At 73.6% G+C, this 56,188-nt stretch carries 54 protein-coding genes (1 of these 54 cut by a window edge); 28 read left to right on the top strand and 26 right to left on the bottom strand.

The window, feature by feature from the left end; genetic code table 11:
• On the top strand, positions 1–475 hold the final stretch of the coding sequence (miaB, locus tag Q0963_RS13675) for a tRNA (N6-isopentenyl adenosine(37)-C2)-methylthiotransferase MiaB (protein ID WP_299446917.1). Its footprint begins 1,043 nt before the window's first position; only the last 475 of its 1,518 coding nucleotides appear in the window; the start codon falls outside the window, past its left edge; its stop codon occupies positions 473–475.
• 49 nt (positions 476–524) lie between these two features.
• Here miaB and Q0963_RS13670 read toward each other — a convergent pair whose 3' ends face one another.
• On the bottom strand, positions 525–728 hold the full coding sequence (locus Q0963_RS13670) for a hypothetical protein (protein ID WP_299446914.1): 204 nt from the start codon (positions 726–728) through the stop codon (positions 525–527).
• Positions 729–899: 171 nt separating this feature from the next.
• Entirely contained in the window at positions 900–1,091 is a 192-nt protein-coding gene (locus tag Q0963_RS13665) for an antitoxin (RefSeq protein ID WP_299446911.1), read from the bottom strand.
• Positions 1,092–1,239: 148 nt separating this feature from the next.
• On the opposite strand from Q0963_RS13665, the gene def reads away from it, so the two are divergent.
• From def to ggt, 4 genes are all read left to right on the top strand, one after another.
• Positions 1,240–1,845, top strand: a complete 606-nt coding sequence (def, locus tag Q0963_RS13660; RefSeq protein WP_299446908.1) for a peptide deformylase — start codon at positions 1,240–1,242, stop codon at positions 1,843–1,845.
• Between the two features lie 11 nt (positions 1,846–1,856).
• Complete coding sequence (miaA, locus tag Q0963_RS13655; RefSeq protein ID WP_299446905.1) at positions 1,857–2,849, top strand: tRNA (adenosine(37)-N6)-dimethylallyltransferase MiaA; 993 nt, start codon at positions 1,857–1,859, stop codon at positions 2,847–2,849.
• Positions 2,842–3,720 carry a diaminopimelate epimerase gene (gene dapF, locus Q0963_RS13650; RefSeq protein ID WP_299446902.1) on the top strand — a complete coding sequence of 293 codons (879 nt, stop codon included), beginning with the start codon at positions 2,842–2,844 and terminating at the stop codon, positions 3,718–3,720. The genes miaA and dapF overlap by 8 nt, the downstream gene beginning before the upstream one ends.
• A gap of 73 nt (positions 3,721–3,793) precedes the next feature.
• Positions 3,794–5,668: a gamma-glutamyltransferase gene (ggt, locus tag Q0963_RS13645; RefSeq protein ID WP_299446899.1), complete on the top strand. Its 1,875-nt coding sequence runs from the start codon at positions 3,794–3,796 to the stop codon at positions 5,666–5,668.
• Positions 5,669–5,688: 20 nt separating this feature from the next.
• On the opposite strand, the gene Q0963_RS13640 is transcribed toward ggt, so the two are convergent.
• On the bottom strand, positions 5,689–6,300 hold the full coding sequence (locus tag Q0963_RS13640; RefSeq protein ID WP_299446896.1) for a class I SAM-dependent methyltransferase: 612 nt from the start codon (positions 6,298–6,300) through the stop codon (positions 5,689–5,691).
• A 75-nt stretch (positions 6,301–6,375) separates the two neighbouring features.
• Here Q0963_RS13640 and hflX point away from each other — a divergent pair, with 75 nt between their 5' ends.
• Together hflX and Q0963_RS13630 are read left to right on the top strand one after the other, a co-directional pair.
• Positions 6,376–7,842 (top strand): GTPase HflX, encoded by a 1,467-nt coding sequence (gene hflX / locus Q0963_RS13635; protein ID WP_299446893.1) that lies wholly within the window; start codon positions 6,376–6,378, stop codon positions 7,840–7,842.
• A gap of 46 nt (positions 7,843–7,888) precedes the next feature.
• Positions 7,889–8,953: a GNAT family N-acetyltransferase gene (locus Q0963_RS13630; RefSeq protein WP_299446890.1), complete on the top strand. Its 1,065-nt coding sequence runs from the start codon at positions 7,889–7,891 to the stop codon at positions 8,951–8,953.
• A gap of 1 nt (position 8,954) precedes the next feature.
• Here the strand turns inward: Q0963_RS13630 and Q0963_RS13625 are convergent, their stop codons facing one another.
• Complete coding sequence (locus Q0963_RS13625) at positions 8,955–10,658, bottom strand: formate--tetrahydrofolate ligase (RefSeq protein WP_299446888.1); 1,704 nt, start codon at positions 10,656–10,658, stop codon at positions 8,955–8,957.
• A gap of 150 nt (positions 10,659–10,808) precedes the next feature.
• Between Q0963_RS13625 and Q0963_RS13620 the strand changes: the two genes are divergently transcribed.
• Positions 10,809–13,067 carry an ATP-dependent DNA helicase gene (locus Q0963_RS13620; RefSeq protein ID WP_299446886.1) on the top strand — a complete coding sequence of 753 codons (2,259 nt, stop codon included), beginning with the start codon at positions 10,809–10,811 and terminating at the stop codon, positions 13,065–13,067.
• A 4-nt stretch (positions 13,068–13,071) separates the two neighbouring features.
• Here the strand turns inward: Q0963_RS13620 and Q0963_RS13615 are convergent, their stop codons facing one another.
• Entirely contained in the window at positions 13,072–13,635 is a 564-nt protein-coding gene (locus Q0963_RS13615) for an adenylate kinase (RefSeq protein ID WP_299446883.1), read from the bottom strand.
• A 77-nt stretch (positions 13,636–13,712) separates the two neighbouring features.
• On the opposite strand from Q0963_RS13615, the gene holA reads away from it, so the two are divergent.
• Together holA and rpsT are read left to right on the top strand one after the other, a co-directional pair.
• Positions 13,713–14,708 (top strand): DNA polymerase III subunit delta, encoded by a 996-nt coding sequence (gene holA, locus Q0963_RS13610; RefSeq protein ID WP_299446880.1) that lies wholly within the window; start codon positions 13,713–13,715, stop codon positions 14,706–14,708.
• A gap of 181 nt (positions 14,709–14,889) precedes the next feature.
• A complete protein-coding gene (gene rpsT / locus Q0963_RS13605; RefSeq protein ID WP_299446877.1) occupies positions 14,890–15,150 on the top strand; it encodes a 30S ribosomal protein S20 in 261 nt (86 codons plus the stop codon).
• Positions 15,151–15,222: 72 nt separating this feature from the next.
• Here the strand turns inward: rpsT and Q0963_RS13600 are convergent, their stop codons facing one another.
• Both Q0963_RS13600 and Q0963_RS13595 read right to left on the bottom strand, forming a co-directional pair.
• The gene (locus Q0963_RS13600) at positions 15,223–15,786 is read right to left on the bottom strand and encodes a type II toxin-antitoxin system PemK/MazF family toxin (RefSeq protein ID WP_299446874.1); all 564 of its coding nucleotides are present in this window, start codon (positions 15,784–15,786) and stop codon (positions 15,223–15,225) included.
• Positions 15,787–15,795: 9 nt separating this feature from the next.
• Positions 15,796–15,990, bottom strand: coding sequence for a hypothetical protein (locus tag Q0963_RS13595; RefSeq protein WP_299446871.1), 195 nt, complete (start codon positions 15,988–15,990; stop codon positions 15,796–15,798).
• A 411-nt stretch (positions 15,991–16,401) separates the two neighbouring features.
• Here Q0963_RS13595 and Q0963_RS13590 point away from each other — a divergent pair, with 411 nt between their 5' ends.
• A complete protein-coding gene (locus Q0963_RS13590; RefSeq protein ID WP_299446868.1) occupies positions 16,402–17,148 on the top strand; it encodes a DUF4386 domain-containing protein in 747 nt (248 codons plus the stop codon).
• Between the two features lie 160 nt (positions 17,149–17,308).
• The gene (locus Q0963_RS13585) at positions 17,309–18,496 is read left to right on the top strand and encodes an endonuclease/exonuclease/phosphatase family protein (RefSeq protein WP_299447190.1); all 1,188 of its coding nucleotides are present in this window, start codon (positions 17,309–17,311) and stop codon (positions 18,494–18,496) included.
• A gap of 54 nt (positions 18,497–18,550) precedes the next feature.
• Here Q0963_RS13585 and Q0963_RS13580 read toward each other — a convergent pair whose 3' ends face one another.
• Positions 18,551–20,020, bottom strand: coding sequence for an HNH endonuclease signature motif containing protein (locus Q0963_RS13580; protein ID WP_299446865.1), 1,470 nt, complete (start codon positions 20,018–20,020; stop codon positions 18,551–18,553).
• Between the two features lie 252 nt (positions 20,021–20,272).
• Between Q0963_RS13580 and lepA the strand changes: the two genes are divergently transcribed.
• Positions 20,273–22,129: a translation elongation factor 4 gene (gene lepA / locus Q0963_RS13575; protein WP_299446861.1), complete on the top strand. Its 1,857-nt coding sequence runs from the start codon at positions 20,273–20,275 to the stop codon at positions 22,127–22,129.
• Positions 22,130–22,219: 90 nt separating this feature from the next.
• On the opposite strand, the gene Q0963_RS13570 is transcribed toward lepA, so the two are convergent.
• Genes Q0963_RS13570 through Q0963_RS13560 form a run of 3 tightly spaced genes read right to left on the bottom strand, consistent with a single transcriptional unit; the run spans position 22,220 to position 25,917 of the window.
• Positions 22,220–23,293 (bottom strand): ABC transporter ATP-binding protein, encoded by a 1,074-nt coding sequence (locus Q0963_RS13570; RefSeq protein ID WP_299446858.1) that lies wholly within the window; start codon positions 23,291–23,293, stop codon positions 22,220–22,222.
• A complete protein-coding gene (locus tag Q0963_RS13565; protein ID WP_299446855.1) occupies positions 23,290–24,885 on the bottom strand; it encodes an iron ABC transporter permease in 1,596 nt (531 codons plus the stop codon). Before Q0963_RS13565 ends, Q0963_RS13570 begins: the two co-directional genes overlap by 4 nt.
• A complete protein-coding gene (locus tag Q0963_RS13560; RefSeq protein WP_299446852.1) occupies positions 24,886–25,917 on the bottom strand; it encodes an iron ABC transporter substrate-binding protein in 1,032 nt (343 codons plus the stop codon).
• Between the two features lie 146 nt (positions 25,918–26,063).
• On the opposite strand from Q0963_RS13560, the gene Q0963_RS13555 reads away from it, so the two are divergent.
• Positions 26,064–28,682 (top strand): non-ribosomal peptide synthetase, encoded by a 2,619-nt coding sequence (locus tag Q0963_RS13555; RefSeq protein ID WP_299446849.1) that lies wholly within the window; start codon positions 26,064–26,066, stop codon positions 28,680–28,682.
• Positions 28,683–28,739: 57 nt separating this feature from the next.
• Here the strand turns inward: Q0963_RS13555 and Q0963_RS13550 are convergent, their stop codons facing one another.
• From Q0963_RS13550 to Q0963_RS13520, 7 genes are read right to left on the bottom strand one after another with little or no spacing between them, the layout of a single operon-like run.
• Positions 28,740–29,315, bottom strand: coding sequence for an NUDIX hydrolase (locus Q0963_RS13550; protein WP_299446847.1), 576 nt, complete (start codon positions 29,313–29,315; stop codon positions 28,740–28,742).
• A gap of 31 nt (positions 29,316–29,346) precedes the next feature.
• Positions 29,347–29,592 (bottom strand): sulfurtransferase TusA family protein, encoded by a 246-nt coding sequence (locus Q0963_RS13545; RefSeq protein ID WP_299446845.1) that lies wholly within the window; start codon positions 29,590–29,592, stop codon positions 29,347–29,349.
• 16 nt (positions 29,593–29,608) lie between these two features.
• On the bottom strand, positions 29,609–30,181 hold the full coding sequence (locus Q0963_RS13540; RefSeq protein WP_299446843.1) for a DsrE/DsrF/DrsH-like family protein: 573 nt from the start codon (positions 30,179–30,181) through the stop codon (positions 29,609–29,611).
• On the bottom strand, positions 30,171–31,076 hold the full coding sequence (locus tag Q0963_RS13535; RefSeq protein ID WP_299446840.1) for a molecular chaperone TorD family protein: 906 nt from the start codon (positions 31,074–31,076) through the stop codon (positions 30,171–30,173). The genes Q0963_RS13540 and Q0963_RS13535 overlap by 11 nt, the downstream gene beginning before the upstream one ends.
• Positions 31,073–34,009, bottom strand: coding sequence for a molybdopterin-dependent oxidoreductase (locus Q0963_RS13530; RefSeq protein ID WP_299446837.1), 2,937 nt, complete (start codon positions 34,007–34,009; stop codon positions 31,073–31,075). The genes Q0963_RS13535 and Q0963_RS13530 overlap by 4 nt, the downstream gene beginning before the upstream one ends.
• A gap of 12 nt (positions 34,010–34,021) precedes the next feature.
• Entirely contained in the window at positions 34,022–35,587 is a 1,566-nt protein-coding gene (locus tag Q0963_RS13525) for a 4Fe-4S dicluster domain-containing protein (RefSeq protein ID WP_299446834.1), read from the bottom strand.
• Between the two features lie 10 nt (positions 35,588–35,597).
• Positions 35,598–35,936, bottom strand: coding sequence for a helix-turn-helix transcriptional regulator (locus tag Q0963_RS13520; protein WP_299446831.1), 339 nt, complete (start codon positions 35,934–35,936; stop codon positions 35,598–35,600).
• Between the two features lie 146 nt (positions 35,937–36,082).
• On the opposite strand from Q0963_RS13520, the gene Q0963_RS13515 reads away from it, so the two are divergent.
• Both Q0963_RS13515 and Q0963_RS13510 read left to right on the top strand, forming a co-directional pair.
• Positions 36,083–37,468, top strand: a complete 1,386-nt coding sequence (locus Q0963_RS13515; RefSeq protein ID WP_299446828.1) for a rhodanese-like domain-containing protein — start codon at positions 36,083–36,085, stop codon at positions 37,466–37,468.
• 35 nt (positions 37,469–37,503) lie between these two features.
• Positions 37,504–37,968 carry a hotdog fold domain-containing protein gene (locus Q0963_RS13510; RefSeq protein WP_299446825.1) on the top strand — a complete coding sequence of 155 codons (465 nt, stop codon included), beginning with the start codon at positions 37,504–37,506 and terminating at the stop codon, positions 37,966–37,968.
• Positions 37,969–37,980: 12 nt separating this feature from the next.
• Here the strand turns inward: Q0963_RS13510 and Q0963_RS13505 are convergent, their stop codons facing one another.
• A complete protein-coding gene (locus Q0963_RS13505; RefSeq protein WP_299446823.1) occupies positions 37,981–38,763 on the bottom strand; it encodes a tyrosine-protein phosphatase in 783 nt (260 codons plus the stop codon).
• A gap of 47 nt (positions 38,764–38,810) precedes the next feature.
• Between Q0963_RS13505 and hemW the strand changes: the two genes are divergently transcribed.
• Positions 38,811–40,040 carry a radical SAM family heme chaperone HemW gene (gene hemW / locus Q0963_RS13500; protein WP_299446821.1) on the top strand — a complete coding sequence of 410 codons (1,230 nt, stop codon included), beginning with the start codon at positions 38,811–38,813 and terminating at the stop codon, positions 40,038–40,040.
• A gap of 34 nt (positions 40,041–40,074) precedes the next feature.
• Here the strand turns inward: hemW and Q0963_RS13495 are convergent, their stop codons facing one another.
• Both Q0963_RS13495 and Q0963_RS13490 read right to left on the bottom strand, forming a co-directional pair.
• Positions 40,075–40,656 carry a DUF4870 domain-containing protein gene (locus tag Q0963_RS13495; protein ID WP_299446819.1) on the bottom strand — a complete coding sequence of 194 codons (582 nt, stop codon included), beginning with the start codon at positions 40,654–40,656 and terminating at the stop codon, positions 40,075–40,077.
• Positions 40,657–40,765: 109 nt separating this feature from the next.
• Positions 40,766–41,641: a DUF3097 domain-containing protein gene (locus Q0963_RS13490; RefSeq protein ID WP_299446817.1), complete on the bottom strand. Its 876-nt coding sequence runs from the start codon at positions 41,639–41,641 to the stop codon at positions 40,766–40,768.
• A 186-nt stretch (positions 41,642–41,827) separates the two neighbouring features.
• Between Q0963_RS13490 and hrcA the strand changes: the two genes are divergently transcribed.
• Genes hrcA through Q0963_RS13475 form a run of 3 tightly spaced genes read left to right on the top strand, consistent with a single transcriptional unit; the run spans position 41,828 to position 44,799 of the window.
• Entirely contained in the window at positions 41,828–42,859 is a 1,032-nt protein-coding gene (gene hrcA, locus Q0963_RS13485; RefSeq protein WP_299446814.1) for a heat-inducible transcriptional repressor HrcA, read from the top strand.
• Positions 42,860–42,911: 52 nt separating this feature from the next.
• Positions 42,912–44,042: a molecular chaperone DnaJ gene (gene dnaJ / locus Q0963_RS13480; protein ID WP_299446813.1), complete on the top strand. Its 1,131-nt coding sequence runs from the start codon at positions 42,912–42,914 to the stop codon at positions 44,040–44,042.
• A gap of 13 nt (positions 44,043–44,055) precedes the next feature.
• A complete protein-coding gene (locus Q0963_RS13475) occupies positions 44,056–44,799 on the top strand; it encodes a 16S rRNA (uracil(1498)-N(3))-methyltransferase (RefSeq protein WP_299446811.1) in 744 nt (247 codons plus the stop codon).
• A 13-nt stretch (positions 44,800–44,812) separates the two neighbouring features.
• Here Q0963_RS13475 and Q0963_RS13470 read toward each other — a convergent pair whose 3' ends face one another.
• Entirely contained in the window at positions 44,813–45,853 is a 1,041-nt protein-coding gene (locus Q0963_RS13470) for a Gmad2 immunoglobulin-like domain-containing protein (RefSeq protein ID WP_299446808.1), read from the bottom strand.
• Positions 45,853–46,365, bottom strand: a complete 513-nt coding sequence (locus Q0963_RS13465; RefSeq protein WP_299446806.1) for an RNA polymerase sigma factor — start codon at positions 46,363–46,365, stop codon at positions 45,853–45,855. Before Q0963_RS13465 ends, Q0963_RS13470 begins: the two co-directional genes overlap by 1 nt.
• 88 nt (positions 46,366–46,453) lie before the next feature.
• Here Q0963_RS13465 and Q0963_RS13460 point away from each other — a divergent pair, with 88 nt between their 5' ends.
• From Q0963_RS13460 to era, 5 genes are read left to right on the top strand one after another with little or no spacing between them, the layout of a single operon-like run.
• Positions 46,454–46,804, top strand: coding sequence for an HIT domain-containing protein (locus Q0963_RS13460; RefSeq protein WP_299446804.1), 351 nt, complete (start codon positions 46,454–46,456; stop codon positions 46,802–46,804).
• 55 nt (positions 46,805–46,859) lie between these two features.
• Positions 46,860–47,963 (top strand): PhoH family protein, encoded by a 1,104-nt coding sequence (locus tag Q0963_RS13455; protein WP_299446802.1) that lies wholly within the window; start codon positions 46,860–46,862, stop codon positions 47,961–47,963.
• Entirely contained in the window at positions 47,960–48,427 is a 468-nt protein-coding gene (gene ybeY / locus Q0963_RS13450) for an rRNA maturation RNase YbeY (RefSeq protein WP_299446800.1), read from the top strand. The genes Q0963_RS13455 and ybeY overlap by 4 nt, the downstream gene beginning before the upstream one ends.
• Before the next feature lie 11 nt (positions 48,428–48,438).
• Entirely contained in the window at positions 48,439–49,728 is a 1,290-nt protein-coding gene (locus tag Q0963_RS13445) for a hemolysin family protein (RefSeq protein WP_299446798.1), read from the top strand.
• On the top strand, positions 49,725–50,678 hold the full coding sequence (era, locus tag Q0963_RS13440; protein ID WP_299446796.1) for a GTPase Era: 954 nt from the start codon (positions 49,725–49,727) through the stop codon (positions 50,676–50,678). The genes Q0963_RS13445 and era overlap by 4 nt, the downstream gene beginning before the upstream one ends.
• Positions 50,679–50,712: 34 nt before the next feature.
• On the opposite strand, the gene Q0963_RS13435 is transcribed toward era, so the two are convergent.
• Positions 50,713–51,411, bottom strand: a complete 699-nt coding sequence (locus Q0963_RS13435) for a LuxR C-terminal-related transcriptional regulator (protein ID WP_299446793.1) — start codon at positions 51,409–51,411, stop codon at positions 50,713–50,715.
• Positions 51,408–52,103: a helix-turn-helix domain-containing protein gene (locus tag Q0963_RS13430; protein WP_299446790.1), complete on the bottom strand. Its 696-nt coding sequence runs from the start codon at positions 52,101–52,103 to the stop codon at positions 51,408–51,410. The genes Q0963_RS13435 and Q0963_RS13430 overlap by 4 nt, the downstream gene beginning before the upstream one ends.
• Before the next feature lie 330 nt (positions 52,104–52,433).
• Here Q0963_RS13430 and Q0963_RS13425 point away from each other — a divergent pair, with 330 nt between their 5' ends.
• Entirely contained in the window at positions 52,434–53,468 is a 1,035-nt protein-coding gene (locus Q0963_RS13425) for an aspartate-semialdehyde dehydrogenase (protein ID WP_299446787.1), read from the top strand.
• An 18-nt stretch (positions 53,469–53,486) separates the two neighbouring features.
• Here the strand turns inward: Q0963_RS13425 and Q0963_RS13420 are convergent, their stop codons facing one another.
• Complete coding sequence (locus Q0963_RS13420) at positions 53,487–54,710, bottom strand: PLP-dependent aspartate aminotransferase family protein (protein ID WP_299446783.1); 1,224 nt, start codon at positions 54,708–54,710, stop codon at positions 53,487–53,489.
• A gap of 114 nt (positions 54,711–54,824) precedes the next feature.
• Between Q0963_RS13420 and Q0963_RS13415 the strand changes: the two genes are divergently transcribed.
• Together Q0963_RS13415 and Q0963_RS13410 are read left to right on the top strand one after the other, a co-directional pair.
• Positions 54,825–55,313 (top strand): Lrp/AsnC family transcriptional regulator, encoded by a 489-nt coding sequence (locus Q0963_RS13415; protein WP_299446780.1) that lies wholly within the window; start codon positions 54,825–54,827, stop codon positions 55,311–55,313.
• 54 nt (positions 55,314–55,367) lie between these two features.
• Positions 55,368–56,188 (top strand): DUF222 domain-containing protein (locus Q0963_RS13410; protein WP_299446778.1); only part of this gene is annotated, 821 nt, incomplete at its 3' end.

Genomic DNA, 56,188 nt, shown 5'->3' with positions numbered 1-56,188 from the left:
CACCCCGGCCGCCACCATGGACCACCAGGTGCCCAAGGAGGTCGTCCAGGAGCGCTTCGACCGGCTCATCGCCCTCCAGGAGCAGATGTCCTGGGCCGGCAACCGCGAGCTCGAGGGCCGCGAGGTCGAGGTGCTCGTCGCGCCGGGGGAGGGCCGCAAGGACGCCGAGACCCTCCGCATCTCGGGCCGGGCCCGCGACAACCGCCTCGTGCACGTCGCCGTCCCCGACGGGGCGGCCCGGCCGCGGCCCGGCGACATGGTGACCGCCGGTGTCACGTACGGGGCGCCGCACCACCTCGTCGCCGACAGCGGGGTGCAGGGTGGCTCGTACTCGGTGCGCCGCACCGCGGGCGGTGACGCGTGGGAGGCGCTGCAGGGAGCCGCGGTGCCCGGCAAGCCGGCGGTCTCGCTCGGGATGCCGGCCATGGGGCGCCCCGAACCGGCGACCACGACAGCGCCCGCCTGCTCGGCCTGAGCCGAGAGACGGGCGTGGGGTGTGGCGGGCCCACCGGCCCGCCCGAGGGTCAGGCGAAGAGCGCCAGGGCTGCCATGACGATGGCGACGAGCACGGCGATCCCGACACCGATGAGGATGGGGCGCCGAACGCTGCGGCGGCGGGCCTCGACCTCGGCCCGCTCGCGGGTGGTCTCCGCGACCGCCTGGTACAGCGGGGTGGGGTCGAACGGCTGGATGTCGAGCTTGGGGAGCCCAGAAGTCCAATGCGACATTGCTCGTCCTTCCGCTGATGTGATTCACGCACCCTAGGACGGGAACGGCACTGCCGCAGCCGAACCGCCGTCGGGTGCCACACCTCGGGCCGAACGCTCCGAGATCCTGGCCGAACGGACGAGACCCCCGCCCGGAGGTCCGGACGGGGGTCTCGCGGCGTCGGATGTGCGTCAGGGCTCACCGACCGACTCGTCGGCCTTGGCCTGGGCCTGGTCGACCTTGTCGGCGTACTTGCCGCCCGTGGCGGAGTCGACGGCGTCGCCGCCGCGCTCGATGGCCTGGTCGCTGAGCGACTCGACCTTGTCCGGGTGCTGATCGGTGAGCTCGGTGAGCTTGTCCTTGGCCTTGTCAAGGAAACCCATCGGTCACCTCCTTCCGGTCGGAGACCTGTCGTGCTCCCCGCGAGGGGGGCACCCCCAGTCCACACCCGATGGGCTGCGAGCACCACCCCTTTCGGCCCGGCCATTCCCCGCCGTCGGCGCCCGGTGAGGCTCTGGAACAATCTCGCGCATGACCATCCGCCCCGTCGTGATCACCGGAGAGCCCGTCCTCCACCGCCGAGCCGAGCCGGTCGACGTCATCGACGACGACATCCGCCTGCTCGTCGCCGACATGTTCGAGACGATGGACGCCGCCCGCGGCGTGGGCCTGGCCGCCCCGCAGATCGGCGTCGGGCTGCGGATCTTCACCTGGCAGCTCGGCAACGAGGACGGCATCCCGCCGCGCGGCGTCGTCATCAACCCCTACCTCGTGGCCGCCAAGCCCGTGGTCGGCGAGCCCGACCCGCACGACGAGGTCGAGGGCTGCCTGTCGGTGCCGGGCGAGTCCTTCCCGCTGCGCCGGGGGACCACGGCCGTCCTCACCGGGCAGGACATCGACGGCCGCGAGCTGCGATACGAGGCCACCGGCTGGTTCGCCCGGATGCTCCAGCACGAGTACGACCACCTCAACGGGTTCCTCTACGTCGACCGGCTCGAGGGCAAGTGGGCCCGCAAGGCGAAGAAGGCCGTGCGGGCGAACGGGTGGGGGACCCCCGGCCAGTCGTGGATGCCCGGCGAGGACCGCGACCCGTTCGGGCACGACGACGACACCCCCGACGACGAGCGCATCGACTGACGCACCCGGTGATGGATCCCCGCGACGAGGGTGCCGGCGTCCCGGCGGCCCCGGCCGCCGGGCTCGTCGTGGCGGTCGTCGGCGCGACGGCGACGGGCAAGTCGGATCTCGGGGTCGCGCTCGCGCTCCGGTTCGGGGGCGAGGTCGTCGGTGCCGACGCCTCGCAGCTGTACCGGGGCATGGACATCGGCACGGCCAAGCTCGCGCCCGAGGAGCGCGGGGGCGTGCCGCACCACCAGCTGGACGTGCTCGACGTCACCGAGGAGGCGAGCGTCGCGGCGTACCAGCGGCACGCCCGGGCCGACATCGACGCCGTCCTGGCGCGCGGTGCCGTCCCCGTCGTCGTCGGCGGGTCCGGCCTGTACGTGCGGGCCGCCCTGGACCACCTCGAGATCCCGCCCACCGACCCCGACGTGCGCGACGCGCTCGAGGCCCGGGCCCGCGCCGAGGGGACGGCGGCGTTGTACGCCGAGCTCGGCCGCCTCGACCCCACCGCTGCGCACGCGATCGAGCCGGGCAACACCCGGCGGGTCGTGCGCGCGCTCGAGGTCATCGCCCTCACCGGGCGGCCGTTCAGCGCGACGATGCCGCGCCGCGAGTTCGTCCGCCCCACCGTCGTCGTCGGGCTGCGGCTGGACCGCGAGACCCTCGACGCCCGGATCGCCCACCGGACCCGGGCGATGTTCGACGCCGGGCTCGTCGAAGAGGCCCGCGGCCTGCTCCCACGTGGGCTGCGCGAGGGCCGCACGGCGAGCCGTGCCGTCGGCTACGCCCAGGCGCTGGCCGTCATCGACGGCACGATGAGCGTCCAGGACGCCGTGGACGACACCGCCCTGCGCACCCGCAGGCTCGTCCGCCGGCAGGAGTCGTGGTTCGGCGCCGACCCGAGGATCACGTGGTTCGACGCGCTCGACCCGGACCTCGTCGACCGGGTCGCCGGCCACGTCGAGACGGCGGGTGCCCGGCTGCGACGCGGTGGATGGGACGATGGGCCGCATGGCTGACCGGATGGCGTTCACGAAGGGCCACGGGACCGAGAACGACTTCGTCCTCGTGCCCGACCTCGACGGGGCCCTGGGCCTCTCGGCCGCACGGGCCGCCTGGCTCGCCGACCGCCGCGCCGGGGTCGGCGGCGACGGCGTCATCCGGGTCGTCCCCACCGAGCTCGCCGACGAGGCGCACGTGCGGGAGCAGGCAGGGGCCGCGCGCTGGTTCATGGACTACCGCAACGCCGACGGGTCGGCCTCCGAGATGTGCGGCAACGGCACCCGGGTCTTCGCCGAGTACCTGCGCCGCGAGGGGCTCGAGGCCGGCGACGAGTTCGTCATCGCGACCCGGGCCGGGGCCAAGCAGGTCCGGGCGGACGCCGACGGCTGGGCCGTCGACCTCGGGCCGTGGCGGCTGGCCGACGCCCCGACGGCCGAGCGGGACGGCTTCGACGCCCTCGTCCACATCGGCGACGGCGACCCGTACTCGGCGGTGTCGGTGGACCTCGGCAACCCGCACACCGTCGTCGCCCTGCCCGAGGAGATCGACCTCGCGACGGTCGACCTCGGCCGTGCTCCCACCGTCAACCCCGAGCCGGTCAACGGCACCAACGTCGAGGTCGTCCGGCCCATGGGCCCGGGGCACATCGCGATGCGGGTCCACGAGCGTGGCGTCGGCGAGACCCGGTCGTGCGGCACCGGCGCGTGCGCGGCGGCCATCGCCACCAGCTTCTGGGCGGGGTCCCTCGACACCGGGGCCACCTGGCTCGTCGATGTCCCCGGTGGGCGGCTGACGGTGCGGTTGCTGCCCGACCACGGGGTCGAGCTGGCTGGGCCGGCCGTGCTCGTCGCCGACGGCTCCGTCCCGGCCGACGCCCTGCCCGCCTGACGCTCCGCCGGGCCGGCGCCACCCGCGCCCCGCTCCGGTGGCGGGGTCCGCCACCCCGTCCTACGGTGCTGCGATGGGGACCTCACGTAACGGCTCGTCCACCCGCACCGCTCGTCGCCTCGCGGCCGGAGTCGCCCTCGGCGCCGCCGCCGCGCTGGCACTCGGCACGCCGGCCGCGAGCGCCGGCCCGGACGGCGACCGGCCGGGCCGGGGCGGGCCGCCGCCCACGGGGCACGACCTGCCGAAGGTCCCCGTCATGACCGGCTCCGGCGGCGCGGTGGCCTCCGTCGACGCGGTCGCGAGCCAGATCGGCATCGACGTGCTCGCGGACGGGGGTACCGCGACCGACGCCGCGGTGGCGACCGCGGCGGCGCTCGGCGTCACCGAGCCGTACTCGACGGGCATCGGTGGTGGCGGCTTCTTCGTCCACTACGACGCGGCGACCGGGGCGGTCGAGACCATCGACGGGCGCGAGGCGGCCCCGATGACGTACGACGAGACGGTGTTCCTCGACGACGCCGGGGCGCCGATGCCGTTCTGGAAGGTCGTGAACTCCGGGCTGTCGGTCGGGGTGCCGGGGACGCCCGCCACCTGGGAGCGGGCCGTGGAGCGGTGGGGCACCCAGCGTTTGGGCGACCTGCTGAAGCCCGCCGAGCGGCTGGCCCGGACGGGGTTCGTCGTAGACCAGACCTTCCACGACCAGACGGTCGCCAACTCCGAGCGGTTCTCGATGTTCCCCGAGACGGCCCGGGTCTTCCTGCCCGGGGGAGAGGCCCCGGCGGTCGGGTCGGTCTTCCGCAACCCCGACATGTCGCGGGCCTACCGCGAGCTGCGGACCCACGGCGTCGACAGCCTGTACGACGGCCGCATGGGGCGGGCCGTCGTCGCCGAGGTGCAGGAGCCGACGACCGCCCCCGGGGTCGAGGTGCCGAAGGGTGAGATGACCCGGGCCGACCTCGCGGCCTACGCGACGCGGGACAAGGCACCGGTCCGCTCGGAGTTCGCCGGCCGCGACGTCTACGGCATGCCGGTGCCCAGCAGCGGCGGCATCACGGTGGCCGAGATTCTCAACCTCATGGAGGCCTACGAGGAGCGCACCGGCACCCCGACCTCCGGCGTCGACGACGTGCAGTACCTGCACCGGTTCTCGGAGGCCTCCGCCACCGCCTTCGCGGACCGCAACCGCTACATCGGCGACGTGCCCGGCGTGCCGACCGAGGAGCTCGTCTCGCAGGCGTTCGCCGACGAGCGCTCGTGCCTGTTCGAGGCCGGCGCGGCGATGGCGCGGCCGGTGCCGTTCGGCAACCCGGACGGCGACTACGCCGAGTGCGACGGCGGGGAGCCCGCGGGCGTCCTGCCGCACGAGGGCATGTCGACGACGCACCTGTCGGTCATCGACCGGTGGGGCAACGCGGTGTCCTACACCTCGACGATCGAGCAGACCGGCGGGTCGGGCATCACCGTCCCCGGCTGGGGGTTCCTCCTCAACAACGAGCTGACCGACTTCGAGTTCAGGCCGATCACGCCCGGGGTGCCCCACCCGAACCTCCCCGGGCCCGGCAAGCGGCCCCGGTCGTCGATGTCCCCGACGATCGTCGTCGGCGCCGATGGCCTCGAGCTCGTCGCGGGCAGCCCCGGCGGCTCGACGATCATCACGACGGTCGCCCAGATCGTCCTCGGCCACTACGAGCGCGGGCTGAGCGTCGGTGACGCCGTCGCCGCGCCCCGCCTCTCGAGCCGCAACGGCTCCAGCGAGTCGGCCGAGCCGCAGATCGCCGGCACCGACGTGGGTGCCGGGCTCACCGCGCTCGGGCACCGGCTCTCGCCGACGGCGGAGATCGGAGCGGCGACGGCCATCGGCGTCCTCGGTCCGAACCGGTACACCGCGGCGGCCGAGCCCACCCGTCGCGGCGGTGGGTCGGCGATGGTCGTGCACGCAGAGGACTGATCCGAGGCGTGTCCCGCGGGTCAGCCGGCGGCGGAGATCGCGGTCAGCACGCGGAAGCCCTTGGTCGAGGTGAGGCGGTGGCAGCCCAGGCCGAGGTCGGACTCGATCCAGCGCTGGAGTGAGTCCGAGCCGAGGTTCTTCTGGACGACGAGGTAGGCGGCGCCGCCGGGCGTGAGCCGCGGCAGCCAGGTCCGCAGCAGCTCGTGCAGCGCCGCCTTGCCGACCCGGATCGGCGGGTTGGACCAGATGAGGTCGAAGCGCACGTCCGCAGGGACCGCGTCGGCGGTCACGGCACGTACCCCGCCCAGCCCCAGCGACGCGGCGTTGCGGCGGCACAGGTCCAGGGCGCGCTCGTTGACGTCGACGGCCCACACCGTCGCGGCGGGGGAGCGCAGCCCCAGCGTCAGGGCGATCGGGCCCCAGCCGCAGCCGAGGTCGAGGAACGTCCCCGTGTCCGGAGGGGCCGGCGCCTCGTCGAGCAGCACCGCCGTGCCCTTGTCGAGGCCGCCGGGGGAGAAGATGCCGCGCGCCACCTCGACGTCGACGTCCCGCCCGGCCAGGCGCACCCGCAGCGGGCGGCGCTCGCCGTCGCTCGCGGGCTCGGCGGTGAAGTAGTGGTCGTGGTCGCTCATCGCGGGCCCACGGTAGCGGCGCGCGGAAGAATCAGGTCGCCCCGGGGCGTTGGACGATGAGACCCTAGGGAGAACATGACTGCGCGACACATCCTCTCCGGGCGGGCCGAAGCGCTCGCCGACACCAGCACCGACGATGCCGGCTTCGTGCTGGACGACAGCCGTCTCGACTACGACGGGGACCAGTACGACCGCGAGGAGCGCGCCGCGCTCCGCCGCGTCTCCGGGCTGTCCACCGAGCTCGAGGACGTCACCGAGGTCGAGTACCGGCAGCTGCGCCTCGAGCGCGTCGTCCTCGCCGCGGTGTGGTCCGAGGGCACCGCCGACGACGCCGAGAACTCCATGCGCGAGCTCGCCGCCCTCGCCGAGACCGCCGGCTCCGAGGTGCTCGCCGGGGTCGTCCAGCGCCGGCAGAACCCCGACCCGGCCACCTACCTCGGCAAGGGCAAGGCCGCCGAGCTGCGCGACATCGTCATCGCCGAGGGCGCCGACACCGTCATCTGCGACACCGAGCTCGCGCCCAGCCAGCGGCGCGCCCTCGAGGACGTCGTCAAGGTCAAGGTCATCGACCGGACGGCGCTCATCCTCGACATCTTCGCCCAGCACGCGAAGTCCCGGGAGGGCAAGGCCCAGGTCGAGCTCGCCCAGCTCCAGTACCTCCTGCCGCGCCTGCGCGGCTGGGGTGACTCGATGTCGCGGCAGGCCGGTGGCCAGGCCGCCGGCGGCCAGGGCATGGGCTCGCGCGGCCCCGGTGAGACGAAGATCGAGCTCGACCGGCGCCGCATCAACTCCCGCATCGCCAAGCTCCGCCGCGACATCAAGGAGATGAAGACGACGCGCGACACCAAGCGGGGCGGGCGTCGCGCCAACCGGGTGCCGAGTGTGGCCATCGCCGGCTACACCAACGCCGGCAAGTCGAGCCTGCTCAACCGGCTCACCGGCGCGGGCGTCCTCGTCGAGAACCAGCTGTTCGCCACCCTCGACCCCACCGTGCGGCGCGCCGAGACCCCCGACGGCCGGCTCTACACCCTCGCCGACACCGTCGGGTTCGTCCGACAGCTGCCGCACCAGCTCGTCGAGGCGTTCCGCTCCACCCTCGAGGAGGTCGCCGACGCCGACCTGCTGCTCCACGTCGTCGACGGCTCGCACGCCGACCCCGAGGGGCAGATCTCCGCGGTCCGCGCCGTCCTCGCCGACGTCGACGCCACCGACGTCAAGGAGGTCATCGTCGTCAACAAGGCCGACATCGCCGACCCCGAGGTGCTCGACCGGCTCCGCCGCCACGAGAAGCACGTCATCGTCGTCAGCGCCCGCTCCGGTGCCGGGATGGACGAGCTGCAGGCGCTCATCGCCGACGAGCTGCCCCAGCCCGACGTCGACGTCGACGTGCTCGTGCCCTACGACCGCGGCGACCTCGTGAGCCGCATGCACGAGACCGGCGAGGTCCTCACCAGCGAGCACGTCGCCGACGGGACCCGGGTCACCGCCCGGGTCGATGCCGAGCTGGCCGACGACCTCTCCGCCTACCTCGTCCAGCCGTGATGCACCGCCGCCCCTGATCCGCCGGGGCCGCGGGTAGCCTCGACGCGTGGAGGTGGGGCCCCGCGAGATCTCGACCAACCGGCTGACATTGCGTCCGCCGGTGGCTTCGGACCGGGGCCTGTGGGTGCGCCTCAGCCTCGACCCCGCCCTGTGGGCGCACGCCACCCGGCCCATGCCCGCCAGTGAGGCCCACGCGTCGGCCGAGTTCGACGCCTGCCTCGACCGCTGGCGGACAACGGGTTTCGATCTCGGCGTCGTCGAGGAGTCGCTCCGCGGCAGGACCGTCGGCTTCGGCGGCGTCCGGCAGGCCGACGCCGGCGAGCGGCTCCGGCTCACGTTCTGCTTCGACAGCGCGGTGCACGGGCGCGGCCTGGCGCGCGAAGCGGCCCGTGCCTGGTCGGCGTACGCCTTCGAGTGGCTGCCGGACCTGCCCCTCGTTGCCGTCGTGGGCGAGCACAACGTCGCCGCGGCGCGCACCGCCCGGTCCGTGGGCATGGAGGCCGAGGACACTCCGGACGCGTCGACCGGCGACGGTGACGCGTCGCGTCCCACGGTTTTCGCCGCCCCCCGCGTCGAGGTGCTCGACCGCTTCGACGGGCAGACCCGCGAGTCCGTGCTCGACCTGTGGTGCGCGGTGAACGACGACGGGGGAGCCGTCGGCTTCCTGCCGGGGGCGTCCCGCTCCGCGGTCGCCCAGGCCCTGTCGGCGCACGAGGAGCAGATGGCCGACGGCAGCGCCGCCGCCGTGCTGCTGCGGGCCACCGGCGGCTCGGTGGTCGGGATCGGCTTCTGGGTCGCCGAGGCCAACCCGATGCTCGCGCACACCCGCACCGGGTACCGGATCATGACCGATCCGGCCCGGCGGGGCCGCAACCTCGGCCGGCTGCTGCTGGCGGCGATGCACCGGACCGCTCGCGCCCACGGCGTCGAGCTCGTCTCGGTCGGGGTCCGCAGCGGCCTCGGGATCACCCGGTTCTACGAGCGGGCCGGGTACGACGAGGTCGGCCGGGTCCCGGGCGCCATCCGGGTGGCGCCGGGGGACGACCGCGACGACATCGTCCTCAGCCGGCGCCTCGACGGGCGGCCGATGGTGGCCGACGGGCGGGCCTGAGTCAGCTGAGGCCGACGATGCGGCCGTCGTCGTCGACGTCGATGTGGTTCGAGGCAGGAGTCCGCGGCAGCCCCGGCATCGTCATGATGTCGCCGGTCACCAGCACGACGAAGCCCGCGCCGGCGGCCAGCCGCACCTCACGCACCGTGACGGTGTGCCCCTCGGGGGCGCCCCGCAGGGTGGGGTCGGTCGAGAACGAGCTCTGCGTCTTCGCCATGCAGACCGGCAGGTGCCCGTAGCCCTCGGCCTCGATCGCCGCGAGCCGCCGCGCCGCCTTCGGCTCGAAGGTCACGCCTGCCGCGCCGTAGACGCGGGTCGCGACGGCCTCCGCCTTCTGCGCCAGCGACATCTCGTCCGGGTAGACCAGCTGCATCCCGCCGGTCGACGCCTCGATCGCGCCCAGCACCCCGCGGGCGAGGTCCTGTGCCCCGGCTCCACCGTCGGAGTAGTGGGTCGCCTCGTACGCCGCGAACCCCTCGTCGGCGACGAGCCGCAGCACCTCGGCGACCTCGGCGTCGGTGTCGCTGGGGAACCGGTTGAGCGCGACCACCGCCGGCAGCCCGTAGACGTCGCGGACGTTGCGCAGGTGCCGCCGCAGGTTGGTCATGCCCGAGGTGACCGCGTCCACGGCCTCCGCGCCGAGGTCGGCCACGGCGACCCCGCCGTGGTACTTCAGGGCGCGGACGGTGGCGACGACGACGACGGCGGAGGGGCGCAGGCCGGAGGCGCGGCACTTGATGTCGATGAACTTCTCCGCGCCCAGGTCAGCGCCGAAGCCGGCCTCGGTGACGACGTAGTCGGCGAGCTTGAGGGCGGTCTGGGTCGCCATCACCGAGTTGCACCCGTGCGCGATGTTCGCGAACGGTCCGCCGTGGATCATCGCCGGCGTGTGCTCGAGGGTCTGCACGAGGTTGGGGGCCAGGGCCTCGCGGAGGATGGCCGTCATCGCGCCGTGGACCTGGAGGTCGCGGGCCCGCACCGGCTGCTTGTCGCGGGTGTAGCCGACGACGATGCCGCCGAGCCGGTCGCGCAGGTCGGCGATGGAGGTGGCGAGGCAGAGGATCGCCATCACCTCGGAGGCGACGACGATGTCGAAGCCGTCCTCGCGGGGGACGCCGTTGGCGACCCCGCCGAGCCCGACGACGATGTCCCGCAGGGCGCGGTCGTTGAGGTCGACGACCCGCTTCCAGGTGATCGTGCGCGGGTCGATGCCGAGCGCGTTGCCGTGGTGGAGGTGGTTGTCGAGGACCGCCGAGAGCAGGTTGTTCGCCGCGGCGATCGCCGCGAAGTCGCCGGTGAAGTTGAGGTTGATGTCGGTCATCGGCACCACCTGGGCGTACCCGCCGCCGGCCGCGCCGCCCTTCATGCCGAAGACCGGGCCCATCGACGGCTCCCGCAGGGCCACGATGGCGTTCTCCCCGAGCGAGCTGAGGGCGTCGGCCAGCCCGACCGACGTCGTCGTCTTGCCCTCGCCGGCCGGGGTGGGGGAGATGGCGGTGACGAGGACGAGCCGGCCGTCGGGGCGGCCCGCGAGGCTCCGGACGTACTCCAGGGTGAGCTTGGCCTTGGTGTGGCCGTACGGGATGAGCGCGTCCGGCTCGATCCCCAGCCGGGTGCGGGCGAGCTCGACGATGGGCGTGATCTCGGCGGCCTCGGCGATCTCGAGGTCCGGCGGGACGGTCCGGGACTGTGCGCTGGTGGTCACACCGGTCATCGTGGCACCCCCGCCCGCGCAGCGACAAGGGATCGGGTGCGTGCCGCGCAACCGAGCGCACGATACGCAACGCCTGTGCCGGGTTCCCGGCCCTGGGGACGGGAGCGGCGGGGTCCCACCGGCACCGCCTAGGCTGCCCTGGTGCCCTCCCTCGACGACCTGCTCCACGCCGCCGTCGTCGGGGTGGGCGGCACCGAGCGCCCGGGCCAGGTCGAGATGGCGCATGCCGTGGCCGACGCCGTCGAGAGCGGCGAGCACCTGCTCGTCCAAGCCGGCACCGGGACCGGCAAGTCCCTCGCGTACCTCGTCCCGGCCGTGCAGCACGCGATGGACACCGGCCGCACCGCCGTCGTCGCCACGGCCACCCTGGCGCTCCAGGCCCAGATCGTCGACCGCGACATGCCCCGTCTGGCCGAGGCGCTCGCGCCGGTGCTGGGCCGGAGCCCCACCTACGCCCTGGTCAAGGGTCGCCGCAACTACGTGTGCCGGCACAAGCTGGAGGGCGGCTTCCCCGACGACGACGCCGACACGCTGATGTCGGTCGGCGACGTCGACCGGGCGGCGTCCCGCCTCGGGCAGGAGGTGGTCCGGCTGCGCGAATGGGCCGGGGTCACCGAGTCCGGGGACCGCGACGAGCTCGTGCCTGGAGTCACCGAGCGCGCCTGGCGGCAGGTGTCGGTCAGCGCCGAGGAGTGCCTCGGCTCGCGCTGCCCGATGGTCGCCGAGTGCTTCGTCGAGCGGTCCCGCGAGGCCGCCCGTGACGTCGACGTCGTCGTCACCAACCACTCCTTCATGGCGATCGACGCCTTCGAGGGCCGCCAGATGCTGCCCGAGCACGACGTCCTCGTCATCGACGAGGGCCACGAGCTGGTCGACCGGGTCACCTCGACGATCACCGACGAGGTGTCGGCGGGGTCGGTGCGTGCCGCGTCGAAGCGGGCCGGGCGGAAGGCGGACGCCGCCGAGGCCCTGGACGACGCCGCGACGCTCCTCGAGTCCGTCCTCGAACCGATGCCCGAGGGTCGCCTCACCGGGGTGCCCGACGCGCTCGCCACCGCACTGGGCCGCATCCGCGACGTCGCCCGTGCTGCCCAGACCGAGCTGAAGCCGCAGCAGGGCGAGGAGCCGGACGCGGGACGCCAGGTGGCGCGCGCCGCGGTGGACGACCTGTTCGACGTCGCTGCCCGGATGCTCGAGGAGCGCGACCTCGACGTCACGTGGCTGTCCAAGGACCCGCGCCGCGGCCCGGTGCTGCGGGTCGCGCCGATGAGCGTCGCCATGCTCGTGCGCGACAAGGTCTTCGAGGAGCGGACGGTCGTCATCACCTCCGCCACCCTCGAGCTCGGCGGCTCCTTCGACGCCGTCGCCGGGACGATCGGGCTGCGGGGCGAGGGCGCGCCGGCCTGGCGCGGGCTCGACGTCGGCAGCCCGTTCGACTACCCGAAGCAGGGCATCGCCTACGTGGCGACGCACCTGCCGCCTCCCGGGCGGGACGGCACCGCACCCCAGACCCTCGACGAGATCGAGGCGCTGGTGCGCGCCGCGGGCGGGCGGACGCTCGGGCTGTTCTCGTCGATGCGGGCCGCCCGCGAGGCGACGGAGGTCATGCGCGAGCGGCTCGAGGACACCGACATCGTCGTGCTGTGCCAGGGCGAGGACCAGATCTCCACCCTGGTCCGGGAGTTCGCCAAGGACCCCGCCACCTGCCTCTTCGGGACGCTGTCGCTGTGGCAGGGCGTCGACGTCCCCGGCTCGTCGTGCCAGCTCGTCCTCATCGACCGCATCCCGTTCCCGCGGCCCGACGACCCGCTCGCGTCGGCCCGGTCCCAGGCCATCGCCCGGATGGGCGGCAACGGCTTCATGGCGGTGTCGGCCACCCACGCGGCACTGCGGCTGGCGCAGGGAGCGGGCCGGCTCATCCGGCGCTCGGACGACCGCGGGGTCGTCGCCTTCCTCGACTCGCGGATGATGTCGGCCCGCTACGCCGGGTTCCTCCAGCGGTCCCTGCCGCCGTTCTGGCCCACCGCCGACCGCGCGATGGTGCTGGCGGCGCTGGCCCGGCTCGACGAGACCGCGCCCCCGCCGTTGCCCGTCGCCGAGCCGACGCTGCGCGGGCTCACCGGCGCCCTCGCCGGGACGTCGATGGTCGAGGCGACGCCGGCCCCCGCCGACAAGCCGGTCGCCCACCCGCCCCCGCCGCCCGAGAACGCGCGCACTGCGGTCACCCAGGGCCATGCCTGGACGGTGCAGGAGGACGAGGAGCTGCGCGACGGGGTCGAGCTCGGGCTCGGCCTCGACGAGCTGGCCGAGTCGATGGAGCTGCCGGCCGAGATCGTCCGGGCCCGGCTCGACGGGCTGGGGCTCGAGGCCGGCACCGGCCCGACCCTGACCTTCGACTGACCGCTCAGGCCGCGGCGCGGGCCTCGAGGCGGCGCAGCCAGACGTCCGTCTGACGGGGGTCGGTGAAGCGGAGCACCGGCGGGCCGTCGGGGGCGGCCGCCCAGCCCGCGATCTCGCGGCGCTTGCGCTCGAAGGAGCGCAGGTGCCAGGCGACGATCGAGTCCCGCGAGACGGTCTGCCGCCACGACTCGGTGTTGCCGCCGCAGATCTCCTCATGGGTCCGCAGGCGGTGCACGGTGCGGCCCAACAGGCGACCGAGGCTGACCCGCCGCGGGTAGTCGAGCGCGATGAGCAGGTCGGTGTGCGGGAGGACGACGTCGCGGGTGGCGGTCCACAGGGCGTCCATGACCCACGCCGGACCCGAGACGTGCGGGCTGACCGCCGCGACCTGGGCGGTGCGGTCGAGCTGGACCCAGCCGGGGCGCCACATGAGGTCGTCGACGGCCACGTACGACAGGCCTCCGGCCGTCGCGAGCCGGACCGCCAGCGAGGACTTGCCCGACCCCGTGACCCCGAAGACGACGACCCGGCGGTGCCGGGTCAGGTCGTCGGGCGGGTCGATGAGCACCGGTCGATGGTAGGCGAGCGGGGCGGGCCGGCAGGCAGCCCCCGCGGCCGTCGGGGGGAGGTGGCAGAGTGACCGCCATGACCGAGGACGTCGTCGCCGTTGCGCACCGGGTGCCGCCGTACGTCCTCATCTCCGGGCCCGAGGGGGTGCTCGCCGAGCGCGGGCTCGCCGAGACCCTCGACCAGCTGCGCCTCACCGAGCCCGACCTCGAGGTCATCCGGCTCTACGCGGCCGCCTACGAGCCCGGCGAGCTCGTCCTGCACGCGAGCCCGTCGCTGTTCGGCGGGGCCAAGTGCATCGTCGTCCACGACCTCGACGAGGCCCCCGACACCCTGCAGGCCGACCTGCTCGCCGCCATCGGCGACGCCCCCGAGCCCGACCTGACCCTCGTCGTGCTCCACAAGAGCGGCCAGCGCGGCAAGAAGGTCCTCGACGCGCTGCGCGGCGCCCGGTGCCGGGTGGTCGACGCCCCGGCCATCAAGACCGACCGGGACAAGGCCGACTTCGCCGCCCACGAGTTCCGCCGCGCCCGCCGCAAGGCCACCCCCGAGGCCGTCCACGCCCTCGTCGAGGCGGTCGGCAAGGACGTGCGCGAGCTCGCCGCCGCCTGCCAGCAGCTCGTCGACGACACGACGGGGGTCATCGACGAGAAGGTCGTCCTCACCTACCACGGGGGCAAGGTCGAGGCCACGGGCTTCCGGGTCGCCGACGCCGCGATGGCCGGCGACACCGCGGAGGCGCTGCGGCTGCTGCGGCACGCCCTGGCCGTCGGTGTCGACCCGGTGCCCATCGTCGCGGTGCTCGCCCAGCAGGTGCGGCAGCTCATCAAGGTCGGATCGGCCGGGCGGGGGCGCCCGGCCGACATCGCCCGCGACGTCGGGATGGCGCCGTGGCAGGTCGACCGGGCCCGCCGGTCGCTGTCGGGGTGGACCGCCGACGGGCTCGGCGCGTCGCTCCAGGCGCTCGCCGCCGCCGACGCCGAGGTCAAGGGGGGTGGGCGCGACCCGGTGTACGCCGTCGAGCGGGCCCTGCTCACGATCACCGGGCAGCACGCCCGCAACCGGGACGACTGAGCCTGCTGCGTTTTGGTGCGGAGGCCGCCCCGCTGGTACCTTTGGCGACTGCGTGCGCGTGTGGTCGCGCGCGCACGAGCATCATCCAGCGCGAGTCAACCACGGGCCCCCCACGCCCGGTCCCGACCCGCGACTGCCGCCCTCTACGGCAACCCGATCCCGACCGAAGGCATACGAACCAGTGGCGAACATCAAGTCCCAGCTCAAGCGCATCAAGACGAACCGCACCGCGACCGAGCGCAACAAGGCCGTCCGGTCCGAGTTCAAGACGGCGATGCGTCGTTTCCGCGAGGCCGTCGCCTCCGGCAACGCCGACGACGCGAAGACCGCGCTCCAGGCTGCGAGCACCAAGCTCGACAAGGCCGTGAGCAAGGGCGTCATCCACAAGAACCAGGCCGCGAACAAGAAGTCCGCGATGGCCAAGAAGGCCGCTCAGCTCTGAGCCGAGCCGCCTCGCACGAGGGCCCGTCACCACTGCGGTGACGGGCCCTCGTGCGTGTGGGGGGCGGCGGCGTCAGCCGGTCGCCGCGCGGACGGCGGCGGCCACCTCGTCGAACCGGTCCTTCGCCAGGACGGCCCCCTCGCGGCGGACCGTGTCCGGGTCGACCCGGATGATCCGGTTGACCCGTGCTTCGCTCGGGCGTCCTCGGGAGTCCCACGCACCGGAGCCGATGTCGACCCACAGTCGGCCGGCCCGCCGCTCCTGGTCCTCGTCGCGGTCGTGGTCCTGGCTCGACAGCTGGAGCGCGAGAAGCCACGGCCCGTCGCGGCCGACGAGCAGCACCGGCCGGTCCTTGCCCTGGCTGTGGTCCTCCTCGTAGGGGACCCAGGTCCACACGATCTCGCCGGGGTCGGGCTGGCCGTCCGGGTGGGGTGCGTAGGTCGGGGTGAGCGGGCCCACGAAGTCGCCCGGGTAGCCGGCCCCCTGGCCGGTGTCGCCCCGGGGGACGGTGCTGGTGGCGCGGCCGCGACGATGTGCCCTGCCGTGCTTCGGTCGGGGAGTGGCGCGGGTCGCGGCCCGGACGACTTCCCGGACGGCGGTCTGGACGAGGGGTCGGAGGACTCGTTGCCACTGCATGGGCCGACCCTACTGAGCGGCGGCGGCCTGCTCGAGGACGGTGAGGTCACGGACGCAGTACCGGTGGTGCTCGACCTCCTCCTTCAGGACCACCTTGAGGCAGCGGCGGACCAGGTACTCCTGGTCCGGATACGGCTCCGCCGGCTTGCGGCCGCAGCGGCGATCGAGCTCGGCCTCGGTGAGCCTGTCGACAACGCGGCGCATGGAGGCCATCCGACGCTGCCGCGGCACCAGCACCTCATCGAGAGTCGGCGTGGCGTCGAGGGTCAGAGTCACGGATCTCCAGACCGGCGAGGTCGCACGAGTGGATGCGGGCGCCACGGAACTGGTCCGACGAGGCGTACTCAGCAGTCATCGAGGCAGTGTCACGGAACAGTCCTCTCGTCGCGACCGTGGGAGGCCGGAACCGACGGGGTTCGCACCACCGGCGGCGGACAGGGCGCGGGCGTGACTGGTACGTCGAGGTGCTGGATGCCTCGGTCGGATCTCGGGGTGCCCGAGGGTAGGACCAGGGTCTTGCCCGATGTCGGCGGATCGTCGTGCCGAGCACCATGGGCAGATGCGGTGCCTCACCGAGGATGCACCCCGGGCCGCGACACGGAAGAGGGCACTCCGATGACCATCATCACCGCCAGCGGCTCACGCGCCGAGGCGATCACTCCCGAGCCGGTCCGCACAGCACGCACCACCGGTCTGCTCTACCTCGGGCTGGTCGTCACGGGGCTGCTCGGTTTCGGGCTGGTCCGCGGCCAGCTCTTCGTCGCTGACGACCCGGCCGCGACCTTGGCCAACCTGACCGAGCACGAGACCGTGGCCCGCCTCGGCATCGTGTTGGAGACGGGCATCGTGCTCACTCAGGCGCTCGTCGCCGTGTGGTTCTACCGCCTCTTCAGGAGCGTGCACACCTTCGCCGCGGGCTCGATCGCCGCATTCGGCCTCGTCAACTCGGTGGCGATCCTCGGCAGTGCGGCCATGCTCGCCACCGCGCTCGACGTCAGTCAGGATGCCTCGCTGGCGGTGAGTGGTGGGGCGGCCGCCACCGTGCAGCTGCTGTACGTCGTGAGCGGCCACCTGTGGCTCATCGGCGGCATCTTCTTCGGGCTCTGGCTGATCCCCATGGGCTGGCTCGCGCGGCGGTCCGCCTGGATGCCCGGCCTGCTGGGCTGGCTGCTGATGATCGGCGGCGTGGGGTACGTCGCGAACGCGCTCTTCACCTACCTGCTCCCCGATGCCGGCCTCGCCCTCGACCTGTTGACCGTGCCCACCACCATCGGCGAGCTGTGGATGGTGGCCTACCTGTGCCTGCGGGGCGTCCGCCGGCCGTTGACATCGGGAGGCAGACGGTCTCGTGCGGGTGCCTGACCGCGCAGCGCCGCAGTGAGGAGCGCCCAAGGGTGGTGGCCGGCGATGCGCTGAGCGTAGGCTCGGCGTCGCGATTCGGGGCTCGGACCCGACCGCAGTCGAGGAGGAACCAGTGCCCAGATCCGTCATCGCAGCCATCGGCTTCCTGGTCCTCCTCGGGCTGGCGGTCGTCGTCCCGGCGAGTGCCCAGGCCCGGGCCGAGCCGGTTCGCTTCGCGACCTTCAACGCCTCACTCAACCGCAACGTCGAAGGACAGCTGGTCGGCGATCTGTCGACGACGACCAATGCCCAGGCGCGAGCAGTGGCGGAGATCATCCAGCGCACGCGCCCCGATGTGCTGCTGATCAACGAGTTCGACTTCGTCGAGGGCGGTCACGCGGCCGAGCTGTTCCAGGACAACTACCTGTCCGTCGGCCAGATGGGCGCCGAGGCCATCGACTACCCCTACTACTACGTCGCGCCATCGAACACCGGCATCCCGTCTGGCGTCGATCTGAACAACAACGGCGTGGTCGGCGGACCGGACGACGCCTTCGGGTTCGGCTTCTTCCCGGGCCAGTTCGGCATGGTCGTCTTCAGCCGGTACCCGATCGATGTCGACGGCGTGCGGACCTTCCAGAGGTTCCTGTGGCGAGACATGCCGGGCGCGCTCCTCCCGGACGACCCCTCCACTCCCGAGCCGGCCGACTGGTACTCCCAGGAGGAGTTGGATGTCTTCCGCCTCTCGTCCAAGAGCCACTGGGACGTCCCCATCAAGGTCGGCGCCCGGGAGGTCCACTTCCTGGTCAGCCATCCCACGCCGCCGGTCTTCGACGGTCCAGAGGATCGCAACGGAAAGCGCAACCATGACGAGATCCGGTTGTGGGCCGACTACATCACTCCCGGGCCGACGTCCGACTACATCTATGACGACTCCGGCAGATTCGGCGGCCTGAAGCCTGGCTCCATGTTCGTCATCGCCGGCGACCAGAACAGCGACCCGCTCGACGGTGACAGCATCCCGGGTGCGATCCAGCAGTTGACCGAACACCCGCTGGTCAACACCAAGGTCGCTCCCGACAGCGAGGGCGCAGCGGAGGCCAGCGCGCTGCAAGGCGGCGCGAACCTGACGCACCGCAGCGACCCTCGCTTCGACACTGCCGACTTCAGCGACACAGCGCCAGGCAACCTTCGAGTGGACTACGTCCTGCCCCGTGTGAACCTGCGCATCCAGGACGCCGGCGTGTTCTGGCCAAATCAGGACGACCCTCTGTTCAGGCTGACCGGCGTCTTCCCCTTCCCCAGTTCGGACCATCGGCTGGTCTGGGTCGATGTCAACATCCCAGGAACTGCCGCTGGCCGCAGCTGAGGTGGCCCGCGATCCGATCATCGACTTCTGCCTCGACGCCAGCTTGGCCTCGCGTCAGGCGGCGGGGAGGGTCCAGTCGTCGTCGGTGAGCTCGGCCCACCAGAGCTCGAGGTCGTCGTGGTGGTCGGGGGCGCCGATGTGGGCGTGGTGGAGTGGGGTCGGTGGTCGGGGTGGCGGGTCGCCGGGGGCCCGTTTCCGCTGGTGGGCGAGGTGGCGGTCGTAGGAGCCGTCGGTGAGGTCCCAGTGGACGTGTCGGCCGTGGGGGTCGGGGGTGGGGGTGGTGTGGGCGGCCAGGCGTCGTCGGTGGACGGTGGTGTGGTGGTGTTGGCAGAGCAGGGCGGCGTTGGTGATGTCGGATGGTCCGCCGTCGGCCCAGTGGGTGAGGTGGTGGGCGCGGGTCCAGGCGGCGGGGGCGGTGCAGCCGGGGTAGGTGCAGCCGCGGTCGCGCAGCCAGAGGCGGCGGCGTTGGGCGCGGGTGAAGAGGCGGGCGACGCGGCCTTGGTCGAGGTGCTCGCCGTGGGTGCCCAGGACGTGCGGGACGAGCGCGGCGTCGCAGGCGATGCGGCGCAGGGCCTCGGGGGGCAGGAGGGTGGCGGTGGCGGCGGAGCCGAGGACCTCGGCGGCGCCGGTGCGGTGCTCGAGGTCGGTGAGGGTGATGGTGACGTGGACCGCGGCCGGTGACCCGGCCGCCCCGTCGGCCCCGGCCTGGTCGGCGTCGCGGGTGCTGGAGCGGCGGCAGACCTCGGTGAGGGCTTCGACGCGGCGTTGCCCGGCGGGGCGCAGGTCGCGTTCGCCGGTCTCGGGGTTGGGGGCGGGCGCGGACAGCGGCCCGATGGCGGCTTCGAGGGCGGTGGCCTGCTCGGGGGTCATCCACAGCTGGTACTCGGTGAGGTCGGCGGACTCCACGTGCGGCATCGAGAGCCGGGCGGCTCCCTCGAGGCGGTGGTGCAGGTCGTCGAGGACGCCGTGCCGGCCGTGGTCGGCCAGCAGCCGGGGACGGAGCCGCCGCATCACGGTCGGGCCCCACTCGGTGGCCAGGTCGACCAGGGCGGCGGTGACGGTGGGCACGGCCTCGGGGCGCAGCAGCGGCGCCAGCCGGTCGACCTCGCGCAGCACCGCCGTCGCCGTGCCCGCCGCCACCGTCCCGGTAGTGACCGCGGCCCACACCAGGCCGACCGGCGAGCCCGGGTCGGGCTCGACCCGGGCCAGGCCGGTGTCGGCGGCGGTGACCTCGCGGACCAGGGCCGCGACGGGCCCGGCACCGCCCTGCCGCAGCGACGGCGCGTGCTCGCGGACCCACCCGTGGACCCCGGCCCCGGTGCACTCACCCCGCCGGGCGGCCTCCACCGTGACGGCCACCCGGGCGGCGCAGGCCTGCGCGGCGACGTCGTCGACGACCCCCATCAGCTCACCCAGCTCGGCCCCCGACGCCTGCCCCAGCACCTCACCCAGACCCGCCAGCGCCTCCCGCGCAGCCTCGACCCTGGAGCGTCGCTCCACGATCGTGAGGGTCCCCCTGGCCATGCCCCATCGTATCGAACACGCGTACGAGAAGCAAGCATCCGTCCACAGAATGTTCGAACCAATTCACCATCGGCAGAGCCGATCCCATCGGCTCGCGAGCAGTCGAAGCGTCGTGTCGGAGTGGCAGAGGCGTGCATGAGCGGCCACAGCGAGACGAGGTCGACCTCCCTCGTCGGTTCGGGGACGCGGCCCGGACGTGGGACACTGGGGGGAGTGCCCTGACCATCCCGAACCCCGAGGAAATCCCCACCCGTGTCCCCCCGCGCCAGCACCGTGCTGCAGCCGCACGCGACGCCGCCGGAGGCGATCCGCAACTTCTGCATCATCGCCCACATCGACCACGGCAAGTCGACCCTTGCCGACCGGATGCTCCAGATCACCGGCGTCGTCGACGACCGGGCGATGCGGGCCCAGTACCTCGACCGGATGGACATCGAGCGCGAGCGCGGCATCACGATCAAGAGCCAGGCCGTGCGCATGCCGTGGGAGGTCGACGGCGCGAGCCACGTCCTCAACATGATCGACACCCCGGGCCACGTCGACTTCACCTACGAGGTCTCGCGCAGCCTGGCCGCCTGCGAGGGCGCGGTCCTCCTCGTGGACGCCGCCCAGGGCATCGAGGCGCAGACGCTGGCGAACCTATATCTCGCGATGGAGAACGACCTCACCATCATCCCGGTGCTCAACAAGATCGACCTGCCGGCCGCCCAGCCCGACAAGTACGCCGAGGAGCTCGCCGGTCTCATCGGCTGCGAGCCCGAGGACTGCTTCCGGGTGTCCGGCAAGACCGGCGTCGGCGTCGAGCCCCTGCTGGACTCGATCGTCGCCCAGGTCCCCTCGCCGACCGGGAACGCCGACGCCCCGGCCCGCGCGATGATCTTCGACTCGGTCTACGACACCTACCGGGGCGTCGTCACCTACGTCCGCGTCATCGACGGCAACCTCAACCCGCGCGAGCGGATCGTCATGATGTCGACGAAGGCGCACCACGAGCTGCTCGAGATCGGCGTCATCAGCCCGGAGCCGGTGCCCGGCAAGGGCCTCGGCGTCGGCGAGGTGGGCTACCTCATCACCGGCGTCAAGGACGTGCGCCAGTCCAAGGTCGGCGACACCGTGACCAACGCGGCCAAGCCCGCCGCCGACGCGCTCGGCGGCTACCGCGACCCCAAGCCGATGGTGTTCTCCGGGCTCTTCCCGCTCGACGGCTCCGACTACCCCGACCTGCGCGACGCGCTCGACAAGCTCAAGCTCAACGACGCCGCGCTCGTCTACGAGCCCGAGACGTCCGTGGCCCTCGGGTTCGGCTTCCGCTGCGGCTTCCTCGGCCTGCTCCACCTCGAGATCGTCCGCGAGCGCCTCGAACGCGAGTTCGACCTCGAGCTCATCTCGACCCAGCCCAACGTCGTCTACGACGTGACGATGGACGACGGCACCGAGATCCTCGTGACCAACCCGAGCGAGTTCCCCGGCGGCAAGGTCGCCGAGGTGCGCGAGCCCAAGGTGCGCACGACGATCCTCGCGCCGAGCGAGTTCATCGGCGCGATCATGGAGCTCTGCCAGGGCAAGCGCGGCACCCTGCTCGGGATGGACTACCTGTCCGAGGAGCGCGTCGAGATGCGCTACACGCTGCCGCTCGCCGAGGTCGTCTTCGACTTCTTCGACCAGCTGAAGTCGCGCACCCGCGGCTACGCCTCGCTCGACTACGAACCCGACGGCGACCAGGTGGCCGACCTCGTCAAGGTCGACATCCTGCTCCAGGGCGAGACCGTCGACGCCTTCTCCGCGATCGTCCACAAGGACAAGGCGTACGGCTACGGCGTCATGATGGCCGGCAAGCTCAAGGAGCTCATCCCGCGCCAGCAGTTCGAGGTGCCGATCCAGGCGGCCATCGGGGCCCGGGTCATCGCCCGCGAGAACATCCGCGCCATCCGCAAGGACGTACTCGCCAAGTGCTACGGCGGCGACATCTCCCGCAAGCGCAAGCTGCTCGAGAAGCAGAAGGCGGGCAAGAAGCGGATGAAGAACATCGGGTCGGTCGAGGTGCCGCCGGAGGCCTTCATCGCCGCGCTCACCTCCGACGGCGCGGGCGCGCAGGCCACGAAGAAGTGACAGCGGCGCCCGCGGCCACGGTCGCCGCGGGGGGCGTCCTCGCCTCGACGGGGATCGCGGTGCTCGTCGTCGCCCGGTTCGCGCGTCCGGTCAGCGGGGGGCGAGCTCGGCGGTGGCCGGCGCCGGGGCGGAGCCCAGCACGTGCGGGGCTCCCTCGACGCTGACCGAGACGCGCTGCCCGACCACGGGCGGCGTGCCGCCGGTGGTGCGGGCCCGCACCACGGTGCCGATCCCGTCGGCCAGGCGCAGCTCGGCCAGCGCGTCGTGGCCGAAGAACTCGACCCGGGTCACCTCGGCGAGGACGCCGCCGCCCTCGGGGGCGCCGAGGTGCAGCTGCTCGGGGCGCAGCATGACCTCGCAGTCGCCCGATCCCGGTGCACCCGGGGCCGGGAGGATGCCGAGCGCGCAGGTGACGGTGCTACCGGCCAGCCGGCCGGCCAGGAAGCACGCCTCGCCGAGGGAGGTGGCCGAGCGCCGGTCGGCCGGGGTGCGGTAGACCTCCAGTGGGGTCCCGACCTGGACGAACCGGCCGGCGTGCATGATCGCGACCTGGTCGGCGAAGGACAGCGCCTCCGCCTGGTCATGGGTGACGAGCACGACGGTGGCCTGCTCGTGGCGCAGCGCGGCCGCCACCGCCTCGCGGGTCGCGACCCGCAGCTCGGGGTCCAGGGCCGAGAACGGCTCGTCGAGGAGGACGATCCGGGGGCGCCGGGCCAGCGCCCGCGCGAGCGCCACCCGCTGCTGCTGCCCGCCCGAGAGCTGGTCCGGGCGCCTGGTGGCGAGGTCGGCGGGCAGCCCCACCAGCTCGAGGAGCTCGCAGGCGCGGGCGCGGTCCCGGCGCTCGCGGCGGGGGAGCCCGTAGGCGATGTTGGCGCTGATGTCCAGGTGCGGGAAGAGGTTGCCCTCCTGGGCGACGTAGCCGAAGCCCCGCTTCTCGGGAGGGACCCAGGTGCCGTGGCCCGCGACGACGTCGTCACCGAGGCGCACCTCGCCGGCGTCGGGCCGCATGAAGCCGGCGACGACCCGCAGCAGGGTCGTCTTGCCGCAGCCGGACGGCCCGAGCACCGCGGTGGTCGTGCCGGCCGCGACGGTGAGGTCGATGTCGTGCAGGACCGGGGTCCGCGGGTGCGATGCGCTGACGCCGGTCAGCCGCAGGCTCCTCATGACAGCTCCTCTCGGTTGCCGCGCAGCAGCAGGTAGGTCAGGGGGGCGGACAGGACGACGAGCGCCGCGGCGTAGGGGGCGGCGGCCGCGTAGTCGAGGGAGGCGCTCGCGTCCCAGAACGCCGTGGCGAGCGTCCGGGTTCCGGTGGGGGCGAGCAGCAGCGTCGCGGTGAGCTCGGTCGAGACGGCGATGAAGACAAGGGCGGAGCCGGCGAGCGTGCCGCGCAGCATCAGCGGGGCCTGGACCCGGGCGAAGGTCCGCAGCGGCCCGTCGCCGAGGGCGCGGGCGGCGTCACCGAGCTCCGGGGGCACGGTGGCGATCGCCGCGCGGGTGGCGATCATCGCGCGGGGGATGAAGAGGATCACGTAGGCGAGGACCAGGGCGAACGCGGTCTGGTAGAGCGGCCGGGCGTAGGTGATGGTCAGCGTGATGAGGGCGAGCGCGACGACGACGCCGGGCAGCGAGGCCGCGAGGTAGGTGACCCGCTCGAGCAGCACCGCCACCCAGGACCGGCTCCGGGTCACCAGCCAGGCGGCCGGGAGGGTGGCGGCGGTGGTCACGAGGGCGGCGACGAGGGCGAGGGCGAGGGTCCACCACAGGGCGGGGCCGATGTTCGTCGGCTCCTGGGCCTGCTCGCTCCGCGAGAGCCAGGTGCCGATGCTCCAGGCCGGCACGCCGATCGCCAGCGCGGTGAGGGCCGAGACCGCGAGGAGGGCGAGCGGGGTGCCGCGCCCCAGCGGGGTGCGGGCCGCGCGGCGGGCGGCACCGGGGCCGAGGCGCACGTGCCGGGTCCGCCCGCGGGTGAGCAGCTCGAGGGTGAGGAAGGTCGCGGCCAGAGCCATGAGGACGGTCGCGAGGACGCTGCCCGACCGGCTGTCGAACGCGACCTCGAACTGGTCGAGGATCGCGGTCGTGAAGGTGGGGAAGCGGAGCATCTCGAGGGCTCCGTACTCGGCGAGGAGGTGGAGCGAGACGAGCAGGACGCCGCCGAGCAGGGCCGGGCGGACCTGGGCGAGCCCGACCCGCAGCGCGGTCTGCCAGGGGCCGTGCCCGAGCGCCCGCGCGGCCTCCTCGAGCCCCGGGTCGACCGTCCGCAGCAGGGCCGCGACCGGCAGGAACACGAACGGGAAGTACGACAGGGTGGTGACGATGACGGCGCCCGCCAGTCCCTCGAAGCCCGGGATGAGCGCGGACCACGCGAAGCTGTTGACGAACGCCGGCACGGCGAGCGGGGCGACGAACGCGACCCGCCAGAACGCGGCGCCGGGGAGCGCGGTGCGCTCGACGAGCCAGGCCGCGCCGACGCCGATGAGGGTCGAGAGCAGGCCGACGATGGCGACGAGCGAGAGGGTGTTGCGCAGCAGCTCGCCGACGCGCGGCCGCCAGACGAGCGCGAAGGCGTCGGCCGCCCCGGACTCCAGCGCCTTGGCGACGACGACGACGAGCGGCAGGACGCAGAGCGCGGCGACGAGCAGGGCGGTCGCCACGAGCCACGGGGAGACGCCGCCGAGGCCGCCGGCCGGGCGTGGGTGCGCCGACGCCGGCGCCGGCCCGTCAGGGGCCGGTGCCGGTCGGGTCGGCGTCGTCGTCACCTAGAGCAGCCCCGCCTCGGTCATGAGGTCGATGACCTGCGGCCCGTTGAGGGTGAACGGGTCGATCTTCGGGGCCTCGAGCGAGTCCAGCGGCGGCAGCGCCGGGTCGGACTCGACGCCGCGGCCGACCGCGTACTCCTTGACGTCGGTGGTGCGCAGCACCTCCTGGCCCGCCGGGCTCGTCAGGTAGGCGAGGAACTTCTGGGCGTCCTCGGGGCGCTTGCTGCTCTCGAGGACGCCGGCGCCGGAGAGGCTGACGAAGGCGCCCGGGTCCTCGTTCTTGAAGTAGTGCAGCGCCGTGTTGCCGCTGCTCACCTTGTCGAGGGCCTGGTCGCGGTACCAGTAGTAGTGGTAGATGACGCCCATGGCGGACTGGCCGGCGTTGACGGCCTTCATCGTCGCGATGTTGTTCTGGTACACCTTCGCGTTGGACTTCAGCGCCGCGAGCCACTCCGCGGTCGCCTCCTCACCCTGCTCGGCGAGGATGGCCGAGACGATGGCCTGGAAGTCGGCGCCGCCGGCCGCGGCGCCCCACTGACCGGCGTACTTCTCGTCGGCGAGGTCCATGAGCGAGGCGGGGAGGTCGGCCTCCGCGACCATGCTCGGGTTGTAGACCAGGACCGTCGACCGTGCGGCGATGCCCACCCAGTGCTTCGACGACGGCACGTACTGCGGGCCCACCTGCTCGATGGTCGCGGCGTCGACGGGGGCGAGCAGGCCGGCCTGCTCGACGGTCGTCATCGCGGGGGAGTTCTCGGTGAGGAACACGTCGGCCGGCGAGCTGGCGCCCTCCTCGACGATCTGGGCGCCCATCGAGGAGTCGTTGCCGTAGCGGACCTGGACCTCGATGCCGGTCTCGTCCTGGAACGCCTGGCCCCAGGCCTCGGTGAGGTTCTTGTGCTGCGCGCTGTAGATCGTGAGCTTGCCGGAGTCGAGGTCGCCGGTGGCCTCGAGGCTGCTCTCGCCGCAGGCGGCCAGTCCCAGGGCCGCGGCGGTAGCCGCTGCGGCAAGGAGCGTGGTGCGGTGTCTCACGAAGGGTCTCCAGCGTCTGCTCGGCGTCTCGGTCATCCGTAGGCAAGGCTTGCCTAACTCCGGAAAGGCTAGCCGACCCCCTCGGTGATCACCCAACCCGGGGGGAGGACTTGCATTAGGCATGCCTAACCTTATTTACTGCCGCCGTGACGTTGACCGCCGACACCGCCTCCGGGACCCGGGCTCTGCCCTGGGTCGCCGGCCTGGGCGAGCACGGCGACCGGGTCGCGTTGCACACCGCGCAGGGCCCCGTCACGTACGCCGAGCTCGCGGACCGGGTCGACGCCCTGGCCGCCCGCCTGGCCGGTGCGCGCCGGCTCGTGCACGTCGAGGGCAGGGCATCGCACGCGACCGTCGTCGCGCTCCTCGCGGCGCAGGCCGTCGGGCACGTCGTGCTGCTCGGGGCTCCCGGCGTGGCGGCGCGCGCCCTGCGGGGCGCGTACTCACCCGACGTGGTCATCGATGCCGACGGCGGGGTGCAGGTGCTGCGCGAGGAGCCGGCCCACGTCCTGCATCCCGACCTCGCCCTGCTGCTCAGCACCAGCGGGTCCACCGGGGCGGCCAAGCTCGTGCGGCTGTCGGCGGACAACCTCGTGGCCAACGCCGAGCAGATCACCGACGCCCTCGGCGTGCGCCCGGACGACTGCGCCGCGCTCACCCTGCCGCTCACCTACTGCTACGGGCTGTCGGTCCTCACGACGCACCTCGCGGCGGGCGCGGCCGTCCTGCTGACCGACACCACGGTCGTCGACGACGGCTTCTGGCGGGCCGCCGAGGCCGCGGGGGTCACGACCCTCCCCGGGGTCCCGCACACGTTCGAGCTGCTGGAACGCAGCGGGTTCACCGACCGCGCCCTACCGCGGCTGCGCTACCTGACCCAGGCCGGCGGGCGGATGGATCCCGCCCGGGTGCGCCGATTCGCCGAGCTCGGGCGCCGGCGCGGTTTCGACCTCGTCGTCATGTACGGCCAGTCCGAGGCGACGGCCCGGATGACGACCCTGCCGCCCGACCTCGCGGCCGAGCACCCCGACACCGTCGGCGTGCCGGTCCCCGGGGCCAGCATCGAGATCGACCGCGGCGAGATCGTCTTCCGCGGGCCCAACGTCATGCTCGGCTACGCGCACGAGCCGGCGGACCTCGCGCTGGGTCGCACCGTCCACGAGCTCCGCACCGGCGACCTCGGTGAGCTGACGCCCGAGGGGCTGCTCCGCGTCGTCGGCCGCACGGCCCGGTTCGTCAAGGTCCTCGGCCACCGCATCGACCTCGAGGGTCTCGAACGGCGCCTCCAGGAGGACGGGTACGACGTGCGCTGCGCGGGCCGGGACGGGCTCGTCGCGGTGGCCGTGCGTGCGCTCACCGGCGCCCCGCGCCTCGAGACCCTGCGGCGTGGGGTCGCGCGGCGCTGCGGCCTGCCCCGCGACGCCGTGCGGGTGGTGCCGGTCACCGAGTTCCCCGCCCTCGAGAACGGCAAGCCGGACACCGCGGCGGTCCTCAGCCTCGCCGCACCCGGGCCGGGGAAGCGCGCGCCGCACCCTGGCGAGCGTGGCGTCGCCGCGATCTACGCCGAGCTCCTCGGGGTCGAGGTCCGCGACGACTCGACCTTCACCGGTCTCGGTGGCGACTCGCTGTCCTACGTCGAGGTGTCGATCCGCCTCGAGGCCCTCCTCGGCCGGCTGCCGGGGGACTGGCACCTCACCCCGGTCGCCGACCTCGAGCGGCTCCGGCCGGCGCCCGACGGGGCCGACGCCGGCGAGCCCCGCACCGGCGGCCGGCCGCGGCGGCAGCGATGGCCATGGCGGTGGCAGACGATGGAGACGAGCATCTGGCTGCGGGCGGTCGCGATCGTCCTCATCGTCGGCACCCACGCCGACCTGTTCACGCTGCAGGGGACCGCCAACGCGCTCCTCGTCATCGCGGGCTACCAGCTCGCCCGGTTCCAGCTGTCGGGTCCGGACCGCCGGGAGCGGTCCCGGCGGGTCCTCCTCGCCGCCGGGCGGGTCGCCGCGCCGAGCTTGGTCGTCATCGCCGGAGCCCACGTCGTCTGGGGACTGTACGAGCCGCGCAACCTCGTCTTCGCCAACTGGGTGTTCGGGGCCGAGGAGCTCGGGCCGCCGTGGCGGTTCTGGTTCATCGAGGCGATCCTCGTCGCGCTGCTCCTCGTCGCGGCGCTGACCCGCAGCGGCGTCGTCGAGCGCTGGGACCGGCGCTTCCCGCTCGGCCTGCCCGTCGCGCTCACCGCTGCGGCGTTCCTCGCGTTCCGGGTGCCGTGGGTCGACCTCCCGGTCCCGCGGATGCACGGGTCGGCGCTGGTCGTCCTGTACCTGTTCCTCCTCGGGTGGGCCCTGGCCCGGACGTCCACGACCCTCCAGCGCGTGCTCATGACGGGCGTCGTCGTCGGCGTCATCGGCACGTTCTCGTGGAACCAGGCGCGCGACGGGCTCACCGTCGCGGTCGTCCTGCTCATGCTCTGGTTCCCGGTCTCGCGGGTGCCGTCCGTGCTCGTGCCGGTCGTGCGGGTGCTCGCGGCGGCGTCGCTGTACGTGTACGTCATCCACTGGCAGGCGCTCGAGGTGCTGTGGGGGCATCCGGTGGCGGCCACCGCCGGCTCGCTCGCGCTCGGCGTCGCGTACTGGTGGTTCTGGACCCGCCCGGTGACGGCGTCGTGGCGGGCGCTGACCCGGCGCCGCACGCCGCCCCGCTCCCCGCGCCTTTCTCGGGTGACCCGAGAAACCCGCACCTCACCCGGGAAGTGTTCCCCGGCGTAGTGATGCCTTATCGGGTCACCCGATAACACCGCGGGGTGAGGAGGTGGCCCGCGGGCATCAGTCCGGGACGGTCGACTCCTCGACCTCGGCCGCGGCCACCGGGCCTTCCGCCCACCGGTCGGGGGCGTCGGCCAGGGCCAGCAGGGTCCGCAGGTCGGCGGGCCACACGGAGTCCCCGGTGGCCTCCAGCGCGTCCAGATCCCACCAGCGGATGTCCGCCACCGTCAGCCGCTCCTCCTCGGTGTGGCCCGACACGTCGACGTCGAAGGCCGGCACCCGCACCCGGAAGAACACCTCGGTCTGGCGGACCACCTTGTCCGAGAACCCGTGGACCACGATGCGCGTGACGAGGGGGCCGTCCAGCTGCCGCGGGGTGACCCGCAGCCCGGTCTCCTCGAACAGCTCGCGGACGGCGGCCCGGGCGTCGGTCTCGCCGGGGTCCACCCCGCCGCCCGGGGTGCTCCACCAGTGCACGACCGGGTCGAGGCCGAGGTCGGAGTCCTCGATGAGGAGGACCCGGTCGTCGAGGTCGACGAGCAGCACCCGCACCGCGCGCCGGGTGAACCGCGGCCGGTCCTCCGGCGCGGGACGGACGAAGCCGGGCCGGCCCGGCAGCGGGGACGAGGTAGGCACCCGAGCACGCTAGCCGGGTGACGCCCCGCCGTCAGTCGGGCGTCCCCGTGCGGATGAAGAAGACGAGGTCGGACCCCACCGTCAGCTGCTCGATCAGCTCGTGGCCGTTGGACTCGGCCCACGCCGGGATGTCGCTGAGGGCCCCCTTGTCGGTCGCCATCACCTTGAGGACCTGGCCGGGGTCCATCCGGCGGGCCGCCTTGGTGGCGGCCATGACGGGCATCGGGCACATGAGCTCGCGGGCGTCGACGAGGACGTCCTCGGTGATGTCGCTCATTCCGGGTCTCCTTCGGTCAGACGAACAGGGTGAGGTTGGACTTGCGGGCCTCGGCCATGAAGGCGGCCGCCCCGCCGAACTCCACGCCGTCGAGGAAGTCGGCCTGGTCGTAGCCGAAGACGTCCACCGTCATCTGGCACGCGATGAGACGGACGTCCATCTCCAGGGCGCTGTCGATGAGCTCGCCGATGCCCGCGACCTTGTGGTCCGAGAAGCGCTTCTTCATCATCTTCGAGGCGAGCGTCACCATGCCGGGCATCGCCGTGACGAGGTCGGGCATCGGCACCGGCATCGGCATCGCGGGGTTGCCGACGGGGTCGACCTTCAGCTTCTTCTCGAAGTCCTTGTGCACGACGTTGAGGCCGTAGAACGTGAAGAAGACCGAGACGTCCATGCCCACCGCCGCTGCCGCGTTGGCGAGGATGAGCGGGGGGTAGGCCCAGTCGAGGGTGCCCTTGGACGCGACGATCGCCCCGGTCTTCATGCCGGGGTCCTTCTTCAGCGCCGCGCCGACCTCCTCCTTGACGATGCGGCGGACGTCGTCCTCGGTCAGCGGGGTGTTGTCGGTGGTCATGATCTCAGCGGACATCGGAGAGCACCTCTTCGGTGGAGTCCCGCCGCGCGCGGCAGGTGATGGCGGTGGTGGTCGCCCGCTCGGCCCAGAACCGGGCCACCGGCCCGAGCGTCTCGGCGTCGCGGGTGTGATGTGCCCCCCAGGCGTCGGCACGGTGGGCGACCCAGGCGAGGGTCGCGACGGGGTCCTGTTCGAGCATCGAGGCGAGGACGTAGGAGCGTTCGCCGATCCGCAGGCCGAGGCCCAGGTCGCGAGCCGCGCGGGCGAGCTCGACCCGGGTGAGCACGAGCCCACTGCGGACCGGGGTGAGCAGCGCCGCGGCGAGGTCGCGGACGGTGTCGACGTCGTCGGGGAGCCCGGGCGCGCCGGTGAGGGCGACGGGCAGGGCGTCGGGGGCGTCGAGCGTCGCCGACTCGGCCACGAGCGCCTCCACGAGCAGGGCGGCCCAGTCGGTGTAGAAGGCCGACCCCGACGCGGCGACCCCGCGCGCGAACGTCGGGACCCAGGTGAGCAGGTGCTCCCAGAGCAGGACGGCCCGGGCGCGGCCGAGCAGCGCGGCACGGGCGGGGTCGAGCTCGGCCGCCTCGGCCTCGCCGAGGGTCGCGAGGAGCCCGAGCAGCGCGGCCAGATGGTCGGCCTCGGCCGGCGGGACGTACCCGAGGGCACGCCAGAAGCCGGCGACCCGGTCGGCGGCGTCCCCACCGAGCATCCCCTCCTTGCCGAGGTAGACCGCGGCGTAGGGCACCGTGCCGAGCGTGAAGACCTGGGTGTGCTCGGCCGCCGGCGGTGGGGTGCCGAGGTCGAGGGCCCCCGCGAGCGTGGCGTGCGACGGGTGCGGCGTCTCGCAGAGCACCCCGAGCGCCCGGAACACCTCGCTGGTGGTCCGGGTCCGGAGCGGCTCGAGGGTCACTCGCGGGCCTCGTCCGGGATGCGGAACACCTCGGGCCCGGGCTTCAGCGGACGCATGAGCCAGTACGGCCGGCGGGTGCCGTCCGGCGAGACCTGGCGGGCGTCACGGGTCCGTTCGAGCCACTGGCGGTACAGCGCCCGGGACTTGTCGGTGTCGACGCTGATGTCGCCGTAGGAGTCGCCGGGCTCGGCCCGGGTCACCCGCACGGCCTGGTGCCAGCAGTGCATCCCCGAGATCGGGTCGGGGTGGACGGCGAAGGTCATGTTCTGGTGGACGCCGACGTCGCTCCACCAGATCCGGGCCGTGTCGGGGTCGCTGGACTCGTACGGACCGACGCCGCGGAGCCGTTTCATGGTCCACGTCGAGCCCGTCCGGGACAGGTCGACGGTGGCGGCCGTCTGCCCGCCGTGCCGTTCCGGCTGCTCCTTCGGGACCCACCGGCCCATGTGGTGGCTGCACGCGACGACCCCGGGGCGGATGCCCTCGGTGACCCAGGCCTTGACGACGAAGTGGCCGATGTCGGTGGAGACCCGGACGAGGTCGCCGGAGCGGAGCCCGAGCGGAGCCGCCTGGGTGGGGTGGATCCACAGCGGGTTGGTCTGCGCGAGCTCGTTGAGCCACTTGGCGTTGGCGCTGCGGGTGTGGATCTGGGTGGGCAGCCGGAAGGTCGAGATGAGCGGCACCTGGTCGGCGGCGAGGTGCTCGGGGTGGATGTGGCTCTTGATGTACGTCGGCACGGCGTACTCGGGCCAGCCCCAGTCGGCGAGGGTGGAGGAGTAGAACTCCAGCAGGCCACTGGGTGTCGGGAACCCGCGCTTGACCTCGCCGTCGACGTCGACACCGACCGGGTGGCGGCCCTCGGCGTCCGGCACCGGGGCGCCCATCGGGGCCAGGTTCGTCACGGGGGGCTTGGGCGCGGGGGAGTAGACCCGGCCGAGGTCGGTGGTCGCGGCACCGGCCAGGAGGCCGTCGTCGACCGGCTCCTCGAAGACCTGGCCGACGTGGCTGCTCACCTCGAAGGCGCCGTACCGCCGCATGAACGCGAGCGGGTCCAGGCCCTCGGCGGCCGCCTTCTCGGGGAGCCCGGGCACGGAGTTCTCGAAGATCCAGCGGTAGTACTCGTCGACCGAGAGCCGCTTGCCGGGGTCGGTCTGGGACTCGTAGAACTTCCGGATGCCGAGCGTGCCGTCGGGGTCGATGCGCCACGAGAGCTCCATCCAGAACTCGTTCTCCTCCCACACCTCGCCCGGGTTGCTCTGGCGGGTGTCGGTGACCGACTCGCCGAGGCGCTCGCGGGCCGTCCGGGTCACGGGCTGCCGGAACCCGATCCACTGGCCGTCGTACTGCTCGTAGGAGTGCAGGTCGTGCCGTTCGGAGCCGAGGCCCATCGGCAGGACGTAGTCGGCGAGGTAGGCCGTCTCGTTCCAGGTCGGGGTCAGGGCCACGTGGAGCCCGATGAGGGACTCCTCGCGCAGCACCTCCGACCAGACCATCCCGTCGGGGTTGGTCCACACCGGGTTGTAGACGCGGGTGAAGTACACATCGAGGGTGCCCCGCCCCTCCTGCAGCATGTGCGGCAGGAGGAAGGACAGCTCGTTCATCGCGAGCGGGTACTCCAGCGGCCAGGTCAGCTCGTTCCACTGGTGCGGGTGGCCCGGCACGTGCATCGGCTTCGGGACGAACTTGTTCCAGGCGTTGAGGTGGGTGCCGCCGGGGGAGGCGACCGCACCGAGCAGCGCGCTGACGAGGAAGAGCGTGCGCGACACCTGCCAGCCGCCGAGGTTGCCCGCGGCCGCCGAGCGCCAGTTGTGGGTCGAGAGGGCGGTGCCGGCGCTCGCGACGACGTCGGTGATCTCACGGATGACCGCGGCGTCGATGCCGGACTCCGCCGCCGCGTACTCGGGGGTGTACTCGGCGTAGAGCGTGGAGAGGACGTCCTCGAACTCCTCGAAGGTCTCCGGGCGCTGCGGGTGGACCGCGCGCAGGTACTCCTTCCAGTTCCACCAGCGCCGGACGAACTCACGGTCGTAGCGCTTGGAGGCGATGAGGCCGTGGGCGATCGCCAGGTTGATCGCGGCCTCGGACCCCGGGTACGGGGAGACCCAGTGGTCGGCGTGGGTGGCGGTGTTCGAGAGCCGGGTGTCGACGACGATGATCTTCGCGCCGTTGGCCTTGGCCTCCATGATCCGCTGGGCGTGCGGGTTGAAGTAGTGGCCGGTCTCGAGGTGGCTCGAGATGAGGAAGATGACCTTGGCGTTCGCGTGGTCCGGGCTCGGGCGGTCGATGCCGCTCCAGTAGTGGTAGCCCGAGCGGGCCCCGCTGGAGCAGACGTTGGTGTGCGAGTTGTGCCCGTCGACGCCCCACGACGCCAGGACCCGCTCGGTGAAGCCGTCCTCGCCGGGCCGGCCCACGTGGTACATCACCGCGTTCGGGCGGTTCTCGGTGATGGCGGTGCGGATGCGCCCGGCGATGTCCTCGAGGGCGGTGTCCCAGTCGACCTGCTCCCACCGGCCCTCGCCGCGCTCCCCGGCCCGCCGCATCGGGTACAGGATGCGGTCGGGGTCGGTGACCTGGTTGACGGTGGCCGGCCCCTTCGCGCAGTTGCGCCCGCGGGACCCCGGGTGCTCGGGGTTGCCCTCGAACTTGCGGACCTGGAGGGTCTCGCGGTCGACGTAGGCGAGCAGGCCGCACGCCGACTCGCAGTTGAAGCACGTCGTCGGCACGAGCATGGAGCGCTTCTCGACCCGCGTGGGCCAGGCCCGCGAGTCCAGCTCGACCCAGTCGTCCCACCGCTCCTTCGGCGGGAAGGCCGCGAGGTGGATACGGCTCGGCCCGGGGTAGAACGTCTCACCGCGGCCGAGCACCTCGTCGCGGGCGGCACTGACCCGCTCGCCGAGGCCCTCGACGGGGGTGCGGTCGTTCGTCGTCGTCATCGGGGTGGCTCCTCAGGCGAGCGGGACGGACTGGCCGGACTGGACGTACGCGTGCTCGTGGGCGAGGAGCCCGAGCAGCGCGGGCAGGGCGAGCCAGGCCGTCGCCGGCGCCGCGAGGGGCGCCAGCAGGCCGACGGCCACGAGGACCACGCCGGCCCAGAAGAAGCGGGCGTACCGGCCGTGGGTCATCGTGTGCGCGGCGAGCCGCGCGTGCGCCGTCGGGTGCGCGACGGTGGTCTCACCGGCGACGAGCAGCAGGTGCACCGCCGCCGCGCCGGCCACCGTCCACGCCAGCGGCTCGAGCGCGTCCGACGACATCACCACCGCGAACGGGACGAGGGCGGCCGCGCCCGCCAGCACGGCCTGGACGGCCAGGTGCGGGGCCAGGAGCGGGCTCTGCCACAGGTCGCGGGCCTTCGCCTGGGCGAAGAGGTAGGCGGTGTAGACGGCCGTCCCGACGGCCAGGGGCAGCCCGGCCCAGGCGACGACGGTCCGCAGGCCGTCCCACCCGAACAGGCTCGCGGCGAGGTGCAGCCCGAGGACGCCGGCGTAGGCGCCGAGGATGATGCCGCCGCGCACGAGCCAGGACCGCCACTGCGGCCGGGTGAGGATGTAGATGAACCGCTTGGGGTGCTCGAGGTCCCACACGAGGACGGCCGCGGTGACCGCGAGGAAGACCGTCGAGACGAGCGGCGCGACCCACGTCCACAGCGTGTCGTCGCCGGTGAGATGGCCCGTCATGAGGAGCAGCAGGGCCACGAGGTAGGCGCCGGCGCCGATGCCCTTGGTCCACGTGTAGAGGCTGACCCGCCAGTCCCAGGGCGCGGTGTGGGCGATGTCGTAGTTGAGGATCGCGGCGGCGCTGGAGGTGCTGCCCTCGGGGTTGCCCGGGTCGACGAGGTGCGCCCCGCGGGGCTTCTCGGCCCACGCGTAGGTGTCGCCGTCGGGGGCCGTGGCGGCCAGCGGGTCGAGCGTGGCCTGGGTGGCGCCGCGGTAGAACAGCTTGGGGCGGGTGCCCTTCTCGGGGCGCCGCACCTGCACCGGCTGCCGGCCGACGACCTGTGCGACGGCGCTGTCGGGGTCGTTGACATCGCCGACCATGATGGCGCCGGTGGGGCACACCGTGACGCACGCCGGCTCGAGCCCGACGTCCAGGCGGTGGGCGCAGAAGTTGCACTTCTCGGCGCAGTGGTCGTCGGGGTTGATGAAGATCGCGTCGTAGGGGCAGGCGGCCATGCAGGCCTTGCAGCCGATGCAGGAGTCCTTGTCGAAGTCGACGATCCCGTCGGCGCGGATGTGCATCGCCGACGTGGGACAGGCGGCCACGCACGGGGCGTCGACGCACTGGTTGCAGCGGGTGACCTGGAAGGCGCGGCGGGCCTGGGGGTAGGTGCCGACGTCGACGCTCTTGACGTACGTCCGCGTGACCCCGACGGGGACGTCGTTCTCGGACTTGCAGGCTGTCGTGCAGGCGTGGCATCCGATGCACTTCGTCTGGTCGATCACCTTGACCATCCGGACCGGCGGAGCATCCCCCTCGGGCCGGATCATCGGGGTCGGCAGGTTCACGGACGTCATGCAGCCTCCATCAGCTCACGTCGGCGTCGGACTCGGGGACGGCGGCAGCCTCGGGCTCGATCGAGAGGCTGGCGCAGACGATCGTGCAGAGCTGGTCGATCGCCGGCTCGGTGATGCGGTAGACGACGGTGCGGCCGTCCCGGCGACGGCCGACGACCCCACCGAGGGCGAGCCGGCCCAGGTGCTGGGAGGCGTTGGCGACCGAGACGTCGGCGGCCTCGGCGAGAGCGCTGACCGTGGACTCGCCCGCCTCGTGCAGCTCGCGCAGGATGCGCAGCCGAGTCGGGTCGCCCAGCAGCGCGAAGCGGCGGGCGACGTCCTCGAGGGCCTCCTTTGGCACTCTCACCATGGGCAGGACCCTAGGTGATGTGGTTCACTCATTCAATTGATTGATCGAACATTTCTCGATCGACCTCACGACCCACCAACGGCGGCGGGCCGACGCTCCTCGGGGCGTGTCCTGCCCCACGTCGCGGCCAGCGAAGGAGCCCAGGCATGGACATCGAGGTATTCGTCACCCCCGGTCTCGGGGACAACAGCTTCCTCCTCACCTCCGGGGACGAGGCCCTGGTGGTGGACCCGCAACGGGACGCCTGGCGGTTCCTCGAGGCGGCGGACACGCGGCGAGCGCGGGTGCGGGCGGTGCTGGAGACGCACGTGCACAACGACTACGTCTCGGGGGCGCACGAGCTCCGCGCGGCCCACGGGGCGGAGCTGGTGCTGCCCGCCGACGGGGGGTACGAGTTCGACCACCGCGGCGCCCGGGAGGGCGAGGAGGTGCGCGTCGGCGACCTGCGCGTCGTCGCGATGGCCACCCCCGGCCACACCTTCGAGCACCTTGCCTGGCTCGTCTACGAGGGCGACGCCGCCGAGCCCGTCGCGGTGTTCAGCGGGGGCTCGCTCCTCGTCGGGAGCGCCGGTCGCACCGACCTCGCCGGCGCCGAGTCCACCGCCGCCCTCACGAGGCACCAGTACGAGAGCGTGCAGCGGCTGCGCGCCCTGCCGGCCTCGACCCAGCTGCTGCCGACCCACGGCGCGGGCAGCTTCTGCGTCTCGGCGATGCCCTCGACGTCGCGGACGAGCACCATCGGCGCCGAGCTGCGCAGCAACGACCTCGTGCTGGCCCGGACCCCGCAGGAGTTCGAGGACGAGCTCACCGGCGAGCTCATGGCCCACCCGGCGTACTACGCGCAGATGGCGCCGCTGAACCGTGCCGGCGTCCCGGTGCTCGGTGCGGTGCCCGAGATCCCGGTCCTCGACGTCGACGCGTTCGCCGAGCAGGTGGAGGCCGGGGTCGTCGTCGTCGACGCCCGGGACCGGGACTCCTTCGCCGCCGCCCACCTCCCCGGGTCGCTCAACATCGAGCTCAACTCCGGGTTCGGCAGCTACGTCGGCTGGATGCTGGAGTTCGGCGCCCCCGTGCTGCTCGTCCTGCCGGAGGACCCGGATGCAGCCGTCGGTGCCGCCACCCAGCTGCTGCGCATCGGCTGGCCGGTGCCGGTCGGCGTCCTGGCCGGCGGGGTCGAGGCCTGGGCGTCCTCCGGGCGCGCGACCGGGTCGTACCGGACGGCGGATCCCGAGGACCTGTGCGCGGCCCTGACCGGCGACGAGGAGGCAGTCGTCGTCGACGTCCGGCAGCCGCTGGAGTGGCAGTGGGGGACGCTGTCGGGCAGCACGACCCTGTTCATCGCCGACCTGCCGGGCCGCCTCGCGGAGCTCCCGACGGACCGGCCGGTGTGGTTCGTCTGCTCCAACGGGCACCGCGCCGCCATCGCCGCGAGCCTGCTCGACGGGGCCGGCGGCGAGCCCGTCCTCGTGGGCAGCGGCGGGGTGGGGGAGGTGCAGCGGCTCTGCCGCGAGCGGCAGGAGGCGCCGGCGTAGGGCGCGGTCTCGCTACCCGCGGGTAACCTGCTTACGTGCCCGACACCTACGCCCTGTACCGCCGTCTCGCCGACCGTCCGCTGGGGAGGCTCGCGTTCTCGACGATGTTCGCGCTCAAGGCGCCCTACTTCCGCACCGTCCGGCCGCGGGTGCGCGACGTCCGGCCGCATCACGCCGAGCTCGTCGTCGCGAAGCGCTGGGCGGTGCAGAACCACATCGGGACGGTCCACGCCATCGCCGTGTGCAACGGCCTCGAGGCGGCGATGGGGCTCCTCGCCGAGGCCACGACGCCGCCGGGTCGCCGCTGGATCCCCAAGGGCATGGAGGTCGCCTACCTCGCCAAGTCGACGACCGACCTGCTGTGCGTCGCCGAGACGGACCCGGCCGACTGGGCCGAGGTCGGGGACGTGCCCGTGCGCGTCCGAGCGGTGCGCACCGACGGCGTCGTCGTCGTCGAGGGCGTCATCACGATCTACGTCAGCGAGCGCCCCGCCCGCTGAGGCGGCCGGCCGTCAGGGCCGGGTGAGCCGGGCGCGCAGCCGCTCGACGTCGTCGGCGGACCACCCGTTGTCGCGCAGCCAGCCCGGGGCCCCGCCCCAGCCGTCGGCGACGGCGTCGAGGATCGCGGCGACCGACTCCGGCCGCGGCACCTGGTCGGCCACCGACTGCTTCGCCAGCGCGGGCCCGTACGCGTCGCGCGTCATGAGCCGCTCGATGATCTCGACGATGCGCTCGCCGGTGAGGACGTAGTCGGCGACGATCTCGTCGTGCGGGACCCCGGCGACGTCGAGGGCCATGGCCACCACCGTCCCGGTGCGGTCCTTCCCCGCGGCGCAGTGCACGACGGCGGCGCCGGTGGCACCGGCGACCACCGCGAGCGCGGCGGACACCGAGTCGGGGCGCTTCGCGAGGTAGCCGAGGTAGTGCTCGGCCCAGAACCGGGCGTCGCGCGCGCTCCCGTCCTGCCACGGCATCGCGAGGGCCCGGGCGGCCACCTCCTCCGCCGACGCCGCGCGGCTCTCGGCGATGAGGGAGTGGTGGTGGTGGGTCAGGGTCTCGACCCGGCGGAGAGGGCCGGGGCCCTCGAGGTGCAGCTCGGTCTCGGTGCGCAGGTCGACGACGTCGCTGACTCCGAGGTCCTCGACGAGGCGGAGCACGTCGCGGTCGCTGAGGTCCTGGAGGTTGTCGGAGCGGATGAGCCGGCGCGGGACCGTCGAGCCGCCGTCACGCGTCGGCAGGCCGCCGACGTCGCGCATGTTGACGAGGCCCTCGAGGTGGATCCAGCGGTCGCTCACCCCACCGATCCTAGGTCGGCCCGGGCGCTGGGGCGGAGGGTGGGACGATGGGGGGCGTGCCCCGACTGCCCGACGGCGACCCCGCGCCCGCGTCCGGCGAGCTGCCCGCCGAGGCCCTCGCCCGGCTCGGCGACGGTCGCTTCGGGATCTACCTGCACGTCCCGTTCTGCGCGGTGCGTTGCGGCTACTGCGACTTCAACACCTACACGCTGCCCGAGCTGGGCCCCGGGGCGTCCACGGACGACTTCGCCGACACCGCGCTGCGCGAGCTCGACCTCGCCGCCCGCGTCCTCGGCGCTGCGGCCCCGGTCGTCGACAGCGTGTTCGTCGGGGGCGGCACCCCGACCCTGCTGCCGGCCGCTGACCTCGTGCGCCTCCTCGACGGGGTCCGCGACCGGTTCGGGCTCGCCCCGGGCGCCGAGGTGACGACCGAGGCCAACCCCGACTCGGTCACCGCGGCGTCGCTGCGGACGCTCGCCGACGGCGGGTTCACCCGGGTGAGCATCGGGATGCAGTCGGCGGTGCCGCACGTCCTGGCCACGCTCGACCGCACCCACGACCCGGAGCGGGTGGGGGCGGCCGTCGCGGCGGCCCGCGCCGCGGGACTCGCGACGAGCCTCGACCTCATCTACGGCGCGCCGGGGGAGTCGCTGGCGGACTGGAGGACGAGCCTGGAGTCCGCGCTCGCGCACGAGCCGGACCACGTCTCGGCGTACGCGCTCGTCGTCGAGGAAGGCACGAAGATGGCGACCCGGGTGCGCCGCGGCGAGCTGCCGCTGCCCGAGGGCGACGACGAGGCCGACAAGTACGAGCTCGCCGACGAGCTGCTCGCCGCCGCGGGCTACGACTGGTACGAGGTGAGCAACTGGGCCCGGGACGACGCCTCGCGGTGCCGCCACAACGAGGGCTACTGGCGCGGCGACGCGTGGTGGGGCGTGGGCCCCGGGGCGCACGGGCACGTCGGGGGCGTGCGCTGGTGGAACGTCAAGCACCCGCGCGCCTATGCGAGCCGGCTCGCGGCAGGGGAGTCACCGGCCGCGGGGCGCGAGACGCTGACCGCGGCCCAACGGCACGACGAGGACGTCCTGCTCGGGGTGCGGCTGCGGGCCGGCCTGCCCCTGGACCGCCTGGAGCCCGCCGGCCGGGTGGCGGTGGCGGGCCTCGTCGCCGACGGCCTGCTCGAGGGGGCGGCCGCGGTGCGCGACCGGCGGGCGGTGCTGACCCGGCGCGGCCGGCTGCTCGCCGACACGGTCGTGCGCCGGCTGCTCGGCCTCTGAAGGGTCGGCAGCCGGCGCACGCGCGCTCAGCGGGTCAGCTGACGAACTTCGGGGTCAGCGGCGGGTCCCACCACTCGCCGCCGTACGCCTTGAGCATGCCGACGATGTGCACGATGACGGCGAACACCCAGGCCGCGGCGAAGGTGAGGAAGCCGACGAGGACGAACATCAGCGGCAGGGACACGAGGAACACGATGCTCACGATGATCTGCACGTTGAGCGCGTTCGCGGCGTGCGCCCGCACGAACGGGCCGCGGTCCCGGAACACGAGGTACATGACCAGGGCGACGACGAAGCTGAGGACGCCGCCGCTGAGGACGGTCGCGGCCAGCGCGCCGCCGTGGCTCGCCATGCCCCAGGTCTTCTCGTCCTGAGGTGACATCGGGGTGGGGACGGACCCGCCGTAGGCCTGACCGGGCGCGGGCGGCCCGCCGTAGGGCTGCGCGGGCGAGGTGTAGCCGGTGGCGTCGCCGGGCGGGGGCGGCGGGGGAGGGCTGCTCGGTGCCGGGGGCTGCTGCGGCGCGGTGGGCTCGGCCGCGGCCGGCGGCGGCGGCGGGGCCGGGGTGTCCGCGGCGTCGCCCTCCGGGCGCTCGTCGCGCGGGGTGGTGTCGCTCATGTGTCCTCCTTGGTGGGGTCTACCTCCATTCCACACCCCACGCGGGGTTCCTGCCCAGGGTTCCGCGAGCGCGTCGGGGTCCGGATCGGGGTCGAGTCAGGGCCGACCCCTACTCGGGGGCGGTCACGAAGTCGATGAGCTCCTCGACGCGGCCGAGCAGCTCGGGCTCGAGGTCGGTCCACGAGCCGACCGAGGCGAGGATCCGCTTCCAGGCCCGGGCGAGGTCGGCCTGGGTCTCGTGCGGCCAGCCGAGGTGGGCGCAGATCCCGTGCTTCCACGACGTCCCCCGGGGGATGACGGGCCAGGCGTCCATGCCGAGGCGCTGCGGCTTCACCGACTGCCACACGTCGACGTAGGGGTGCCCGACGATGAGCACGTGCTCCGCGTGGGGGCGCACTCGCCGGGCCTCCTCGACGACCCGGGTCTCCTTGCTCCCCGGCACGAGGTGGTCGACGAGCACCCCCATCCGCCGGCCGGGCTCGGGGGCGACGTCACGGATCACCGCCGCGAGGTCGTCGACCCCGTCGAGCATCTCGACGACGACGCCCTCGACCCGCAGGTCGGCGCCCCACACCTTCTCGACGAGCTCGGCGTCGTGCCGCCCCTCGACGTACAGCCGTGACCCGCGGGCGACCCGGGCGCGCCCGCCGCTGACCGCCACCGAGCCGCTGGCCGTGCGCGACGCGGTGGCGCGGGCCGCCGCCAGCCGGGCCGCGTCCGCCGCCTTCGGCGCGACGAGGGTCACCGGCGCCCCGTCGAGGAGGAACCCCGGCCCGAGCGGGAAGCCCTTGACCCGGCCGCGTCGGTCCTCGAGATGGACGACGTGGAGGCCGCCGGCCTTCTCGACCGCCACGACCGCGCCGACCCACCCGGTCTCGACGTCCTCGACGACGGTGCCGCGCTCGGCGGGGAGGTCGACGGCCCGCCCTCGCGGGGGCCGCTTCCAGTCGCCCGAGAGCACGTCGGAGCCGTACCTGTCCACCACGGCGGCGACGCTAGTCGGCGCCGGCCCCGGAGCCGGGGACCGGCACGCGGCGACGTCCCGGCTTTCGCGATGTCGGCGCCGAGGTCGTAGCATTGGCACTCGGACGGCGAGAGTGCCAACCCGGTGCCCGCCGCCGTCGACGACAGCCCGAGACAGCCCGACGAGCCAGCCCCGGAGGTGGACCGGATGAGCGAGGACCGACGCCTGCGGATCCTGCGGGCCATCGTCCAGGACTACGTCGAGACCTCCGAGCCCGTCGGCTCCAAGGCGCTCCTGGACCGGCACCAGCTCGGGGTGTCGGCCGCGACCGTGCGCAACGACATGGCGGTCCTCGAGGAGGAGGGGCTCATCGTCGCCCCGCACACCAGCGCCGGCCGGGTCCCCACCGACGCCGGCTACCGCGTGTTCGTCGACCGGCTCTCACAGGTCAAGCCGATGAGCGTGGCCGAGCAGCGGGCCATCGGGCAGTTCCTCCAGGACGCCGTCGACCTCGACGACGTCGTCGACCGCACGGTGCGCCTGCTCGCCTCGCTCACCCGTCAGGTCGCCGTCGTCCAGTACCCCTCGCTGTCCCGGTCCTCGGTCCGGCACGTCGAGCTCGTGCCCATCGGCGGGCCGCGGCTCCTCGTCGTGCTCATCACGACCACCGGCCGGGTCGAGCAGCGCGTCGTCGACGTCGGCGCCGACCTCCTCACCCCGGACGGCGAGGCCACGCTGGCGACGCTCCGCAGCGAGCTCAACGCCGCCGCCGACGGCCACACCCTCGCCGACGCGTCCGCCGCGCTCGCCGCGGTGCCGGACCGGCTCGAGCCCGGTCAGCGCGACGTGGCCCGGGCCATCGTCGCCGCCATCGACGACTCGCTCGTCGAGGAGCGGGAGGAGCGGGTCGTGCTCGCCGGGACGGCCAACCTCGTCAAGTCCGGCGGCGACTTCACCGCCACCGTCGGCCCGGTGCTCGAGGCGCTCGAGGAGCACGTCGTCCTGCTCAAGCTGCTCGGCACCGTCGCCGAGCAGGGCGGGAACATCGCGGTCCGCATCGGCTCCGAGAACCCCTACGCCGGCCTGCAGTCGACGTCGATGGTGACGACCGGTTACGGCGCGGGCTCCGAGCTCGTCGCCGGGCTCGGCGTCGTCGGCCCGACCCGCATGGACTACCCGACCACGATGGCCGCGGTCCGCGCCGTCGCCACCTACGTCTCCCGGATCCTCGCGGACTGACCCCCGCGACCCGCCACCCCACCGACCACCCCTGCCGGAGGACCACCCACTCGTGAACGACTACTACGCCGATCTCGGGGTCGCCCGAGACGCGAGCCCCGAGGACATCAAGCGCGCCTACCGCCGCTCCGCCCGCAAGCTGCACCCCGACGTCAACTCGAGCCCCGAGGCCGAGGAGCAGTTCAAGAAGGTCTCCCAGGCCTACGACGTGCTCTCCGACGCCGAGAAGCGCCGCGCCTTCGACATGGGCTCGGACCCGTACGCGGGGGCGGCGGCCGGCTTCGGCCAGGGCTTCTCGTTCAGCGACATCATGGATGCGTTCTTCGGCGGGCAGGGTGCCGGCGCCGGTGGCGGCCCGCGGTCCCGCCGCTCGCGCGGCCAGGACGCCCTCCTGAGGCTCGACATCGACCTCGCCGACGCGGTCTTCGGCGCCGAGAAGGAGCTGACCGTCGACACCGCCGTCGAGTGCGGCACGTGCCACGGCGAGGGGATGCAGCCGGGCACCTCGACGCGGACGTGTGACGTGTGCGCCGGGCGGGGCGAGATCCAGCAGGTGCAGCGCAGCTTCCTCGGCAACGTCATGACGAGCCGGCCCTGCATGACCTGCCAGGGCTTCGGCCAGCTCATCACCGACCCCTGCTACGAGTGCTCCGGCGACGGCCGGGTCCGCACCAGGCGCACCCTGACGCTCAAGGTCCCGGCGGGGGTCGACACCGGCACCCGCATCCAGCTCGCGGGCCAGGGCGAGGTCGGTCACGGCGCGGGCCCGGCCGGCGACCTGTACGTCGAGGTGGCGGTGCGGCGGCACCCCGTGTTCCAGCGACGCGGCGACGACCTGCACGCGACGATCGAGGTCCCGATGACGGCGGCCGCGCTCGGCGCGACCCTGGCGATGGACACCTTCGACGGCAGCCGCGACCTCGACATCGCCCGCGGCACGCAGTCGGGCGACACGATCACGCTGCGGGGCCTCGGGGTCACGCACCTGCGCGGGGGCGGGCGCGGCGACATCGTCGTCCACACCATCGTGCACACCCCGACGCGCCTCGACGCCGCCCAGGAGGACCTGCTCCGCAGCCTGGCGACGATGCGCGGCGAGGAGCGCCCGCAGGGCCACGTCGCCAACCCCTCCGAGGGCACCCTGTTCGGCAAGCTGCGCGACGCCTTCAAGCAGCCGCGCTGACCCGGCGACCCCGATGAGCCTGCCCGTCTACCTCACGGCTCCGGAGGCGCTCGCCGGCCGCGGGCCGGGCGACGTCGTGCGGCTCGAGGGCCCCGAGGGGCGCCACGCCGTCGCCGTCCGACGCACCCGGGTGGGCGAGCGGGTCGTGCTCGCCGACGGGGCGGGGGTCGGGGTCACCGGCGAGGTGGTCGCGCTCGGCCGGGACACCCTCGACGTCCGGGTCGAGTCGGCCGGCACCGAGCCGCCGCCGTCCCCGCGTTTCGTCCTCGTCCAGGCCCTGGCCAAGGGGGACCGCGACGACCAGGCCATCGAGGCCGCCACCGAGTGCGGGGTCGACGAGGTCGTGCCCTGGCAGGCCGACCGCAGCATCGTCCGCTGGCGGGGTGAGCGGGGCGAGAAGTCGCTGCGCAAGTGGGACGCGGTGCTCGTCGCCGCGACCAAGCAGTCCCGTCGTACCCGCCGCCCGGTGCTGGCACCGGCCGCGTCGACAGCCGACGTCGCGGCCCGCATCGGGTCCGCCGCGGCCGCGTTCGTGCTGCACGAGGACGCCTCCGTGCCGCTCGCCGGGGCGGGGCTGCCCGCCGCCGGCGACGTCGTCGTCGTCGTGGGTCCCGAAGGGGGCATCACCCCGGCCGAGGTCGAGGCCTTCACCGCCGCCGGTGCCACCGCGGTGCGGCTGGGCGGCACCGTCCTACGGGCCTCGAGCGCGGGCCCGGCCGCTCTCGCCGTCCTCAGCGCGGCGTCCCGCTGGCGCTGAGCGCCCGCCGTGCTCAGCGGACCTCGAACGTCACCGCGTCCTGGAGGTCGACCGCCCCGTCCTTCGCGCTGAGTGACGAGACCCGGATCGTGTACGTGCCGGGGGCGAGCTCGCCGAGGTCGATCTCGTAGGTGCCGCGGGCCGGTGCGCCCGCCGAGGCGGTGACGTGACCCGTGCGGGTGCCGCTCGTCGACTCCAGCTCCCAGGAGAGGGCCGCCTCGAAGACCGAGGCCTCGCCGCGGACCGTCACCGGCCGGTCGGCGGGCAGGGTCTGACCCGCGCCGGGCTCGGTGACCCACACGTCGGTGAGCACGCTCCACCACTCCTCGGCCGGCGGCCGGATGACGACCCCCAGCTCGGCGCCGTCGGCGACGACCCGCACGGGGACGTTCCCGGCACCGTGCACCGCCTGCGCCGTCCACCCGACCTGGGCGAGGGCGAGGTCGTCCACGGGGGTACCGGTGGAGCGGGGCCGCCCGGACAGCGTGACCTCGAGCCGGTCGGCGGTGATCGCCACGGCGGTCACGTCGACGCCCTCCCACGGCGAGGCGTCGAGGCCCTCCACCTCCGCGTCGAGCGCCTCGTCGACGGCCGCCCGCAGCCGGTCCTCGGGGAGCGTCGCCGACGTGGGCAGCCAGGACCGGCGCAGGCCGTAGCCCCGGGCCGGGTTCGACGGCAGCTCCGGGGTGACGAGGTAGACGGGCACCGTGGTGAGGGCCCCGGGGCCGGTCGGCGTGGCGGTGGGGCTCGGGGACGCGGACGGTGAGGGGGACGCGCTCGGCGCCGGCGTCGTCGGGGCCGGACCGGTCGGGCTCGAGGCCGCCGGTGCCGGGGGCCGGGGGGGGTCGGGGGCGGCGACCGCCCACAGGCCGCCGACGACGGCGAGCACCGCGGCAGCGGCCGCGAGGGGCTGCGCCCAGCGCCGCCGCCCACGGCCGGACTCGACGGCCTCGAGGATGTCGTCGAGCCGGTTCGGCGGGTCGATCCGGGCGGCCCGCGTCCGCAGGGCCACCCGCAGGCGGTCCTCGGTGCGCCGGGTCTCGAGGTCGTCCATCACCGCTCCCATCCCGCCCGCAACGCGGTGAGACCGCGGTGGGCATGTGTCTTGACCGACCCGACCGTGATGCCGAGGGTGGCCGCTGTCTGCGTCAGGTCGAGGTCGAGGTAGTACCGCAGGACGAGGACCTCCCGCTGCCGCTGCGGGAGGGCCGACAGGGCCGCCGCGACCTCGTTCCCGGTCTCGACGTCGATGACGACGTCGTCGGGGCCCCGCCCCGACCACGTGTCCCGGTCCCGGGCCAGGGACGCGGCGTACCGCTCCCGGACCCCGCGGCGGCGTAACGCTGACCGGGCCCCGTTGACGACGGCGCGCCGGAGGTACGCCGTGGCGGCCGCGTGGTCCCGCATTCCGTCCCAATGGCGGTGCACCGCGATGAACGCGTCCTGGACGACCTCCTCGGCGTCCTGCTCGTCGTGCAGCAGCAGCCACGCGAGCCGCACGAGACCGCGCGCGTGATCGGCGTACAGCTCGCCGATCGCGAGGTCCGCCCCGCGGCGCTCGTCCACGGCAGCCATTGTCATGCCCCAGAGACGCCCGAGTCACCTGGAAGGTTGACACGGCGGCTCCACACCCGGGCCCGCTAGGGTCGCAGCCATGAGCGAGACGAGCGAGGACTGCATCTTCTGCGCCATCGTCGCCGGCGACATCCCGGCCGAGGTCGTCGCGTCGACCGAGCACTCCGTGGGCTTCCGCGACCTCGACCCGCAGGCCCCGACGCACGTCCTCGTCGTGCCGCGGCGCCACGTCCCCGACGTCGGCTCGCTCGGCGAGGCGTCGCCCGACGAGCTCGCCGACGCGGTGGGCCTCGCCGCGCGGATCGCGGCCGACGCCGGCCTGCCCGGCTACCGCCTCGTCGCGAACACCGGGGCGGCCGCCCAGCAGAGCGTCTTCCACGCCCACCTGCACGTCATCGGTGGTCGCGAGCTCACCTGGCCGCCCGGCTGACCAGCCCGGTTCCGGGATGCCCGGCGTCGCCGTCGGCCCGTAGACTGGGGCCACGATGACAGAGCCCCACACCGACGAGCCCGTCGTGCCCGCGAGCACCGGCTCCACGCAGCCCCACGTGCCCCAGCACACCGTCACCATCCCCGCCGACGTCTCGATGGTCAGCCTGCTCGGGCCCCGCGACGAGCTGCTCCGCACGATGGAACGCCAGTTCCCGCTCGTGCAGATCCACGTCCGCGGCAACGAGTTCCACATCGGCGGGCCGAGCTCCGAGGTCGCCCTCGTCGAGCGGCTCCTCGACGAGCTCCTCGTCGTCATCGACGGCGGCCAGCCGCTCAACCGCGACGCCGTCGAGCGCTCCATCCAGATGCTCCGCGCCCAGACGGTCGAGCGCCCCGCCGACGTCCTGACGATGAACATCGTGTCCAACCGGGGCCGCACGATCCGGCCCAAGACCCTGGGGCAGAAGCGCTACGTCGAGGCCATCGACGAGAACACCGTCGTCTTCGGCATCGGCCCCGCGGGCACCGGCAAGACCTACCTCGCGATGGCCAAGGCCGTGGCGGCGCTCCAGGCCAAGCAGGTCAACCGGATCATCCTCACCCGCCCGGCGGTCGAGGCGGGGGAGCGGCTCGGGTTCCTCCCCGGCACCCTCAACGACAAGATCGACCCCTACCTGCGGCCGCTGTACGACGCGCTGCACGACATGGTCGACCCCGACTCCATCCCGCGGCTGCTCGCCGCCGGCACCATCGAGGTCGCGCCGCTGGCGTACATGCGCGGGCGCACGCTCAACGGGGCGTTCATCATCCTCGACGAGGCCCAGAACACCTCGCCCGAGCAGATGAAGATGTTCCTCACCCGCCTCGGCTTCGGCTCCAAGATGGTCGTCACCGGCGACGTCACCCAGGTCGACCTGCCCGGCGGCGCCATCAGCGGCCTGCGCATCGTGCGCGACATCCTCGGCGGGATCGAGGACGTCCACTTCAGCGAGCTCACCGCCGTCGACGTCGTCCGGCACCGGCTCGTCGGCGACATCGTCGACGCCTACGGCCGGTGGGACGAGCACCAGCAGCGCGGGCAGACCCACGCCGTGCGCGACGCCCGCGAGCAGGGCCGCGGCCCCCGTCGCGCCGAGCGGGACCGGCCGTCGCGATGAGCATCGACGTCCTCAACGAGACCGAGTTCGCCCTCGACGAGCTCGAGCTCGTCGCCTGCGCCCGCTACGTCATGGAGCAGATGCGGGTCCATCCGCAGGCCGACCTGTGCCTGCGCCTCGTCGACGAGGCCGCGATGGAGACCCTCCACGTCCAGTGGATGGACCTGCCCGGCCCCACCGACGTCATGAGCTTCCCGATGGACGAGCTGCGGCCCGGCCGCGACGGGTCGCCCCCCACCGAGGGCGTGCTCGGCGACATCGTGCTGTGCCCGGCCGTCGCCGCGCAGCAGGCCCGCACCGCCGGCCACGCCACCGAGGAGGAGCTCCTGCTCCTCACGACGCACGGCCTCCTCCACCTCCTGGGCTTCGACCACGCCGAGCCCGACGAGGAGAAGGAGATGTTCGAGCTCCAGCGTCAGCTGCTCCTCACCTTCCTCGCGACCCGCGGTCGCGCGGGCGCCTGAGCGGGGCCCGCATGTTCCCGCTCGTCCTTGCCGCGGTGCTCGCCACCGCTCTCGCGTTCCTCATCTCGATGGCCGAGTCCGCGTTCGCGCGGATGTCCCGGGTCCGGGCCGAGGAGCTCGCCGACGAAGGCCGTCCCGGAGCGACCGCCCTGGTCCGGGTCGTCGGCGACACGGCGGCCTACCTGTCGGTCCTGTCGTTCCTGCGGGTCATCGCCGAGTCGACGGTGGCCGTGATGGTCACCCTGGCCGCGGTCGACGCCGTCCGGGGCACGGTCCGGCCGTTCCTCGTGGCCGTCGGCATCATGGCGCTCATCTCGTTCACCATCGTCGGTGTCTCGCCGGGCACGCTCGGGCGGCAGCACAGCACCCGGGTGGCGCTGCTCGCGGCGCCGATGACGATCTGGCTCCGGCGGGTGCTCGGGCCGTTCTCGCGGCTCCTCATCGCCCTGACCAACGCGGTCACGCCGGGGCAGGGCTTCCGCGACGGCCCGTTCGAGAGCGAGTCCGAGCTGCGCGACCTCGTCGACGTCGCCCGGGAGAACCGGCTGATCGAGGCCGACGAGCGCGCGATGATCCACTCCGTCTTCGAGCTGGGCGACACCTACACCCGCGAGGTCATGGTGCCTCGCACCGACATGGTCGCCATCGACGACGACCGGGTGTGCCGGCAGGCGATGAAGCTGTTCCTGCGCTCCGGCTACTCGCGCATCCCCGTCGTCGGGGAGGACCAGGACGACGTCGTCGGCATCCTCTACCTCAAGGACGTCATCCGCCGGATGAACGCCGACCCCGAGGCGGAGTCGCTGCCGGTCACCGAGCTGATGCGCCCGGCCCGGTTCGTCCCCGACAGCAAGCCCGTCGACGCGCTCCTGCGCGAGATGCAGCTCGAGCAGACCCACCTCGGGGTGGTCGTCGACGAGTACGGCGGCACCGCCGGGGTCGTGACGATCGAGGACATCATCGAGGAGATCGTCGGCGAGATCACCGACGAGTACGACCGGGAGGCGCCCGAGGTCGAGGTCCTGCCCGACGGGCGGACCCGGGTGGCCGCGTCGATGCACATCGACGACCTCGTCGAGATGTTCGACCTCGACCTCGACGAGGACGAGGTCGACACCGTCGGCGGCCTCATCGGCAAGACGACGGGGATGGTCCCCATCCTGGGGTCCACCTGCGAGGTCGCCGGGCTGCGGCTCACGGCCGAGCGGATGTCGGGTCGGCGCCACCGCGTCGCGACGGTGGTCGTGGAGCGCGTCGTCCCGGCATCGGCCGAGAACGAGCTGGAGGAGCGGGTCGGATGAGCACGGACCAGACCGCCGACGGGCCGGCCGCGCCGGGCCCCGGCTACACCGCGGGTTTCGCCTGCCTCGTCGGGCGGCCGAACGCCGGCAAGTCGACGCTGACCAACGCCCTCGTCGGCCAGAAGGTCGCGATCACCTCGAGCAAGCCGCAGACGACGCGGCACACGATCCGCGGGATCGTCACGACCGAGCAGAGCCAGCTCATCCTCGTCGACACCCCGGGGCTGCACCGGCCGCGGACCCTGCTCGGCGAGCGCCTCAACCACCTCGTGCGCGAGACGCTGCTCGAGGTCGACGTCATCGGCTTCTGCCTGCCGGCCGACCAGCGGGTCGGGCCCGGCGACCAGTTCATCGCAGCCGAGCTCACCGAGATCATGACCGCCAAGCGCACCCCCGTCGTGGCGATCGCGACGAAGTCCGACACCGTCGACCGGCAGCGGCTGGCCGAGCACCTCATCGCGATCGACCAGCTCGGCGACTGGGCCGCCATCGTGCCGTGCTCGGCGACCCGTGGCGACCAGGTCGACGACGTCGCGCGGCTCCTGTCGCAGCACCTGCCGCCCTCGCCGGGTCCGCTGTACCCCGGTGACGTCCTCACCGACGAGCCCGAGGCGGTCATGATCGCCGAGCTCGTCCGGGAGGCTGCGCTCGAGGGGGTGCGCGACGAGCTGCCGCACAGCCTGGCGGTCGTCGTCGAGGAGATGGTGCCGCGCGAGGGCCGCCCCGACGACGACCCGCTCCTGGAGATCCGGGTCCACGTGTTCGTCGAGCGGGACAGCCAGAAGGCCATCGTCATCGGCCGGGGCGGGTCGCGGCTGCGGGAGGTCGGCACCACCGCCCGGCGCGGCATCGAGGCCCTGCTGGGGCAGCGCGTGCACCTCGACCTGCACGTCAAGGTCGCCAAGGACTGGCAGCGCGACCCCAAGCAGCTGCAGCGGCTCGGGTTCTGAGGGCGACGCCCGGCACCGGCCGGGGCCGGTGGGGTCAGTAGGTGCCGCCGCCGATGAGGGCGATGGCGTGGGCCCGGTTGCGGGCGCCGAGCCGGCGGACGATCTCGGCGACGTCGGCCGACACGGTGCGGGCCGACACGCCCAGCTGCCGCGCGATGTCGACGTCGGTCGAGCCGTCGGTGAGGAGGAAGCCGATGTCGACCATGCGGCGGGTGAACGGCGGGTCCTGACCCGGCGGCACGGCCGGGGTCGAGGAGGCCCACACGGTCTCGACGCACCGGACGGCCGCACCGACGACCGCCGGGGCGGTGCTGCGCCAGGCATGGGCGGCGAGCTCGTGGCCGCGCGGCGCCCCGATGAAGACGACGCGGGCGTCGACGACGAGCAGGGGTGCGACGACGTGGGACACCCGGGCGGTGTGGTGGTGGCTCGTGAGCATCGGCAGGCGCTCGAGGCTGCGGACGTCCGTGACGTACCGGCCGTCGATGCCGCCGCGGGAGGCGACCGCCGCGAGCCGCCGGGCGCTGCGGACCTGGCCCCAGGTGGGGAGGTAGGTGAGGTGCCACACGCTGCGGCGGACCGACGCGGCGAGGTCGTCCAGGCCCTGCCGGAGCGTGGCGTCGACCGGGCCGACGCTGACGAACCGCTCGTCACCGGCGAGGACCAGCGCGTGCGCCCAGCGGAAGAACTCGCGCTGGCCGAGCTCGTGCTCGGGCGGCTCCGCCGCGGTCATCGGTCGGCCCCGACGATGACGGCGATGGCGTGGCCGCGGCTGCGGGCGCCGCACCAGTCGATGACCTGACGGACCTCCGCGGAGGCGGTGCGCGCGCTGATGCCGAGGGCCTGGGCGATCTCGAGGTCGCTCGCGCCGTCGGCCAGGAGCATCGCCACTTCCGCGCGCCGCGGCGGCAGCACCGGCCGCGTGCTCACCTCGCTCGCCGGGCGTGCGGTGTCCCAGAGGGTGCGGAACACCTGGCAGGCCCACGTGACGAGGCCGGGGTCGGTGGTGGCCCAGATGGTCTCGGCGAGCCGGGTGCCCGGGGGGCCGGCGAGGAACGCGTGCTCCTCGTCGGTGATGAGCACGGCGCCCGGCACCGACCGCACCCGGACGTTGGGATGGACGCTCGGGAGGAGCGGGCAGGCCTGCAGGGCCGTCAGTGGCGCCACGTAGCGGGAGTCGGGTGGGCCGGTGGGGTGGAGCCGAACCGCCCGCAGCTGGGCGCACACCGTGCGGAGGCCGACGGTGGTCTGCATGTTCCACACGCTGGTACTGACCTGCGCCGCCCTGCGGTCGAGGTGCTCGGGTGCCTCGGAGACCGGGCCCAGGAGCCGGACCCGCGGGTCTCCGGCGAGCATCAGCGCCGCCGTCTCGTCGAAGAACGTGGCGGTGCTGGGGGGCCATGGCCCGCTCCCGACGGTGCTCACGGCGTCCTCCCTCCCCTCATGCTGTTCCCCGGTCATGCTGGTCCCCGGCCGGTCCTGCCGCCTGCACTGTAGTCCGCGGGTCCGACGTTGCGAGTTCTCGCAACGGGACTGGTGCGCTGGCCCCGGCGCCCCCCAGAGTGGTCCCGAGTCACGGCGGCCGATGACGGTGGCCGATGGGCGCGCCATACCTCCGGGGCGGAGAATGCGGGCGTGGCCGGGAAGATCGTCCCAGGGGTGGGGACTTCCCGGCCACGCCACCCCGGCCGCCGTGACCCGCCCGCATGCCGGGCGCGCGGGCCGCGCCGCAGGCACGTCCCTAGACTCGGTCCCATGCGCATCGGAGTCTTCGGAGCCACCGGTCAGGTCGGCACAGTCATGCGGGCCCTCCTCCACGAGCGGAACGTCCCGGTCGACGACATCCGCTTCTTCGCCTCGGCCCGGTCCGCCGGGTCGACGCTGCCGTGGGACGGGCGCGAGGTCACCGTCGAGGACACCGCGACGGCCGACTTCTCGGGGCTCGACATCGCGCTCTTCTCCGCCGGCGGTGCCACCTCCAAGGAGTGGGCCCCCCGGGTGGCCGAGGCCGGTGCGGTCGTCATCGACAACTCCAGCGCGTGGCGCCGCGACCCCGACGTCCCCCTCGTCGTCGCGGAGGTCAACCCCGACGACCTCGACACCATCCCCAAGGGCATCGTCGCCAACCCGAACTGCACGACGATGGCCGCGATGCCGGTGCTCGGGCCACTGCACGACCTCGCCGGGCTCGTCCGGCTCCAGGTCAGCAGCTACCAGGCCGTGTCGGGCTCCGGCGGCAAGGGCCTCACCGAGCTCGACTCCCAGCTGCAGGCCGGGTACGCGGCCGGGGACCCCAAGGACCTCGCCCTCGACGGCTCGGCGCTCGCCCTGCCCGACCCGCAGGTGTACGCCGTGCCGGTCGCCTTCAACGTCGTCCCGCTCGCGGGGTCCATTGTCGACGACGGCAGCCTCGAGACCGACGAGGAGCAGAAGCTGCGGCACGAGTCGCGCAAGATCCTGCACATCCCCGAGCTCCGGGTGTCCGGGACGTGCGTGCGCGTGCCCGTCTTCACCGGCCACAGCCTGGCCATCCACGCCGAGTTCGAGCGCGACATCACGCCCGAGGAGGCGGTGGCGGTCCTCGCCGGTGCCCCCGGGGTGGTCGTGACGAACGTGCCCAACCCGCTGCAGGCCGCCGGGCGCGACGAGGTCTTCGTCGGCCGGGTCCGGGTCGACCAGTCGGCGCCCGAGGGCAAGGGGCTCAGCCTCTTCGTCGTCGGCGACAACCTGCGCAAGGGTGCGGCGCTCAACGCGGTCCAGATCGTCGAGGAGCTCGTCAAGCGGCGCTGACGCGACCGCGCGGGCCGGTCAGCCGACCGGGGTCAGGTCCGCGGCCCGTGCCGTCGACGGGGCTCGGGTGCGGCCACCGGCCAGGGCCTGGTCGAGGTCGGCGATCAGGTCCTCGGCGTGCTCGAGCCCGATCGAGAGCCGGACGAGGCTGGCCGAGGGCCGCGCCTCGGGGGCGACGGGGCGGTGGGTCAGGGCCGCGGGGTGCTGCACGAGCGAGTCGACGCCGCCCAGCGACACCGCGTGGGTGAACAGCTCGACCCCGGACGTGACCTGCGCAGCCGCGTCGTAGCCGCCGTGCAGCGTCATCGAGATCATCGCCCCGGTACCCCGCAGCTGGGTGCCGACGAGCCCGCGCGGGTCGTCCGCCGACGGGTAGTGCACGTGCGCGACGGCCGGGTGGGTCCGCAGCCAGGCGGCCACGTCGACCGCCGTCGCCTGCTGTGCGCGGACCCGGAGCGGCAGGGTCGCCAGCCCGCGGTGCAGGAGGTAGGCGCCCAGGGGGTGCAGCAGCCCGCCCGTGACGGCTCGGACCCGGCGCAGCGCCTGCGCCGTGTCCTCGCTGCAGGCGATGACGCCCGCGATGACGTCCCCGTGCCCGCCGAGGTACTTCGTCGCACTGTGCAGGCTCATCGCGGCGCCGTGGTCGATCGGGTTCTGCAGCATCGGCGTGGCGAAGGTGTTGTCGACGAGCACCGGGACGGACCCGGCCTGGGCCACGACCGCGGCGATGTCGACGAGCCGCAGGGTCGGGTTGGCGGGCGTCTCGACCACGACCATGGCCGTGTCGGGCCGCACGGCGGCCGCGACCTCGTCCTCCTCGCAGAAGGTCGCCTCGACCCCGAGCAGTCCGGAGGCCAGCAGGTGGTCCGTGCCGCCGTAGAGGGGGCGGACGGCCACGACGTGGCGCCGCCCCGTGGGGGCGGAGGTGGCGAGCACCGCGGCCGTCATCGCCGCCATGCCCGAGCCGAACGCGACGGCCGCCTCGGCGTGCTCCAGCCCGGCCAGCGCGCTCTCGAAGCGCGCGACCGTCGGGTTCCAGAGCCGGGCGTAGACGGCACCCCCGTCCTCCAGGGGGTGCCCGCCCAGCGCCATCGACTCGTACGAGTCGCCGCCCCGCTCGATGTCGGGGAGCGGGTTCGTCGACGAGAGGTCGATGGGGAGAGCGTGCACGCCCAGCGAGCGGAGGTCCTGGCGACCGGCGTGCACCGCGGCGGAGTCGGGATGGAGGTGGCTGAGGTCCATGCCAGCAGGATGAGCGTAGACGCAAGGTTTCGCTACGATGCTCACCATCTCGCTAACACAAGCGCCGAAATCCGCGTTCCTGAGCAATCAGGGCCCGGCCCGACGGAGGGCACCTTGCGCGAAGCACAACCCTCGGGTGCGTCCCGGGAGTCCCCGGACGATCTCGACAGGGCGATCCTGCGTGCCCTCTACACCGACGCCGGCACCACCAACAAGGCCCTCGCCCACCGGCTCGGGATCGCCGAGTCCACCTGTGCCTACCGCATCCGGGCCCTGCGCGAGAGCGGCGCCATCCGGGGCACCCACGCCGACCTCGACCACGAGGCCCTGGGATTCCCGCTGCAGGCCATCATCAAGGTGCGGCTCGGCAGCCACAACCGCGACCTCGTGAACGCGCTGTACGACGATCTCGTCGCCGCACCGGGCGTGATCCGCGCCTACCACGTCGCCGGTTCCGACGACTTCCACCTCCACGTGGCCGTCCGGAACTCGCAGGCGCTGCGGGACCTCGTCCTCAACCACGTCACCAACCACAAGGTCGTACGCGGGACCGAGACCCAGCTCGTCTTCGAGCTCCGCGCGGGCGCCGGCGTCCTGTCCTGAGCTCCTGGTTTCTGGCTCCGGACCCCTGTCGGTGGTCGCGTCTAGGTTTGGTTCATGGAGGGGATGCGCAGTCAGGTCGCCGACCGGGTGCCGGTCGGTGGTTCTGTTGTGTCTGGGGTGGCGGGGGTGCGGGAGTCGTTGTCGCGCATCGATGTCGGGTCGTTGTCGGATGGTGACCGGTTGGCGTTGGTGGGTGAGCTGGAGCGGTTGAAGGGGGCGGCGTCGGCGTGTCAGGCGCGGGCGGTGGAGGCGGTGCGCGGGTCGCGCGAGCACGCGGCGCCGCGGGATGCGCGGCGGTCGGTGGGGTCGGAGGTGGGGTTGGCGCGGCGGGAGTCCCCGACGTTGGGTGACCGGTTCGTCGGGGTGTCCCGGGCGCTGGTGCAGGAGCTGCCGGCGACGATGCGGTGCCTGACCGACGGGGTGGTGGGGGAGCGGCACGCCCTGGAGGTGGTCCGCGAGACGGCGACCCTGTCGCGGGAGGACCGGGCGGAGGTCGATGCCCGGCTGGGTCCGGTGTTGGGGTCGCTGTCGCCGCGGGCGGTGGGTCGGGCGGCGCGCCGGGTCGCGGCCGAGCTGGATGCGGCGTCGGTGGTGGCCCGGGTGGAGGCGGCGGCGCGGTCGCGGCGGGTGTCGGTGCGGCCGGCGCCGGACGGGATGGCGTACCTGAGCGTGCTGGCCCCGTTGCGGGACGTGGTCGGGGCGTACACGGCGGTGCAGGCGCGGGCGCGGGCGGTCGTCGGCGGGCAGTGCCCCGACGAGCCTCCCGGGGGTCGTGGGGTGGGGGCGGTGGCGGCCGATACGGCGGTGCGGCTGCTGGCCGGGCTGGAGGTCGGGCAGGTGCAGCCGGTGGAGGTGCAGCTGGTGATGACGGACCG

Origin of the sequence: uncultured Phycicoccus sp., from assembly GCF_947495705.1 — a bacterium.
Lineage (GTDB): Bacteria > Actinomycetota > Actinomycetes > Actinomycetales > Dermatophilaceae > Phycicoccus.
Note: the sequence above shows the minus strand (reverse complement) of the source record. Positions and strands in the feature narration are given on the sequence as shown.

Excerpts from the sequence above, each read along its gene's own strand:
- Q0963_RS13590 (WP_299446868.1), top strand. The coding sequence starts at position 16,402 with ATGACCATCATCACCGCCAGCGGCTCACGCGCCGAGGCGATCACTCCC.
- Q0963_RS13665 (WP_299446911.1), bottom strand. The coding sequence starts at position 1,091 with ATGGGTTTCCTTGACAAGGCCAAGGACAAGCTCACCGAGCTCACCGAT.
- Q0963_RS13515 (WP_299446828.1), top strand. The coding sequence starts at position 36,083 with ATGGACATCGAGGTATTCGTCACCCCCGGTCTCGGGGACAACAGCTTC.
- Q0963_RS13425 (WP_299446787.1), top strand. The coding sequence starts at position 52,434 with ATGCGCATCGGAGTCTTCGGAGCCACCGGTCAGGTCGGCACAGTCATG.
- Q0963_RS13595 (WP_299446871.1), bottom strand. The coding sequence starts at position 15,990 with ATGCGCCGCGTTGTCGACAGGCTCACCGAGGCCGAGCTCGATCGCCGC.
- Q0963_RS13445 (WP_299446798.1), top strand. The coding sequence starts at position 48,439 with ATGTTCCCGCTCGTCCTTGCCGCGGTGCTCGCCACCGCTCTCGCGTTC.
- dapF (WP_299446902.1), top strand. The coding sequence starts at position 2,842 with ATGGCTGACCGGATGGCGTTCACGAAGGGCCACGGGACCGAGAACGAC.
- Q0963_RS13435 (WP_299446793.1), bottom strand. The coding sequence starts at position 51,411 with ATGACCGCGGCGGAGCCGCCCGAGCACGAGCTCGGCCAGCGCGAGTTC.
- Q0963_RS13460 (WP_299446804.1), top strand. The coding sequence starts at position 46,454 with ATGAGCGAGACGAGCGAGGACTGCATCTTCTGCGCCATCGTCGCCGGC.
- ybeY (WP_299446800.1), top strand. The coding sequence starts at position 47,960 with ATGAGCATCGACGTCCTCAACGAGACCGAGTTCGCCCTCGACGAGCTC.
- hrcA (WP_299446814.1), top strand. The coding sequence starts at position 41,828 with ATGAGCGAGGACCGACGCCTGCGGATCCTGCGGGCCATCGTCCAGGAC.
- Q0963_RS13600 (WP_299446874.1), bottom strand. The coding sequence starts at position 15,786 with ATGCAGTGGCAACGAGTCCTCCGACCCCTCGTCCAGACCGCCGTCCGG.
- Q0963_RS13420 (WP_299446783.1), bottom strand. The coding sequence starts at position 54,710 with ATGGACCTCAGCCACCTCCATCCCGACTCCGCCGCGGTGCACGCCGGT.
- Q0963_RS13670 (WP_299446914.1), bottom strand. The coding sequence starts at position 728 with ATGTCGCATTGGACTTCTGGGCTCCCCAAGCTCGACATCCAGCCGTTC.
- def (WP_299446908.1), top strand. The coding sequence starts at position 1,240 with ATGACCATCCGCCCCGTCGTGATCACCGGAGAGCCCGTCCTCCACCGC.
- Q0963_RS13540 (WP_299446843.1), bottom strand. The coding sequence starts at position 30,181 with ATGTCCGCTGAGATCATGACCACCGACAACACCCCGCTGACCGAGGAC.
- Q0963_RS13525 (WP_299446834.1), bottom strand. The coding sequence starts at position 35,587 with ATGACGTCCGTGAACCTGCCGACCCCGATGATCCGGCCCGAGGGGGAT.
- era (WP_299446796.1), top strand. The coding sequence starts at position 49,725 with ATGAGCACGGACCAGACCGCCGACGGGCCGGCCGCGCCGGGCCCCGGC.
- Q0963_RS13495 (WP_299446819.1), bottom strand. The coding sequence starts at position 40,656 with ATGAGCGACACCACCCCGCGCGACGAGCGCCCGGAGGGCGACGCCGCG.
- ggt (WP_299446899.1), top strand. The coding sequence starts at position 3,794 with ATGGGGACCTCACGTAACGGCTCGTCCACCCGCACCGCTCGTCGCCTC.
- Q0963_RS13570 (WP_299446858.1), bottom strand. The coding sequence starts at position 23,293 with ATGAGGAGCCTGCGGCTGACCGGCGTCAGCGCATCGCACCCGCGGACC.
- Q0963_RS13455 (WP_299446802.1), top strand. The coding sequence starts at position 46,860 with ATGACAGAGCCCCACACCGACGAGCCCGTCGTGCCCGCGAGCACCGGC.
- Q0963_RS13475 (WP_299446811.1), top strand. The coding sequence starts at position 44,056 with ATGAGCCTGCCCGTCTACCTCACGGCTCCGGAGGCGCTCGCCGGCCGC.
- Q0963_RS13470 (WP_299446808.1), bottom strand. The coding sequence starts at position 45,853 with ATGGACGACCTCGAGACCCGGCGCACCGAGGACCGCCTGCGGGTGGCC.
- hflX (WP_299446893.1), top strand. The coding sequence starts at position 6,376 with ATGACTGCGCGACACATCCTCTCCGGGCGGGCCGAAGCGCTCGCCGAC.
- hemW (WP_299446821.1), top strand. The coding sequence starts at position 38,811 with ATGGGGGGCGTGCCCCGACTGCCCGACGGCGACCCCGCGCCCGCGTCC.
- holA (WP_299446880.1), top strand. The coding sequence starts at position 13,713 with ATGACCGAGGACGTCGTCGCCGTTGCGCACCGGGTGCCGCCGTACGTC.
- miaA (WP_299446905.1), top strand. The coding sequence starts at position 1,857 with ATGGATCCCCGCGACGAGGGTGCCGGCGTCCCGGCGGCCCCGGCCGCC.
- Q0963_RS13530 (WP_299446837.1), bottom strand. The coding sequence starts at position 34,009 with ATGACGACGACGAACGACCGCACCCCCGTCGAGGGCCTCGGCGAGCGG.
- Q0963_RS13545 (WP_299446845.1), bottom strand. The coding sequence starts at position 29,592 with ATGAGCGACATCACCGAGGACGTCCTCGTCGACGCCCGCGAGCTCATG.
- Q0963_RS13640 (WP_299446896.1), bottom strand. The coding sequence starts at position 6,300 with ATGAGCGACCACGACCACTACTTCACCGCCGAGCCCGCGAGCGACGGC.
- Q0963_RS13580 (WP_299446865.1), bottom strand. The coding sequence starts at position 20,020 with ATGGCCAGGGGGACCCTCACGATCGTGGAGCGACGCTCCAGGGTCGAG.
- Q0963_RS13520 (WP_299446831.1), bottom strand. The coding sequence starts at position 35,936 with ATGGTGAGAGTGCCAAAGGAGGCCCTCGAGGACGTCGCCCGCCGCTTC.